At 59.7% G+C, this 56,970-nt stretch carries 54 protein-coding genes, 2 tRNA genes and 1 riboswitch (2 of these 57 running past the window's edge); of the genes, 25 read left to right on the top strand and 31 right to left on the bottom strand.

The features are described from left to right. Together AB731_RS00540 and AB731_RS00535 are read left to right on the top strand one after the other, a co-directional pair. Positions 1-140, top strand: the end of a protein-coding gene (locus AB731_RS00540) for an NADH:ubiquinone oxidoreductase subunit NDUFA12 (RefSeq protein ID WP_047092865.1). Its footprint begins 259 nt before the window's first position; the window shows 140 of its 399 coding nt (coding positions 260-399); the start codon falls outside the window, past its left edge; its stop codon occupies positions 138-140. Further along, positions 137-724, top strand: a complete 588-nt coding sequence (locus tag AB731_RS00535; RefSeq protein ID WP_231638790.1) for a DUF2155 domain-containing protein — start codon at positions 137-139, stop codon at positions 722-724. The genes AB731_RS00540 and AB731_RS00535 overlap by 4 nt, the downstream gene beginning before the upstream one ends. Here the strand turns inward: AB731_RS00535 and aat are convergent. After that, positions 640-1,371 (bottom strand): leucyl/phenylalanyl-tRNA--protein transferase, encoded by a 732-nt coding sequence (gene aat / locus AB731_RS00530; RefSeq protein ID WP_047092866.1) that lies wholly within the window; start codon positions 1,369-1,371, stop codon positions 640-642. The two genes, AB731_RS00535 and aat, sit on opposite strands and share 85 nt — an antisense overlap. A gap of 77 nt (positions 1,372-1,448) precedes the next feature. Here aat and AB731_RS00525 point away from each other — a divergent pair. Next, positions 1,449-1,524 (top strand) — tRNA-Trp (locus tag AB731_RS00525). A gap of 139 nt (positions 1,525-1,663) precedes the next feature. Here AB731_RS00525 and AB731_RS13880 read toward each other — a convergent pair. Beyond that, complete coding sequence (locus AB731_RS13880; RefSeq protein WP_156167319.1) at positions 1,664-1,810, bottom strand: hypothetical protein; 147 nt, start codon at positions 1,808-1,810, stop codon at positions 1,664-1,666. Between the two features lie 110 nt (positions 1,811-1,920). Between AB731_RS13880 and AB731_RS00520 the strand changes: the two genes are divergently transcribed. Both AB731_RS00520 and AB731_RS14050 read left to right on the top strand, forming a co-directional pair. Next, the gene (locus AB731_RS00520; RefSeq protein ID WP_047092867.1) at positions 1,921-3,087 is read left to right on the top strand and encodes a glycosyltransferase family 87 protein; all 1,167 of its coding nucleotides are present in this window, start codon (positions 1,921-1,923) and stop codon (positions 3,085-3,087) included. A gap of 87 nt (positions 3,088-3,174) precedes the next feature. Continuing rightward, positions 3,175-3,321 carry a hypothetical protein gene (locus AB731_RS14050; RefSeq protein WP_164474691.1) on the top strand — a complete coding sequence of 49 codons (147 nt, stop codon included), beginning with the start codon at positions 3,175-3,177 and terminating at the stop codon, positions 3,319-3,321. Between the two features lie 123 nt (positions 3,322-3,444). On the opposite strand, the gene AB731_RS00515 is transcribed toward AB731_RS14050, so the two are convergent. Continuing rightward, the gene (locus AB731_RS00515) at positions 3,445-4,980 is read right to left on the bottom strand and encodes an alanine/glycine:cation symporter family protein (RefSeq protein WP_047092868.1); all 1,536 of its coding nucleotides are present in this window, start codon (positions 4,978-4,980) and stop codon (positions 3,445-3,447) included. Between the two features lie 275 nt (positions 4,981-5,255). On the opposite strand from AB731_RS00515, the gene secE reads away from it, so the two are divergent. The 3 genes from secE (at position 5,256) to AB731_RS00500 (ending at position 7,184) form a co-directional block, all read left to right on the top strand. Further along, positions 5,256-5,480, top strand: coding sequence for a preprotein translocase subunit SecE (gene secE, locus AB731_RS00510; RefSeq protein WP_047092869.1), 225 nt, complete (start codon positions 5,256-5,258; stop codon positions 5,478-5,480). A 73-nt stretch (positions 5,481-5,553) separates the two neighbouring features. Then, positions 5,554-6,093 carry a transcription termination/antitermination protein NusG gene (gene nusG / locus AB731_RS00505; protein WP_047092870.1) on the top strand — a complete coding sequence of 180 codons (540 nt, stop codon included), beginning with the start codon at positions 5,554-5,556 and terminating at the stop codon, positions 6,091-6,093. A 158-nt stretch (positions 6,094-6,251) separates the two neighbouring features. Further along, a complete protein-coding gene (locus AB731_RS00500) occupies positions 6,252-7,184 on the top strand; it encodes a polysaccharide lyase (RefSeq protein WP_156172342.1) in 933 nt (310 codons plus the stop codon). A 148-nt stretch (positions 7,185-7,332) separates the two neighbouring features. Here AB731_RS00500 and AB731_RS00495 read toward each other — a convergent pair whose 3' ends face one another. Continuing rightward, positions 7,333-8,130, bottom strand: a complete 798-nt coding sequence (locus AB731_RS00495; protein WP_231638789.1) for a CPBP family intramembrane glutamic endopeptidase — start codon at positions 8,128-8,130, stop codon at positions 7,333-7,335. 422 nt (positions 8,131-8,552) lie between these two features. Between AB731_RS00495 and rplK the strand changes: the two genes are divergently transcribed. Together rplK and rplA are read left to right on the top strand one after the other, a co-directional pair. After that, the gene (rplK, locus tag AB731_RS00490; protein WP_047092872.1) at positions 8,553-8,984 is read left to right on the top strand and encodes a 50S ribosomal protein L11; all 432 of its coding nucleotides are present in this window, start codon (positions 8,553-8,555) and stop codon (positions 8,982-8,984) included. 4 nt (positions 8,985-8,988) lie between these two features. Continuing rightward, positions 8,989-9,681 carry a 50S ribosomal protein L1 gene (rplA, locus tag AB731_RS00485; RefSeq protein ID WP_047092873.1) on the top strand — a complete coding sequence of 231 codons (693 nt, stop codon included), beginning with the start codon at positions 8,989-8,991 and terminating at the stop codon, positions 9,679-9,681. Positions 9,682-9,820: 139 nt separating this feature from the next. Here the strand turns inward: rplA and AB731_RS00480 are convergent, their stop codons facing one another. From AB731_RS00480 to folD, 3 genes are read right to left on the bottom strand one after another with little or no spacing between them, the layout of a single operon-like run. Then, complete coding sequence (locus AB731_RS00480; protein ID WP_047092874.1) at positions 9,821-10,585, bottom strand: competence/damage-inducible protein A; 765 nt, start codon at positions 10,583-10,585, stop codon at positions 9,821-9,823. Positions 10,586-10,595: 10 nt separating this feature from the next. After that, positions 10,596-12,125 (bottom strand): flavin-containing monooxygenase, encoded by a 1,530-nt coding sequence (locus AB731_RS00475; protein WP_047092875.1) that lies wholly within the window; start codon positions 12,123-12,125, stop codon positions 10,596-10,598. A gap of 13 nt (positions 12,126-12,138) precedes the next feature. Then, on the bottom strand, positions 12,139-13,077 hold the full coding sequence (gene folD, locus AB731_RS00470) for a bifunctional methylenetetrahydrofolate dehydrogenase/methenyltetrahydrofolate cyclohydrolase FolD (RefSeq protein WP_082126295.1): 939 nt from the start codon (positions 13,075-13,077) through the stop codon (positions 12,139-12,141). 130 nt (positions 13,078-13,207) lie between these two features. On the opposite strand from folD, the gene AB731_RS00465 reads away from it, so the two are divergent. Both AB731_RS00465 and AB731_RS00460 read left to right on the top strand, forming a co-directional pair. Further along, positions 13,208-14,083: a hypothetical protein gene (locus tag AB731_RS00465; RefSeq protein WP_047092876.1), complete on the top strand. Its 876-nt coding sequence runs from the start codon at positions 13,208-13,210 to the stop codon at positions 14,081-14,083. A gap of 265 nt (positions 14,084-14,348) precedes the next feature. Further along, positions 14,349-16,340 (top strand): TonB-dependent receptor plug domain-containing protein, encoded by a 1,992-nt coding sequence (locus tag AB731_RS00460; RefSeq protein ID WP_047092877.1) that lies wholly within the window; start codon positions 14,349-14,351, stop codon positions 16,338-16,340. 15 nt (positions 16,341-16,355) lie between these two features. On the opposite strand, the gene AB731_RS00455 is transcribed toward AB731_RS00460, so the two are convergent. From AB731_RS00455 to AB731_RS00400, 12 genes are all read right to left on the bottom strand, one after another. Then, the gene (locus AB731_RS00455; protein WP_047092878.1) at positions 16,356-16,679 is read right to left on the bottom strand and encodes a TraR/DksA family transcriptional regulator; all 324 of its coding nucleotides are present in this window, start codon (positions 16,677-16,679) and stop codon (positions 16,356-16,358) included. 222 nt (positions 16,680-16,901) lie between these two features. Continuing rightward, positions 16,902-18,398 carry a Ppx/GppA family phosphatase gene (locus AB731_RS00450; protein ID WP_052768917.1) on the bottom strand — a complete coding sequence of 499 codons (1,497 nt, stop codon included), beginning with the start codon at positions 18,396-18,398 and terminating at the stop codon, positions 16,902-16,904. Next, positions 18,395-20,593 (bottom strand): RNA degradosome polyphosphate kinase, encoded by a 2,199-nt coding sequence (locus AB731_RS00445; RefSeq protein ID WP_047092879.1) that lies wholly within the window; start codon positions 20,591-20,593, stop codon positions 18,395-18,397. The genes AB731_RS00450 and AB731_RS00445 overlap by 4 nt, the downstream gene beginning before the upstream one ends. 65 nt (positions 20,594-20,658) lie before the next feature. After that, a complete protein-coding gene (gene virB11, locus AB731_RS00440) occupies positions 20,659-21,687 on the bottom strand; it encodes a P-type DNA transfer ATPase VirB11 (protein WP_082126294.1) in 1,029 nt (342 codons plus the stop codon). Between the two features lie 6 nt (positions 21,688-21,693). Then, complete coding sequence (locus AB731_RS00435; RefSeq protein WP_231638788.1) at positions 21,694-22,848, bottom strand: TrbI/VirB10 family protein; 1,155 nt, start codon at positions 22,846-22,848, stop codon at positions 21,694-21,696. Between the two features lie 15 nt (positions 22,849-22,863). Then, entirely contained in the window at positions 22,864-23,664 is an 801-nt protein-coding gene (locus AB731_RS00430; RefSeq protein ID WP_047092881.1) for a TrbG/VirB9 family P-type conjugative transfer protein, read from the bottom strand. Further along, positions 23,661-24,872 (bottom strand): type IV secretion system protein, encoded by a 1,212-nt coding sequence (locus AB731_RS00425; RefSeq protein WP_231638787.1) that lies wholly within the window; start codon positions 24,870-24,872, stop codon positions 23,661-23,663. Before AB731_RS00425 ends, AB731_RS00430 begins: the two co-directional genes overlap by 4 nt. Further along, positions 24,869-27,310, bottom strand: a complete 2,442-nt coding sequence (locus tag AB731_RS00420) for a VirB4 family type IV secretion/conjugal transfer ATPase (RefSeq protein ID WP_047092883.1) — start codon at positions 27,308-27,310, stop codon at positions 24,869-24,871. The genes AB731_RS00425 and AB731_RS00420 overlap by 4 nt, the downstream gene beginning before the upstream one ends. Positions 27,311-27,331: 21 nt before the next feature. Next, positions 27,332-27,613 carry a type IV secretion system protein VirB3 gene (locus tag AB731_RS00415; RefSeq protein ID WP_047092884.1) on the bottom strand — a complete coding sequence of 94 codons (282 nt, stop codon included), beginning with the start codon at positions 27,611-27,613 and terminating at the stop codon, positions 27,332-27,334. Positions 27,614-27,625: 12 nt separating this feature from the next. After that, positions 27,626-27,922 carry a TrbC/VirB2 family protein gene (locus tag AB731_RS00410; RefSeq protein WP_173425738.1) on the bottom strand — a complete coding sequence of 99 codons (297 nt, stop codon included), beginning with the start codon at positions 27,920-27,922 and terminating at the stop codon, positions 27,626-27,628. A gap of 2 nt (positions 27,923-27,924) precedes the next feature. Continuing rightward, positions 27,925-28,563, bottom strand: coding sequence for a lytic transglycosylase domain-containing protein (locus AB731_RS00405; protein WP_231638786.1), 639 nt, complete (start codon positions 28,561-28,563; stop codon positions 27,925-27,927). Positions 28,564-28,642: 79 nt separating this feature from the next. Further along, entirely contained in the window at positions 28,643-30,151 is a 1,509-nt protein-coding gene (locus AB731_RS00400; protein ID WP_047310180.1) for a tryptophan halogenase family protein, read from the bottom strand. Between the two features lie 264 nt (positions 30,152-30,415). Between AB731_RS00400 and AB731_RS00395 the strand changes: the two genes are divergently transcribed. From AB731_RS00395 to AB731_RS00370, 6 genes are all read left to right on the top strand, one after another. Continuing rightward, entirely contained in the window at positions 30,416-33,925 is a 3,510-nt protein-coding gene (locus tag AB731_RS00395) for a TonB-dependent receptor domain-containing protein (RefSeq protein WP_047092887.1), read from the top strand. Between the two features lie 235 nt (positions 33,926-34,160). Next, the gene (locus tag AB731_RS00390) at positions 34,161-35,108 is read left to right on the top strand and encodes a glycoside hydrolase family 16 protein (RefSeq protein WP_047093209.1); all 948 of its coding nucleotides are present in this window, start codon (positions 34,161-34,163) and stop codon (positions 35,106-35,108) included. Between the two features lies 1 nt (position 35,109). Continuing rightward, complete coding sequence (locus AB731_RS00385; RefSeq protein WP_231638784.1) at positions 35,110-36,177, top strand: LacI family DNA-binding transcriptional regulator; 1,068 nt, start codon at positions 35,110-35,112, stop codon at positions 36,175-36,177. After that, the gene (locus AB731_RS00380; protein WP_047092888.1) at positions 36,170-37,378 is read left to right on the top strand and encodes an MFS transporter; all 1,209 of its coding nucleotides are present in this window, start codon (positions 36,170-36,172) and stop codon (positions 37,376-37,378) included. The genes AB731_RS00385 and AB731_RS00380 overlap by 8 nt, the downstream gene beginning before the upstream one ends. 112 nt (positions 37,379-37,490) lie before the next feature. Then, positions 37,491-39,836, top strand: a complete 2,346-nt coding sequence (locus tag AB731_RS00375; RefSeq protein WP_231638783.1) for a glycoside hydrolase family 3 protein — start codon at positions 37,491-37,493, stop codon at positions 39,834-39,836. A 75-nt stretch (positions 39,837-39,911) separates the two neighbouring features. Then, the gene (locus AB731_RS00370) at positions 39,912-41,333 is read left to right on the top strand and encodes a sugar MFS transporter (RefSeq protein ID WP_047092890.1); all 1,422 of its coding nucleotides are present in this window, start codon (positions 39,912-39,914) and stop codon (positions 41,331-41,333) included. Positions 41,334-41,413: 80 nt separating this feature from the next. Here AB731_RS00370 and AB731_RS00365 read toward each other — a convergent pair whose 3' ends face one another. The 6 genes from AB731_RS00365 to AB731_RS00340 all read right to left on the bottom strand — a co-directional run bounded on the left by AB731_RS00365 (position 41,414) and on the right by AB731_RS00340 (position 48,099). After that, the gene (locus AB731_RS00365; RefSeq protein ID WP_047092891.1) at positions 41,414-43,030 is read right to left on the bottom strand and encodes a pre-peptidase C-terminal domain-containing protein; all 1,617 of its coding nucleotides are present in this window, start codon (positions 43,028-43,030) and stop codon (positions 41,414-41,416) included. An 83-nt stretch (positions 43,031-43,113) separates the two neighbouring features. Continuing rightward, positions 43,114-44,679, bottom strand: a complete 1,566-nt coding sequence (gene gcvPB / locus AB731_RS00360; RefSeq protein WP_047092892.1) for an aminomethyl-transferring glycine dehydrogenase subunit GcvPB — start codon at positions 44,677-44,679, stop codon at positions 43,114-43,116. Then, positions 44,676-46,037 (bottom strand): aminomethyl-transferring glycine dehydrogenase subunit GcvPA, encoded by a 1,362-nt coding sequence (gene gcvPA, locus AB731_RS00355; RefSeq protein ID WP_047092893.1) that lies wholly within the window; start codon positions 46,035-46,037, stop codon positions 44,676-44,678. Before gcvPA ends, gcvPB begins: the two co-directional genes overlap by 4 nt. Positions 46,038-46,086: 49 nt before the next feature. Further along, the gene (gene gcvH, locus AB731_RS00350; protein WP_047092894.1) at positions 46,087-46,458 is read right to left on the bottom strand and encodes a glycine cleavage system protein GcvH; all 372 of its coding nucleotides are present in this window, start codon (positions 46,456-46,458) and stop codon (positions 46,087-46,089) included. Positions 46,459-46,461: 3 nt separating this feature from the next. Continuing rightward, entirely contained in the window at positions 46,462-47,604 is a 1,143-nt protein-coding gene (gene gcvT / locus AB731_RS00345; protein WP_047092895.1) for a glycine cleavage system aminomethyltransferase GcvT, read from the bottom strand. A 164-nt stretch (positions 47,605-47,768) separates the two neighbouring features. Next, positions 47,769-47,875, bottom strand: a riboswitch (glycine riboswitch). Between the two features lie 132 nt (positions 47,876-48,007). Further along, positions 48,008-48,099: transfer RNA gene (locus AB731_RS00340), tRNA-Ser, on the bottom strand. A 234-nt stretch (positions 48,100-48,333) separates the two neighbouring features. Between AB731_RS00340 and AB731_RS00335 the strand changes: the two genes are divergently transcribed. The 5 genes from AB731_RS00335 (at position 48,334) to AB731_RS00320 (ending at position 51,677) form a co-directional block, all read left to right on the top strand. Continuing rightward, a complete protein-coding gene (locus tag AB731_RS00335; protein ID WP_047092897.1) occupies positions 48,334-49,173 on the top strand; it encodes a DUF1134 domain-containing protein in 840 nt (279 codons plus the stop codon). 93 nt (positions 49,174-49,266) lie between these two features. Continuing rightward, complete coding sequence (locus tag AB731_RS00330; RefSeq protein ID WP_047093211.1) at positions 49,267-50,442, top strand: amino acid aminotransferase; 1,176 nt, start codon at positions 49,267-49,269, stop codon at positions 50,440-50,442. 80 nt (positions 50,443-50,522) lie between these two features. Beyond that, positions 50,523-50,774 carry a hypothetical protein gene (locus AB731_RS13875; protein ID WP_047092898.1) on the top strand — a complete coding sequence of 84 codons (252 nt, stop codon included), beginning with the start codon at positions 50,523-50,525 and terminating at the stop codon, positions 50,772-50,774. Between the two features lie 81 nt (positions 50,775-50,855). Next, positions 50,856-51,113 carry a hypothetical protein gene (locus AB731_RS00325; protein ID WP_052768918.1) on the top strand — a complete coding sequence of 86 codons (258 nt, stop codon included), beginning with the start codon at positions 50,856-50,858 and terminating at the stop codon, positions 51,111-51,113. A 9-nt stretch (positions 51,114-51,122) separates the two neighbouring features. Then, complete coding sequence (locus AB731_RS00320) at positions 51,123-51,677, top strand: GNAT family N-acetyltransferase (RefSeq protein WP_173425739.1); 555 nt, start codon at positions 51,123-51,125, stop codon at positions 51,675-51,677. Here the strand turns inward: AB731_RS00320 and AB731_RS00315 are convergent. The 6 genes from AB731_RS00315 to AB731_RS00290 are packed head-to-tail and all read right to left on the bottom strand — an operon-like array spanning position 51,674 to position 55,592. Beyond that, a complete protein-coding gene (locus AB731_RS00315; RefSeq protein WP_047092899.1) occupies positions 51,674-52,297 on the bottom strand; it encodes a riboflavin synthase in 624 nt (207 codons plus the stop codon). The two genes, AB731_RS00320 and AB731_RS00315, sit on opposite strands and share 4 nt — an antisense overlap. Before the next feature lie 23 nt (positions 52,298-52,320). Then, positions 52,321-53,295, bottom strand: coding sequence for a bifunctional diaminohydroxyphosphoribosylaminopyrimidine deaminase/5-amino-6-(5-phosphoribosylamino)uracil reductase RibD (gene ribD, locus AB731_RS00310; protein WP_047092900.1), 975 nt, complete (start codon positions 53,293-53,295; stop codon positions 52,321-52,323). Between the two features lie 9 nt (positions 53,296-53,304). After that, positions 53,305-53,760, bottom strand: a complete 456-nt coding sequence (locus tag AB731_RS00305) for a hypothetical protein (RefSeq protein WP_052768919.1) — start codon at positions 53,758-53,760, stop codon at positions 53,305-53,307. 55 nt (positions 53,761-53,815) lie between these two features. Next, positions 53,816-54,550, bottom strand: coding sequence for a M48 family metallopeptidase (locus AB731_RS00300; RefSeq protein WP_047092901.1), 735 nt, complete (start codon positions 54,548-54,550; stop codon positions 53,816-53,818). Further along, positions 54,547-54,990 (bottom strand): YcgN family cysteine cluster protein, encoded by a 444-nt coding sequence (locus AB731_RS00295; RefSeq protein WP_047092902.1) that lies wholly within the window; start codon positions 54,988-54,990, stop codon positions 54,547-54,549. The genes AB731_RS00300 and AB731_RS00295 overlap by 4 nt, the downstream gene beginning before the upstream one ends. Next, the gene (locus tag AB731_RS00290; protein WP_047092903.1) at positions 54,978-55,592 is read right to left on the bottom strand and encodes an SCO family protein; all 615 of its coding nucleotides are present in this window, start codon (positions 55,590-55,592) and stop codon (positions 54,978-54,980) included. Before AB731_RS00290 ends, AB731_RS00295 begins: the two co-directional genes overlap by 13 nt. A gap of 99 nt (positions 55,593-55,691) precedes the next feature. On the opposite strand from AB731_RS00290, the gene AB731_RS00285 reads away from it, so the two are divergent. Both AB731_RS00285 and AB731_RS00280 read left to right on the top strand, forming a co-directional pair. Continuing rightward, the gene (locus AB731_RS00285; protein ID WP_047092904.1) at positions 55,692-56,315 is read left to right on the top strand and encodes an ankyrin repeat domain-containing protein; all 624 of its coding nucleotides are present in this window, start codon (positions 55,692-55,694) and stop codon (positions 56,313-56,315) included. Further along, positions 56,315-56,970, top strand: the 5' portion of a protein-coding gene (locus tag AB731_RS00280; RefSeq protein WP_047092905.1) for a COQ9 family protein. It continues 19 nt past the right edge of the window; only the first 656 of its 675 coding nucleotides appear in the window; it begins with the start codon at positions 56,315-56,317; the stop codon falls past the right edge of the window. The genes AB731_RS00285 and AB731_RS00280 overlap by 1 nt, the downstream gene beginning before the upstream one ends.

The following is a 56,970-nucleotide window of genomic DNA, read 5'->3' as shown; positions in this document are numbered from 1 at the left end:
CTGCGAAAATCTGGGAAGTGGATTACACACCCAACGCCACCGGCACCGATTCGCGCTATCTGCCTTCCGGAGCGCTGGAGCGCGGCGGCAAACGTGCGCCAGCGCGCGGCGATTACGAAGCCTGGACGCCCGACGCGTGATCCGCCTGCGCGCTGCGTGGGCCAATGTATCGGCCAGTGTATCGGCCGGTGCATCGGCCAGTGTAGGGCCGGCGGCCATGCTGCTGATGCTATCGGCTTGCGGGGATGAGCAGGTGCGCGCTCCCGAAGCCGAAGAAACCGAAATCCCCGAAGAATTGCAGACCGCAGATGCTCCGCCGACCATGGCAACAGAGGTCGAAGGCGTCGGCACGCCGATGGATGAACGCGTCGCCACGATCGGCCTGGTGAACAAGCGCAATAACGAAACCCGTGATATCGAAATGTACCCGGGCGAAGCACGGCGCATCGATGATGTGATTATCCGCCTGTCAGCCTGTGAACGCACGGCGCCGTGGGAAGAATTGCAGCAAACCGGCGCATTTGTGCAGGTCATCGTGAACGAACGGCGCGCCGCAGACGATGAAGCGCAGTGGTACAGCGTTTTTTCCGGTTGGCTGTTCAAGGAATCGCCCAGCCTCAACGTGGTCGAACATCCGGTTTACGATGTCTGGCTGAAAGACTGCGCGATGAGCTTTCCCGGCGAGGAAAATGCTTCTGCGCCAGCGGAGCCTTCCGACTCCTGATACAGCGCGGCCAGCGCCTGCGGCAGGGACATGCGCGGCTGCGCCTCTGCAGCGTGACCGAGCAACTCCTGATAGCGCTCGCGGGTAATTTCCACCGCGCCAAGGGACGCCAGATGTTCTGTCATGAACTGGCAATCGAGCAGCACATATCCCGCCCGCCGCATCAGCGCGACCAGCCATGCAAGCGCGACTTTGCTGGCATTGTCGGCCCGCGCAAACATGCTTTCCCCGCAAAACACCCGGTCGAAAGCGACGCCATATAAGCCGCCCACCAATTCGCCATCCTGCCAGCATTCCACCGAATGCGCATGGCCGTGGCGGTGGAGGTTGCGATAGCTCGCATCCACTGTGCCGCTGATCCAGGTGTCGGGATGGTCGGTGCGCGGCTGGGCACAGGCATCGATCACGGCAGAGAAATCGCCGTCCACCCGCACTGTGAATCGATCGGACTTCAGCACCTTTGCCAAAGAGCGCGAACAGCGGAAGCCATCCAGCGGCAAGATTGCGCGGTTGCGCGGTTCCACCCAGAAGACTTCCTCGTCATCACGCGAATCGGCCATCGGAAACACGCCGCTGCGATAGGCAAGCAGCAGCACTTCGGGCGGGATGATCTTTGGCGATGCGGGTTTGGTCGGCGGCGCGTGCATAGGGCCAGCATAGCATGCACATTGCATGTCGTCGCTTGCCATCGCGGTAAACGCGTTATAGAGGCGCGGCTGCCTGTAGGGGTGTAGCTCAGTTGGTAGAGCGTCGGTCTCCAAAACCGAAGGCCCACGGTTCGAGTCCGTGCACCCCTGCCATTTCATTGTTTTGATATCATGACGCCCATCCGGGCGTGCCATTCCGGCTAGACGACCAGCAAGCTGGTTCCGCTCCGGGATGTCAGTCGCCCCGATATCGTGCGCTGGTTGCGCCTGAGGGTATCAGGCGATTGCTGCTCTAACTGGCAGTAGGCGTGCTGCGGCCATTGAAGCCGTCCACCGCTGCGCCGGCGCCGTTTTCGATATCACTTGTGCCTTCGTCCACGTCTTTCACGTTTGGCGTGGTCCAGCTTTTTTGCCCCTTGCGGGAATGAGATTGGGTCACATCATGTCTCCTCTATGCCCAAACTAGCGGTTTCAACGTAGTTGAGCAAATTTCGCGGGTAGAAGGGAAAACCAATTCCCCATTAACTGTAATCCGCTAACACGCCTGTAATGCGCGAGCCTTTCTTCAATCACATCCGCAACGCCGATTGGTTGAATTCCAGCCGTGTGCGCGGTTATGCGTTCATCCTCGGCATCGCCAGCCTGGCTCTAATGGTGAATTCTTTCCTGAAGGCGATGGGTGTGGACGGTACGGATTTCCTCGCCTTTTGGGGCGCGGGCCATGTGGCGATCGCTGGTGAACCGGCGGCGGCTTACGACCTTGCCGTGCAAGAGAGCGTGCAGACCGGCACCGGCAGCAAAGGCTGGTTCGCTTTCGTCAATCCGCCGCCCTTCCTGTTTGCTGCTGCTCCGTTTGGAGCGCTGCCATTTCCCGCCGCGTGGATAGCATGGGTCGTGCTGACCTTTGCCGCGTGGAGCTGGGCAAGCATTAGCGCTTCGGCGCGCCTGTGGCCGCTGGTGCTGGTTTTTCCCGGGGCCCTGCTGGCCGCTGGCCATGCGCAGACCGGGTTGCTGACAGGCGCCTTGCTGGTAGGCGGGGCGGTGTTGCTGGACAAGCGGCCTGCCTCTGCCGGATTGCTGCTGGGCGCGCTGATCATCAAACCGCACCTGGCACTGCTCGTACCCTTCTGGCTGGCAGGTGCGGGCAAGTGGCGCGCGTTTGTGGCAGCGGGAGCAAGTGCTGTTGGCCTGATGCTCTTGTCATGGGCAGTATTCGGCCTCGATACGATGATCGCCTATACGTCCAGCTGGGATGCCAGCCGCCTCATCATGGCAAGCGATGACGCCGAATTCTATTTGCGCATGGCCACGCCATACAGCCAGTTGCGCCTGTTCATGCCGACATCGTTTGCGCTCGCCGTGAATCTGGCATGCGCGCTCGCCATGATGGCGCTGGCGTTCACGGCATGGCGGCGGATGGGGCGCGATTGCCTGGCCAGCGGCTCCCTGGTGCTGGCGGCGACGGCGCTCGCGTCACCATATCTGTTCAATTATGATCTGCCGTTCCTGATCCTGCCGCTCTTGTGGCTGGTGCGCGAAGGCCTGCGCGGCGGGTTCCGCCCCTATGAAAAACTGCTGCTGGTTGCGCTGTTCTTCGCGCCCTACGCCACCAGGGCTGCTGCCTTGCCGCTCGGCGTGAACCTTATGCCGCTGGCGTCAATCGCGCTGGTCTGGCTGGTGTGGTCGCGCGGCGGTGCTGCCAAACAACCCCTGTGAATACGGTTCCGCAGGCGCATTGCGGGGAACCCCCGGCTCCGGAATGAATTGTATTGCGCAGGACGGGGCAACAACAGGGTTTTGAAAATGAGGAAGATATTCCGCAACGGCCGGTCTGACGGCTGGAACAATCCCAAGCCTTATTCAGACACAAGCCTGCGTATGATGACGCATGGAAAGATCCATCCCATGGAAGAACCAAGTTTTCTGGACCGGCTTCTGGGGCGCGCTTAAAACCGGACTGAACCGTCCTGAAAGGGCCTAAGCCGGCCTGACCGGCATTGCCCGCGAAAAGGGGGCGGGGCCGGGGTTCACCTGCTGGCTTACCCGATACCGCGCCCCGATTTCCCGCGTGTCTTAATACTCTTCCGGTTCTTCGGGAGTATCCGCCGTATGCGTCGGGCCTGCATCCTTTTCCCCGCGCGCCAGCTTGAACACCACGCCTGACAGCAATAGCAGCGCGAGCAGGTTCGGCAGCGCCATTGCTGCGTTGGAGATATCGCCCATGCGCCAGACCAGCGTCAGATCCAGCGTGGAGCCGAGGTAAATAACCACACACCAAAGCACGCGCCAGATCATGTGCAGCACCTTCTCGCCCGCGCGGGTAGAGCCCGGGATACGGTCGTAGATGAAGGTGATTGCCCGCTCTCCGTAATAACTCCACGTCAGCAGCGTGGTGAACACGAACAGGATCAGCGCGATACTGGCGATCAGAGTGCCCAATGGAACGCTGAAGACCTCGAACGGGAAAGCGGCGGCAAAGGCGCCGCTGGTCATCGCAAACCCTTGCAAGTCCGAATTCCACGCATGGCGAACAACTTCGTCGCCTGCGGTGAATTCACCTTTCACCGTCAACATCACCAGCGCCGTCATGGTGCAGATCACGATCGTATCGATAAACGTGCCGAGCATTGCCATGCGGCCTTGCGCCTGCGGATCACTGGTTTGCGCAACGGCGTGGGCGATCGGGGTGGAACCCTGACCCGCTTCGTTGGAGAACAACCCACGCGCCACACCGGCACGGATCGCCAGCATAATTGCCGCCCCGGCAAAACCGCCGGTCGCTGCCTGCGGATTGAATGCACCATCGAAAATCAGCGCAAAGGTTTCCGGCAGATCGCCAAAGTTCAGGATCAGGGCGATCACCGCCATGATGATGTAAGCGCCGGCCATGAACGGAATGATCTTTTCCGCCACGCCGCCGATCGATTTGATACCGCCGATGATGACGATGAAAACGAGGATCGCAGTCACAAGGCCGCCGATCCATTCTTCGATACCGAACAATTCATTCATGCCATCGGCAATGGCATTGGCCTGAATGGAATTGCCCGTCACCAGTGCGCTGAACAGCGTGCCGATGCAGAAAACAATGGCGAGCCAGGTCCATTTCTTGCCCAGACCCATCATGATGTAAGTCATCGGACCGCCGCGATAGACCCCGTCCGAGGTTTTTTCGCGATAACGGATGGCCAGCGAACCTTCGGCAAAGGCAAGAGCCATGCCGATCAGCGCCGTGATCCACATCCAGAATATTGCGCCCGGACCGCCCAGCGTGATGGCGGTTGCCACACCGGCGAGATTGCCCGTGCCGACCTGTCCGGAAAGTGCCGTTGAAAGCGCGGCGAAAGGTGAAATCTCGCCCGCACCCTCGCCCTTGCGGCTGGCAAACAGTCCCTTGAAGGCGCTGCCCAATTTGACAATGGGGTAAAACCGCAGGCCGATCATGATCCACATGCCGATGCCCAGCAGGATCAGGGTCATCGGCGGAATAGGCTGGCCATTAATGGAAAGCCACGACAGCGCCTCTCCATTCCACGTACCGCCCCAGATGAAATCCGAAACATTGGTAACTCTGTCGACCAGACTGACCGGTGCGTCTTGTGCTGCCACGTAGTGACCCCTTATGTGGTTTTCTTCCCCGAAGACGAGCGTGCTAAAGGGCCGGAGCGCCGCTGCAAAGCCCCCATTTCACATTCAAGTGACATTTGCAGGCCTTTCTTGGGGACCAAATGGCAACGCGCTGCTTGCCAATCGGCGACCACGGCCCTAAATACCCCTCGTCTTCCGACATCGGATAATCGCCAAGCCCCTCCCGGACCTAGCCCGGGGCGGCCCGGAGACTTACCTGGAAGACGAGTGAAATTATTCAGGCGAGCACACAGGCAATGGCCGAAGAAACGACAAACGCGCCAGTAAAGAAGAAGACCAGCCCGGGCGAATTCGTCCGTCAGGTCCGATCGGAAACCTCCAAGGTTGTCTGGCCGACATGGCCCGAAACCGTACGCACGGCGATATTCGTCGGCATCATGGTGGTGTTTCTGTCGCTGTTTTTCCTGGGCGTCGATTCGGTCTTCGGCTGGGTCGTGCGGAGCTTGCTGGAACTGCTTTAACGCGGTGATTTAACCCGCCCGCCGTAAATTCAGGCCGGGCCGCACGGATTTTTTGAGGGAAGAAGAGACAACAATGGCTGCCCGCTGGTACATCATCCACGCATATTCCGGTTTCGAGAACAAGGTTCGCGATGCGATCCTTTCCGAAGCCGAACGTCTCGGTCTGTCCGAAGGTGTTGAAGAGGTCGAAGTGCCGACCGAAACCATCACGGAAATCAAGCGCGGCAAGAAGGTTCAGGTCGAACGCAAGTTCATGCCCGGCTATGTGCTGGCGAAGCTGAACATGACCGATGATGTCTATCACCTCGTCAAAAACACGCCCAAGGTCACCGGCTTTCTGGGTTCGGGCGCAAAGCCGCAGGCGATCAGCGAAAAAGAAGCTGCTCGCTATTTCGGCGGCGTGGAAGAAGCCAAGTCTGCCCCGAAGAAAGACATCAGCGTCGATTACGAAATCGGCGATCAGGTCAAGGTTCTGGAAGGCCCGTTTGCCAGCTTCAACGGCGAAGTCGAGGAACTCGATTTCGACAAGGCGAAGGTCAAGGTCAGCGTATCCATCTTCGGCCGCGCGACTCCGGTGGAACTGGACTTCGATCAGGTCGAGCTGGTCAAGTAAGGCAGCATTTGCTGGCAGCAGTTTGATTGTTGCCGGTTTTGCAGACAGTCGAACGCCCTGATCGGTCATGGTTGCTATTTGACCATTTCTGATTGATGGTGAGCAGGTCTTAGTTCTCACAGGGACCGGCCATGCGATATCTCACCTGCCTGCCAATTATGTTAATGCCTGCCGCGCTTATGGCGTGTTCGGGCATTGCCCCTGCGCAAATGGTGCAGGCCGTGCAGGACGATCTCCAACCGGTATGGTCTGCCGATTTCGATACCGACAGGACTGACCGGCTGGCCGCGATTATGGCCACCATTGAAGATTTGCCTGAACACCGCGCACGGCAGACCGTCTCGCTTGATAGCGATTGCGGGCGGAACGGCGCGGTCAATAGCTGCGCGCTGGTGACGCTGCGGCCGCCGGAATATGACGAGAGCGGCGAATTGCAGATCAAATACAATGTGAACGGCGAAATTGATCTGGATGGTTATCGCGGCACGGAGGCCACGCTGACTTACCGTTTCCACATGGAAGACGGGGCAGACCTGCGCATTCAGGGCAAGCTTCCCGGCCTTTCTTCTCTGCGCGGCGCCTTTGGCGGCGATGCGCAGAGAGAGGCGGTCCCCGACAGCTGGAGCACGCGGCTGATGTGGCTGGGCCACGGCCAAAATGCCGGCCACCCCCGTCCCAGCCTCTACATCTATGACCAGTTCCGCGCGCGCACCCGCACCGGAGAACATAATCTGGGTCCAGAGGAAATCTTGAGCGGACGCTGGCACGAGGTCGCGATGTATGTCCGGCTTAATGATCCGGGCCTTGCCAACGGGCGCACAGAGCTTTGGATGAATGGTGAGCTGGCGGCGTGCCGTACGGGCCTTACTTTCCGCAATACGGCTTCTGAAGCTGCGCTGATACAGCGGCTGGCTTTCCATAATTATTATGGTGGATCACCGCGCAACGCATTTGAATGGCCGGAAGAAGACGTGGAAATGCGCTTCGATGATTTCGCCGTTTATGATGGCCGCGCCACACCGGCAGGGGTGTCCGCTGCGGATTGCGATGGCGAATATTCGCCTGGCTATCTGGTGCCAAAAAGCGATTAGCCGGGCAGTTCAGGGCTGCGCCGTTGCGGCGTCGCCTGCGGCTGGCTGAACGTAACGCTGGTGGAGCAGCGGCGGCGATTTGTCGCATGCAGACGGGTTCGAACCGATCATCATTCGCGTTCAAGAGGCTGAATGCAGCGTAACACCGCTATGCCGTAGCGAACCAACCCAGACTGCTGGCGTAGGCAAGGCTCATCATGATCACATCCACGCTGGCATGGGCAATAATCACCGCCCACAGATTGCCGCGCTGCATGATCCGTATCCAGCCCAGCAGCAGGCCAATCGCGCCGGTCAATATCATCCCGCCGATGCCCTGATAGGAGTGCGGAAGGCCGAACAGAAGTGCCTGCACGGCAAGCACCAGCCACACGCGGCCGCGCAATCCGCCCAGCCGTTCCAGCCGGTCCATCAGAAAGCCGCGCCACAGCAATTCTTCCCCGACACCGGCGGCAAGAATTGCCACGCCGATGATCCAGATGGCGAACATCAGCGGGCTTTCCGTTACCAGATCAAGGATGAAACTGGCATCCGCTGCTGGCAGGCCGATAGCCTCGAGCAGAGCGGCGCCGAGGGTGAAAATCGCGATCGCGCCGACTGTACCGAGCGCGGCCCAGCCCAGCGTCATGCCCCAGTTTCCCGGTGCAGACAGGTCCCACGCCTCCGCCACCCGGCCTTCACGGCGCAGCCACACCCAGCACAATACCAATGCGCCAGCCATGCTGACCATCACGGTCAGGGCGACCAGCCACGAACTTGGCGCGGCCTGCGGTGTGCCCTGTGCGGCCTGTTCGAAGATGAAGGGGACCAACGGCAAGGCGCTGCCTACGAAATAGACGACCACCACTGTCACCAGTTGCGCCATGAACAGCGGCCAGCCGATGGCAGCCTTTGTTCCGCGCGCAACAGGCGGCGCATCCATAAATGCTGCAGCGGGAGTATTCATGAATCGATTGTCCTTCTTCGCTTCCCGTATGCAGCTTTCGCCGCACCGACTATCCGATGCAAGGCCACGGCCCGGATATTGTGCGGCTTTCCTACAGGCAGATTCCCGGCCGATGTGACGGCAATGGATGATTTCTATCTTCCGGGTTTTACCGGCAAACTGTCACCTTCGCAAAAAGGGAAGAAAGTCTGTTTATATCAATTGGTTCTGGCGGCTTTGGCGGGGTGACGCAGTGTAACCTTTGTCACCCCTTTCCCGCCCGCCGGGATTGCTTGATTTTCAGGTGCATTGCGGCTATTCGCTCGCCTCCCAACAAACAGTTCGGGAATCCACGCGGGAGGAGAGCACATGCTCTTCGCTCGACCGCTTAACATGAGCCTTGGTGTAACAGCCTTGGCAACAGTGCGAACAAGGAGGCCATCATGGCCAAGAAAATTGACGGCTATATCAGCCTTCAGGTGCCTGCGGGCGCAGCCAATCCGTCACCGCCTATCGGCCCGGCTCTGGGTCAGCGCGGCGTGAACATCATGGAATTCTGCAAGGCATTCAACGCTGCCACGCAGGACATGGAAAAGAATGCTCCGATCCCGACGAAGATCACGGTTTTCGCGGACAAGTCATTCACATTCGTCACCAAGTCACCGCCCGCCAGCTTCCTGATCAAGAAGGCGATGAAGATCAAATCCGGATCGAAAGAACCGGGCAAGAGCATCATCGGCTCCATCAAGACCAGCCAGCTTGCCGAAATCGCCGAGACCAAGATGAAGGATCTCAATGCAAACGACATCGACCAGGCGGTCAAGATCATCGCCGGTTCCGCCCGTTCGATGGGCATCGAAGTGGTGGAGGGCTGATCTGATGGCTAAACTGACCAAAAAGCAGAAGGTTGTGGCTCAGCTCGACAACGAGAAGCTGTACACTTTTGACGAAGCTTTGAATGTTCTGCGCGAGCACAAGGCGAAGTTCGACGAAACCGTTGAAGTCGCCATGAACCTGGGCGTTGATCCCCGCCATGCAGACCAGATGGTCCGCGGCATGGTCTCGCTGCCTTCGGGCACCGGCAAGGACGTGAAGGTTGCAGTGTTTGCCCGCGGCGAGAACGCCGAAAAGGCACTGGCTGCAGGCGCCGACAAGGTTGGCGCCGAAGACCTGATGGAAGACATGCAGAACGGCAATCTCGATTATGACCGCGTGATTGCCACGCCGGACATGATGGGCGTTGTCGGCCGCCTTGGTAAGGTGCTTGGTCCCAAGGGCCTGATGCCGAACCCGAAGCTGGGCACTGTCACTCCCAACGTGGAACAGGCCGTAAAGGACGCCAAGGGCGGCCAGGTTGAATTCCGCGTCGAGAAGATGGGGATCATCCACTCCGGCATCGGCAAATTGTCGTTCAAGGATGCGGACATCAAGGCCAACTTCGCAGCGCTCACGAACGCAATCGTGCGCGCCAAGCCAACCGGTTCCAAGGGCAAGTATGTCCGGAAAATCGCGCTCACCAGCACGATGGGCCCGGGCCTGAAGATCGACCTTTCCGAGGTCGAAGGCGCTTGATCAGCGAAGCGGTAGCGCGTTAATAAAATGCGCTGTCCTACAGATACCGAACACGCGAAGGGGCCGGGGAAGCAATTCTCCGGCCCTTTCTCATTATTGCGTCAGATAAGAATTTCGCCATTCCGACCTAAGGGGCTTTTTAGATCCCGCCCGGCGTGAAATCGTGGCCTTCCTCGCCCAGTGCTTCACACAAAGTGTCGACAGCGCGTTGCAGCACTTCGGCACTGGTGGAACGGATTACGAAATTGGCCCCGATGCGGCCTTCGCGAAAGAAGGGATAACTGCCGATCTGGCAGTCTTCATGCGCGGCTTCCACTTCGCGCAAGATGTCTGCCACTTCGCTTTCGGCGGTCCAGCAGCCGACGGTTTCACTGATCAGAGGAGCGCCGCCTTCCAGCGTTCCGGTCAGCCCGTCCAGCATCTGCGCGGTGATATGCGGGACGCCGGCCATCAGGAAGATATTGCCATGGTGGATGCCCGGCGCGCCGGACATGCGATTGGGGATAAGGCCCGCGCCTTCGGGAACGCGCGCCATGCGCAGCCGTGCCTCTGTCAGCCCGCCGGGCTTATTGGCGTAATAATCCGCCAACATTGCCCGCGCCTCAGGATGGACCACCACCTCAACGCCCAGCGCGGCGGCGACCGCGTCCACAGTAATGTCGTCATGCGTCGGGCCGATGCCGCCGGTCGTAAACAGATAATCATGAGCGACGCGCAGCGCATTCACCGCATCGCCAATCGCGCCCATATCATCCGAGACCACGCGCACCTCGGACAGACGAATGCCTTGCACCTGCAGCCAGCGGGCGACCTGGGCGATATTTCTGTCCTGCGTACGGCCGGACAGAATTTCGTCACCGATTACCACCAGTGCGGCGGTCCAGACTCTTTCCGTCCTGCTCATCGAAGCTGGCTCATTCTGCGGCGATTGCCTGATGATCCGTTTCCTCTGCATCGCCGCTTTCGGACTGTGCAGTGTTGACGGCATAGAACCGCAGGACGCCATCACGCACAGGGCGCTGGCGGAAATCCTTTATGTCGGCGAGGTAATCATGCTTCAGCGACCACGGACGATCCGGCCCAACCTTGGGCATCAGATCCTTCGCGCGCTGGAGATAGCCGGAGGAATAATCCCACGGCGCCACCGTTTCCGGCTCATCCTCTTTTGCAAGCTGCGCCACGGCGACATTCGCGCCGGCCTTGCTCATGTCGTTCAGCACTTCGCAGGCGTAGCGGGCGTTGGCATCGGCGCGCAGGGTCCAGCTGGCATTGAGATAACCGAACACGAAGCTGAGGTTGGGCATGTTGGAGAACATGGTGCCGCGGTAGAAAAAGTGATCGGTCAGATTGACCGGCTTGCCGTCCTGCGAAACCTTTACCTTGCCCGCCAGCACCAGCTTCAGACCGGTTGCGGTCACTACGATATCGGCAGGCAGGTGCTTCCCTGATTTCAGCTTCACGCCTTCTGCATCGAAGCCTTCGATATGGTCGGTAACGATATGCGCCTTGCCCTTGCGCATTGCCTTGAACAGATCGCCATCGGGCACCAGGCACAGGCGCTGCTCCCACGGATTATATGGCGGTTCGAAGTCCTTGGGATTGTACAGCTCACCCAAAGATGCGCTTGCCATGCCGCGCAGCTTGCCCGCCAGCTTTTCCGGATTGCGGCGCGACAAGTCAAAGATATAGGCGCGGAACAGGATGTTCTTGCGGCGGGTCAGCCAATAGGCGAATTTCTCCGGGAACCAGCGGCGGAAGCGGTGGTCCCAAATGTCCTGCCGCGGCCCCTTGCCCATCCATGTCGGCGTACGCTGGAGCATGGTGACGCTGGCTGCATCATCAGCCATTGCGGGCACCATCGTAATGGCAGTCGCGCCCGAACCGATAATGACGACGTTCTTGCCGGTATAATCCAGATCATCGGGCCAGAACTGCGGGTGGATCACCTGCCCGCCAAATGCGTCGATACCGGGGATCTGCGCATCGTGCGGATTGTCATAATCGTAATAACCGCTGCCAAAATACAGCCAGCGTGCGGTGATGACGCTTTCGCTGCCATCCTTGCCGCGTGATGTTATCGTCCAGCGTGCAGTGGCGCTGTTCCAGTCTGCGGTGAGAACTTCCTGACCGAACCGCATATGTTCGCGGATGCCACGTTCATCGACCACGCGATTAAGATATTCCAGGATCGCCGGGCCATCGGCGATCGCGTCAGCATGCTTCCAGGGTTCAAATATGAAACCCAGCGTGTGCATATCGCTGTCCGATCGTACGCCGGGATAGCGAAACAGATCCCAGGTCCCGCCCAGCTGGTCGCGGCGGTCCAGAATGGTGTAGCTGCGATCCGGGCACAGCATTTCCATGTGCCCCGCCATCGAGATGCCGGACAGGCCCGCTCCGATGATAAGAACGTCTGTATCGGTCTGTTGTGTTTGCTGGGTCATGGGGCCTTCGTACCTAGTTTGGTGTCGATCCTGAAGCGGTAAACATAGACCGTGCCGGCGCATCGGCATAGTCGTTACTGACACCTGTGTTTGTATCAAGGGCGGCGCGCGCGGCCTGCACGGTATTGGCCAGCAGGCAGGCAATGGTCATCGGTCCCACGCCGCCGGGCACCGGTGTAACTGCCTTGGCGTGCTGCACTTCGTCAAAGGCGATATCACCGACCAGCCTGGTCTTGCCGTCTTCGCCTTTCATGCGGGTGATGCCGACATCGATCAGCACTGCGCCGTCTTTCACCCAATGCCCGCGCACCAGCCCCGGCGCGCCAGCCGCGGCGACGATGACGTCGGCCTGGCGGCAGATTTCGGCAAGGCCTTCGGTGTGGATATGCGTGACCGTCACGGTTGCCTCTGCATCCAGCAGAAGATTGGCAACCGGCTTTCCGACGATGTTGGACTTGCCGATCACCACGACGTTTACACCGGTCAGATCGTCAATAACCGTGCCGATCAGTTTCATGATGCCCAGCGGTGTGCAGGGCACGATGCCGCCCGTACCGGTGGACAGCCGCCCGACATTCACGGGGTGAAATCCGTCCACGTCCTTTTCCGGTGAGATCGACCGCAGCACTTGCCGTGCGTCGATATGTTCGGGCAGTGGCACCTGGCACAGAATGCCGTGGACTTCGGGATCGGCATTGAGCCGCGCGATCAGTGTCAGGAGTGCATTTTGCGATGTGGTGGCGGGCAGGCGGTGTTCGCTCGACCGGATGCCAACTGCCTCGCACGCCGCCATCTTTCGGCGGACATAAACTTCACTGGCGGGGTCATCGCCTACAAGGATCACCGTCAGGCCGGGCGCGGGGTGGCCTTCGGCGATCATGGCATCAACCTGAGCCTTGGTGGTTTCGTCCATCTTGCGCGCTATGGCGCGGCCGTCGATGATGTCAGCCATTGTGCGAATGTCCCAGCCACGCGTTTTCAAGAATCCTGACACCAGCTATAGGCATCCACCCGCCGCATTCCCACCCCCGTACGCGCCCTTTTGCTTGCCTATCACATGCAAGCTGCGGCAAGTTGCGCGAATGATGAAACATTTGCTGTCATTTTTCGCCGCCCTGATCGTCTTCACCCAGCCTGCCGCAGCGCAGGATTTGGAAGGCACCTGGGCGATGCAGATCGACGAGGCAGCCATATTTGTATTCTCTTTGGAGCAGGATGAGGATGGCAGTTGGCGCGGCAGCTGGCTGCGTCCGGGTAGGTTTCAGGGCAATGGCGTGGTCTTTTCGCAATTCCGGGGATCGGAAAGGGTTGTTACAACCGATGGCGAAATGGACGGTGATGTTCTGGTCATGCGCTTTGCCCCGACGCGCGCGGAAGGATCGACTGACGTTCTGCATTTCCGGTCTACTGGCGAATATCAGGCGGAGATGACCTACACGGGTACTGACCTTGATCCCTATCCTCTGGTGCGGGTGGCGGCGGGCACCGCGCTTGGGCCGTTCTCCGATGACCGGATTTACGACCGCGACAACGCCGCGACGCAGGCGGACTATGATCCGGCTGATGAACTCGCCGCAAGCCTTTCGGGCAGCGATCCTGCCGAGGCCGAACCGGATGTTTCCGAAGCCACTGATGCTGCAGCGGAAGAACCGGTCGCTGAAGAGCGAGAAGGCATTTCCGATGATTTCCTCGATGGGCTTGAAGACGGCGCGCTTGCGACAACCGGCCTCGAAGTAGCCAAGCTGGAAACTGCACCGCGACTTGCACGGGCCTGCGCAGATATAGACCGGACCAATCTACCCGCACCGGAAGACCTCGGCCAATTGTGGGGAGATGAATTCGAATCCATCGGCTCCGGTCTGGAGATACGTGAGTATCAAATGGACAATGGCGATATCGCCCGTGTCACCCTGCTGGGCGATAGTATCTACCTGAACTCGTGCGGGCCTGCGTCATAGGTACCGGCGTTCAGCTGTTCGAAGCTTAACGGGCAGGGGCCTGCGCGACCTGAACCGCCATCACCATGGGATATCACCAACAACCAAAGTCGCGGCGGAAGCGGTAGTTGCGGAACCACCAGCGGCGGTAGAGACAATGGAACCAGATAGTGTCCATCGCCGCCCGAGCATCTGCCACGGCCACCCGTGCAGACCCGGATCGCAGAGCCAACCTAGCCCAAAGAGCGCTCTTGCAAATAGGCGCGCCCCGCGTCAGGTGGTCGGCATGAAAACCCCCCTGTTTGCGAGCATTGCTCTGTCGTTTGCGGCCACGCCTGTCTTTGCGCAGGTGGCCGATGAGCCGGATGAACAGCCTTCCGATTTCACTATCATCGTGCTTGGCGAAGGCTTGCCCGATACGCCTGCTGCACCCGCCTATTCAACGGTTGAGATTGATCGCATTTCGATCACCTCCAGCGGATCGGGGCGTCTGGATGATGTGCTGCGCAATGTTGCAGGCTTCCAGCAGTTCCGTCGGTCGGACAGCCGATCTTCAAACCCAACGGCGCAGGGCGTCACGCTGCGGGCGCTTGGCGGCAATGCCACCACGCGCGCACTTGTCACATTGGACGGTGTTCCACTCACCGATCCTTTTTTCGGCCATGTTCCCTTCAATGCCGTTTCGCCGGACCGGTTAGGCAGCATCAGTGTGACGCGCGGCGGCGGTAGCGGGCCATTTGGCGCGGGCGCGCTGGCCGGCACGATTGCGCTCAATAGCGCCGATGCCCGGACGCTTGGCCTGCTCAATGCGTCAGCGCTGGTGAATGATCGCGGTGAGACAGAGCTTTCGGCCAGTATCGCGCCGGAGATTGGCGATGGATATGCAATCGTCAGCGGGCGCTGGGACCGGGGGCAGGGATTTTTCACAACCCCGCTGGACCAGCGCGTGTCCGCCACCGCGCGGGCGCAATTTGAAAGCTGGTCTGTCAGCGGACGGCTGGTGCAGCCTGTCGGGGATGGTCTTGAATTGCAGCTTCGCGGCCTTGCCTATGATGATGCGCGCACCTTGCGGCTGGATGGGCAGGACAGCACTACCGAAGGGCAGGATATCAGCGCCCGATTGGTGAGCAGGGGGCCGTGGCAGGTCGACGTGCTTGGCTATGCCCTATGGCGCAACTTCACCAATGTCGTGATTTCATCGAGCAGCTTCAATCCGGTCCTGGATCAGCGCGATACCCCGTCCACCGGACTTGGCGGCAAGATCGAGCTGAGGCCGCCAGTGGGTGATGCGCACACCTTGCGGATCGGCGTCGATTTTCGCCAGTCCGAGGGTAATCTGGAAGAGGTAAACACCTTTTCAGGCCTACGTCTGGCGGGCGGCGTCAATTCAATGTTCGGCCTGTTTGCAGAAGATGATCTTGAGCTGGGCGATATTGTTCTGACAGGCGGCGTGCGATTGGACAGGTCGTCGATCCGCGATGGCTATTTCGAAACGGTGGCTGCCGGGCGCACGCTCTACCCTGATCGCAGTGACTGGTATTTCTCATGGCGGGCAGGCGCGCTGTTGGAAGCGAGCGATACCATTCGTTTGCGAGCAACAGCCTATACCGGTTTGCGCCAGCCGACCCTGAATGAACTGTACCGCCCGTTCCAGATTTTTCCCGTCACGTTCCTCGCCAATGCAGAACTGGAGCTGGAGCGGCTGGAGGGTTATGAAGTCGGCGTCGATTGGCTTCCTGCACCCGGGGCCAAATTGTCGCTCACCGCTTTCGATAATGAAGTCGAAAACGCAGTTGCGAATGTGACCATCGGCACCAATCTCAGCCAACGCCGTAACCTAGATGCGATCGAGGCGCGCGGGATAGAGGCTTCGGCGCAATATGCTGCGGGCAGCCTGAGCTTCAAGGGATCGCTGGCGATTACCGATGCTGAGGTGCGCGGGACAGGATTTGCAGCCCCGCTGGACGGGCTTCAGCCTGCGCAAACACCCGATTGGGCTGCAAGCTTTACCGCAAGCTGGCAACCAGTTTCAGGGGCACTCTTTTCCGCCACACTGCGCCATACGGGCAAGCAGTTCGAGGATGACCGGCAATCCGATATCCTCCCTGCCGCGACCACGGTGGACCTGTTCGCGCAATATCCGCTGATCGAGAAATTGTCCGCCGTGGGCCGGGTGGAAAACCTGCTGGATGAGCGGATCGTTACGCTCAACCGCGGCGGAACGCTTGATCTGGGTGTGCCGCAGACGTTCTGGATCGGTCTGCGTTACGGGTTTTGAAAGCGAAAACCTGCCTCAGCCCTTTTGGGCGCAGGTGATACACAATGCGGCCTCGGGCCGGGCATTCAGCCTGCCTTCCGAAATTTCCTCCCCGCACTGGACACACTGGCCATATTCGCCCGAAGCAATGCGTCCGAGTGCCTGCCTTGTCGATGCGATTTCCCGGCTCACAAGGCGGGCCTGGGCTTCCAGACTATCATCATCTTCCATCTGTACCGCACGCTCGCTCGAATCGGGATCATGCGGTTCGTCCAGGTCACGTTCAATGCGACTTAGGCGGGTCTGGAGCTCCGTTAGAGTTGCCTCAAGTGTCGCTTTATAGGGTGCAGTGTTATCCATGGCGTTGCCTTTCCCGGGGCGGCGTAATTGCCCACGCCAAGACTATTAGCAGCTATTGCGCGCCAAGATTTGATCCAGGTCAAAACCGCCGGATGTCTCTGCACCAGGCATGGTTTTCGGCATAGCGCCGCAAGATTCCGCTTTGGCCGGCATTCGCGCTGGCCGCTGCAGCATTGAGATGGTTTTCATCTGAGCGACCGGAAAAACCTGCCCGGCGACCGGCTAAAGCCCCCCGACTACCATTTCATATTCAAGACCGAGCCAATCGGCGAGGGCGGCCAGTTCACGTTCGACGGTGTCGGCCATCATATAGGAACGGCTTTCATCGAAGCGCAGCACCAGGGTATCCGCCTCACGCCGCAGGGCGCTGCTGCGGAGTGAAATGCGCGTACCAGCGCCGATCTTGCGGCACAGCCGGTTGGCAAGTCCCCAGGCAGAGGCGCGGCGAAGCTGCTTTTCAGTCGCCATGCGCAAATATTCGTCGACCAGTTTGGGCTGACCGCTGCTGGCCCGCAGGCATTGCGCCATCATTGCACGGCCTGTGTGATCCAGGCCCACCCAGCGTTTTTCCAGCGCCCAGTCGGTCGCGTGCGATAAGCGCATGTTCGGCTCAATCCGGGCCGCTGCCTGCGTCAGCATTGTGGCCGCAAGCCGAATGCGCTCGCTACCGCGATTGCGCTCGTCAATAGCTTCCGCCGTCCACGCCGCAATAAGGGTGGCGTTCATTATATCCGCGCCGCGCGGCGTGGTGAAATGGGTGATGGCGGAAAGCAGCGGGTCCTGATCGCGTGCAATATCGGTCAGGCGTTCGAACAACAGCCCTTCACGGATTCCCCATGCGGAAATAACCAGCGCATCCGGCTTCAGCTCGTCCAGCATCACATGCAGCATCGCGGCGGCATCGGGCAGGCCAGACGCGCGGCTGGATGAAATGCCAGAGATGGAAGTCAGTTCCTGCGGGTCTGAATCGGCCAGCTGCCGGACCGTCTTTTCCGCCTCGTCCCGGGTGAGGCAGAATGCCTGTGGATCGGTCAGCGGATAATCATCCTGATGCATGGCAAAACTTGCCAGCGCACGCCAGGTCCCGCCGACCAGATAAAGCGGTCCGCCTTGCTCTTTCGCCCAGCCGGCTTTTGCCAGTTCTGCCTTCACTGCTTCACGAAAGCCGGCGGCGCCTGCATCGCGCAAAGCAGGTAGGCGCAGCGTGCCCAGTGGCAAGCTGATGCCATCATGGCACTGGCCGTCCTCGATTGCGATCAGTTCAAGACTGCCGCCGCCCAGATCGGCCACAACACCCTTTGCGCCCGGGAAAGCTCCGATTACGCCGAATGCGGACGAGGTCGCTTCCTCAATCCCCGACAATACGCGCGGCTGAAGCTTCAATTCACGCACCTTCGCGATGAATTTCCTGCCATTGCTGGCGTCGCGCGCGGCGGCTGTGGCGACTACCGCTACGTCCTTCACGCCCAGATCGTCGACGATGGCAGCAAAGCGTTTCAGCCCGTCCAGTGCCATCTCCTCGGCCTCTGGCGGGATTTCGCCCGTGGCAGCCAGATCACGGCCCAGCCGGGCAGTGACTTTTTCATTCAGCCAGACATTGGGCGCACGCGGCGGGCCGGAATACACCACCAGACGCACTGTGTTGGACCCGATATCGATAACGGCCCGGTCCGGCCCTTCGATCTTCGCGTTGCTGCGCTTGCCGGTTAAACCGTTCACAGAGTTTGCTTGCGCAGGGTTAGTTTGGGCACGCCGCTATCCTTGAGCGCTTCACCGCGCCCGCTGAGAGATGGGTTGGTCATGAAATATTCGTGGCAGTTGAAGCCGCCGCGCTCAAGTGAATCCTGATCGGCAATGCGTTCATAATCCCCGGTTTCGCCATCCAGCAGCCAGCTTTGCTGCACGTCGATAAGGTTGGCGAGAAGCACCTGATCCAGCACCTGAGCATGCACGGTCGGGTTGGTGATCGGGACCAGTGACTCCACGCGGCGGTGCAAATTGCGCTCCATCATATCGGCGCTGGAAATATATACTTTGGCCATGTCGCTCGGCATCGTCTCGCCGTTTGCGAAGGCGTAGATGCGGCTGTGTTCCAGAAAGCGGCCGATAATCGATTTGACGATGATATTGTCTGAAAGGCCGGGCACGCCAGGGCGCAGGCAGCAAATTCCGCGCACCACCAGCATGATCTCCACTCCGGCCTGGCTGGCCTCGTAAAGCTTGTCGATGATGGTCTGTTCAGTGATTGAATTCATCTTTGCCCAGATCGCCGCGGGCTTGCCTGCCCGCGCCATGGTGATCTCGTGGTCGATATCCGCGATGATCCGGTCATATAGCGTCAGCGGGCTGATCGCGAGATATTCCATCGATTGCGGTTCGACATATCCGGTGACGAAATTGAACAGCTTCGCCGCATCGCGTCCCAGCGCGGGGTTCGCCGTGAAATAGGAAAGGTCGGTGTAAATTCTGGCGGTGACCGGGTGATAATTGCCGGTGCCAAAATGGCAGTAGGTGCGAAAAACGCCCTCTTCTTCGCGCACCACCATGCTGACTTTGGCATGGGTTTTCATGTCGATGAAACCGTAGATCACCTGTACTCCGGCGCGCTCCAGCTCGCCTGCCCATTTCAGGTTCTGTTCCTCGTCGAAACGGGCCTTCAGTTCGACCACGGCCGTGACCGATTTGCCCGCCTCTGCGGCCTCGATCAGTGCGTTGATCAGGGTGGGCTGATTGCCAGCGCGGTACAGCGTCTGCTTTATCGACACGACCTTGGGATCGGCCGCCGCCTGCCGCAGGAAATCGACCACCACTTCAAAACTTTCGTAAGGGTGGTGGACGATGATATCCTTGCCCCTAATCGCGGCAAAGGCATCGCCATCGTGTTCCAGAACGCGTTCGGGATAACGCGGGCTGTAAGATGTGAACTTAAGGTCCGGGCGATCTTCGCCAACGACTTCATCCAGTCCGGAAATGCCCAGCATGCCTTCGGTCGTGGTTACCAGCGCCTGTTCCAGCGCCAGCTTGTCACGCAGCAATTCTTCAGCCTCGGGATCGAAGCTTTCGTCGATCTCCAGCATGATGACCTGCCCGCGCCGCCGCCGCTGAATCGCGCTGCGGAACAGGCGGACGAGGTCTTCCGCTTCTTCCTCTATCTCGATATCGCTATCGCGCAGCACCCGGAAAACGCCGTCACCCTGCACGGTGAATCCAGGAAAGATCAGCTTGCCATAGCGGCAGACGACGCGTTCAATTGCGACATAGATCGCTTCATCATCGGCCGCCTCTGAAGGAATGCGGACAAAGCGCGGCAGGGCAGCCGGGATCAGCACCATCTCGACCAACTGGCTGCCATCGCTGTTCCGGCGGACATTGAAAAGTGCGCCAATTCCGCCATTTGCAACAAACGGGAACGGGTGACCCGGGTCCAACGCTTGCGGAGTGATCACAGGCATAATGTGATTGATGAAATATTCCCGCAGCCATTTTTCGGCTTCATCCCCGATGCGGTCTTCGCCGGCGATATGTATGCCTTCGGTTTCCAACAGTGGATGCAGGCGGGCAAGCGCTTCCTGCTGTTTCGATTCCAGTTCACGCACCCGCGCGGTAACAGCGGCGACTTGCTGACGCGGTGTTTGCCCGTCGATACTCGTTTGTGTCACGCCGCTGCGCACTTGGCCGGCAAGACCAGCAACGCGGATCATCATGAATTCATCGAGATTGCTGCCAGAAATGGACAGGAAGCGCAGCCGCTCCAGCAACGGGTAGGCGGTGTTGTTCGCTTCTTCCAGCACACGGTCGTTGAACGCCAGCCACGATAATTCGCGGTTGAAATACCGTTGTTCGGCGGAGAGTGCATTTGCCCCCGAACCGTCGTTAGCGGCGTTCAGTGCGGCGGTTTCAGGATTGCTGGCCATGTTTGCCTATTTGGTCGTTTGCACGGGGCCGCGCAAGCGAAGGCCTGCGCAGAATTCGATCAGTTTCAAGTGTCTGCCAGATCGCGCGTATAGGCGATATTGGTGATGCCGCGCTTGCCGTCGGACCGGCCAAGCTGGACGATCACATCGATCACGCTGGCGGCATAGGCAATAGTATCGCTACGGGTCAGCCCGATGCCGGTCTGCATCACCATCAGCGAAAGTTGTTCCAGCGCGCCGCGCAGGGAATTTGCATGGATGGTGGAGAAGCTGCCCGGGTGGCCGGTGTTGATGGCGCGCAGAAAAGATACGCTCTCCGCCCCGCGCAATTCGCCCAGCACAATCCGGTCTGGCCGCAAGCGCAGGGCCGATTGCAGCAATTCGTTGGAAGTCACTTTGGCCTCACCCAGCTCGCCCTTCACCGCCACCAGACCGACGCCGTTTGTGCCTGGCAATTTGAGCTCGGGCGTGTCTTCCACGAGCACCACGCGTTCATGGCGCGGAATTTCTCCGAGCATGGCGTTAAGGAAAGTTGTTTTGCCGGTGCTGGTACCGCCGGAAATCAATATGGTTTTGCGTGCTTTGATCGCGCCGCGCAAGAATTCGATCGGTTGCTGCACCGGATCGGGCAACACAGTCTCTTCAGCCTGCGTCAGCGGGCCTGTATCATAGGCGTCGAGCGGCAGATCGAGGCGCCGGTGACGGCGAATGGCCATGGCCCAGTGTTTGCGCGTGGCGGGCGGACCGCAAAACTGGATACGCGCGCCATCAGGCAGCGTGGCACCCAGCAACGGATGTTCGCGGTTGATGCCCTGATGGCTGATGCGGGCGACCTGTTCGGCCAAACGCTGCACCAGCTTGTCGTCGATAGTGTCCAGTTCCACACGCTGCATGCCTCCCGACATGGCGGCATCTTCGACCCACATCTCGCCCGGCTTGTTGACCAGGATTTCGGTGACGGTGTCCCGCTCCAGCCATTCGCGAAACGGCGCGAGATAGGCTTCGAGATAGACCGATCCGCCTGCCACTTGGGGCAAGGTATCGGAAGTTTTTTCCGTGCTTTCGCCGGACAGATTGTGGATCTCGGCGCTCATTGCGGATCAGCGGACTTGCGGGGCTTGGGCAAAATCGAGGTCGCGCGCAGTGTAGACGCGGATTGGCTCTCCCATGCGAACACGCACGGTCGGGCTGCGCTGGCCATCCTGCTGCAAGGCGGTGTTGGCTGCGCTCTGCCCGCCGCCGAGAATGACGGAGGCCCCGCCGCTTGCCACATTGGTCAGCCCGCCGATGACGGACAGCAGCATGGCTGAACCGAACCGACTGAAGAAGTGGTTGTCAACATCGCCGGCAATGCCAGCGGTGCCGTCAAAGCTGGTGGCAGGACTTTGCAATTGCACCGTCACACCGTCCGGCCGGATCACGCGCTGCCAGATGACATAGGCGCGGCGCTGGCCTGCCTGAAGGCCGGACTGATATTGCCCCACAAGGCGGCTTGAACGGGGAATTAGAATGCGGCCTCCGTCAAAACTGCGCACGTCCTGGCTCACCACGGCGCGCACGAAACCGGGGACGTCGGTGTTGATCGCGGTTTCAAGGATGGCAGGGATCATCGTGCCTTGCGTTACCGTTGTTGCAGGATCGATATCCTGCCGAGCGACAGCAGTGCCGCCGCCAACTCCGCCGATACGCGCGGCGAATTCGCCCGCTGCACCGCCGCCGGGCACTACCGCATTTTGCGGCGTGCCGGCAGCTGCGGCCACGGCAGCAGCGGCATTGGCAGCAGCAGACGAGGGGGCAACGCCGCCATCGAACACGAGTGTCGGTGAGGAATAGGGGTTGATACCTGGTCCTGTGTCGATGTTCGCGCCTGGCGCCCGGGCAAGTACCGGGGAAGGCGCGGGATCGTTCATTGGAATTCCGGCCGCATTGGCGCCAGGCACGCTATCGGCTGGGACCGTGCCCTCGGGAATGACGCTGACTGGCGGCAACGCTGCCTCATTGACCGCTACTTGCGCGCCGCTTTCGTCCCCTACATCGCCGGCGCTCAGGCCCCATAAGGTTGCAGCGCCTATCAGTGCGACAAAGGCGATGCCTGCAGCAAGGCCGAGGGCGTCCGACTTGCCTCTCCGGTTTGCCACCGCCGGATAAGACGTCCGGCTTGCGAGGTCGATGACCTCTGTTGTTTCATCATCGCGCGGATCGGTATCGTTGGCGATGCCGCTGCTTTTTTCCGGAAGGCGCATGGCTAGTTTCATGGGCTTGGTCTCCGTTCAGTTGCGTTCAGGGTCGCGGCGGGCGGTTCCGTCGGCAAGATATGCGCCGGGATCACCCTGATTGGTGAGCAGTGCCACATCATCGCCCGACCGCAGGACAATCTCGGCTGGCACCATGTCGAGCACGATCACATCGCTGCGCACAGCAAAATTGACCGGACCTTCATTGCCCTCGTGATCCTTCAACAGAATGGCGGGCATCGCTTGTCCTGCCGGCCACGACAGGAAGGTCGCCTCTCCATTGTCGTATATTTCTGCCGGAAGCAGGCCTTGCGCGCCCGTTCCTGCCCACGCGAAATTCAGGGTTGCCGGGTCGAGCACAGCATAATCGTCGCTGGCCGCTGCCAATTCCAGCGCATTCGCCGTGACGGCGGGCATTGCTGATGCCAACTGCGTTTCGTCCGGCGCAGGCTGCAATTCCGCAGGATAGGTGAAGGTCAGGATATATAGCGGTGTGCGCGCATTGGGGTTGGCGACCAGATCGAACAGATAGGTATGGCGATTGGTCACCACGGTCATATTCGTGGTCGCACGCGGGGCGAGAGGCTTTACGAACAGCAGGTTTGCACGGCGGTTGGGTGTTACCTGCCACGCCTGCGAATCGCCAATTGCGACATTTTCGATCGACTCGTCATCTCCAAAGCGGATGGTAGTCTGAACGTTGGTCTTGCCTTCGATCCGCACCACTTCGGCGGGATCATAGAGGCGCTCCACCATGCGCGGGTCGCGCTGCGCCAGCGCAGGTGTCGCCACCAGTGTGGCCGCCAGAAGCACTGCCATAAGGCTGGTGCGGATCATTGCATTTTCTCCGTGGAGCGGATCGGCGCCGATTTGAAACGGCTGCCAATTCCGCGGGCGCGTGATGGCGTCATGCCGGGCATTCCGGCAGGTGATGATGCGGCGACCCCGATACTGCGGGTCTCCCGGGTGTTTGCGCCGATGGCGCCGTCATTGGCCGCCATCGGCATCACGGCAGCGACGCGAATATCGCGTGATGGGGCGGGGGCCGCCTGCGCGGCACGGTCGCTTGCCGTGGTGGTTGTGAGAGGGGAAGGCGGCGCGGCGTGCATTGCGGCTGCCGCAGCAACAGCTGCGGGCGCATAGGCTGCGTCGTAGCCTGTGTCGCTGCGCGCCAGGCCGAATACTGTCCATCCCGATACCATGGTCGAAATCACCTTTAGGATCATGAACATGAGCGCAAGGTGGACAGCGCCGATCATGAAGAAAGCCATCGCCGGGCGCACGTCAATCTGGCCGGGGCTGGCGGCAAGGCTGGAGAGGACAGGGATCGCCAATTCCAGCATCAGCGATCCGCCAAGCACCGCGAACAGCGGCGCCATGGCCATCATCACGACGCCTTTCAGCCATCCGATGAACAATCCGCGCGTACCATTGAACAGCGCCATCACAATGAAAATCGGACCGATGCCCATCAGGATGGCGAGCGCGATCTTGGTGGTCGCCAGCACGCCCACCGTGCCGAGAAGCAGCATGGTCCCGCCCGACCACAATAGACCCGGCGGAGAGAAAATAGAGGTGTTGGCATCCATCGCATCGCCGCCCGATGCCTGCATCAGCGACAGCATCACCGTGTCCAGCTTGTCCGCGAAAATTGTGGTGGCAGAGCCATTGGTGCCCATCAGGCCAGTCGCGATGGAATCCGGTCCGAGCACGGCGAGCTTCCAGAAGACGCTTTGGAAGATGAACCAGCTGGTCGCGAAGGTGACGACTGCAACCAGTGTCACCATGCGCGGCGTGAGCGACGCAAGACCGATCCGTGTGCGCCCGGTTATCAGCGCAAACCCGAGCAGAGCGACGAACAGCGTCAGGATGATTGTCAGCGTAGGGCCAAGAAATCCGCCTTCGGTAAACAGCCGGTTGAACGCCGCTTCTGCCATCGCGTTCGCCGCGCAATCGACGCCGCGCAGGGATGCACCGATGCCCGCGCCGACAGATTCCATCTGGCGCTGGCATTCGATCCCTACGCTGGCGACAGTGCTGGTCACTCGGCCGCCTCCTGTCCCCGGGTGTCTGCTTCCAATACTTCACCTGCAGGGCCGGGCCATGCGTGATTGGTCAGTGCAGGGAACCATTGCGAGGGATCGTTACCGACGGCTTCGCGCAGCAGATCAAGCCGCCGCACCGTGCTTTCGCGGCCCGAAAGCATCGTCAACACTTCGGGCGCGCCGGACAGATCGAGCCTCACCACAACGCTGGCATCGGGCTGTCGTACAAGGAAGCAGCGGCTGTGCGCAGGCAAGGTGCGGATCAGCGCGAATTCATGCTCTGTCAGGCCGAAACCGTCGCAATAATCCTCTGGCCGGGCGCGGGCATTGGGCATGAAGATCATTGTGGCGGTCTGTTCGACCAGCGCGGTGGAAATCTTGCTGTCCAGCGCATCGCGCGCGCTTTGGGTGGCGAAACCGACCAGTGCATTGCGCTTGCGCAAGGTCTTCAGCCAATCACGAATACGCGCGGCGAAGACCTCGTCATCCAGCGCCTTCCACCCTTCGTCGATCAGGATCATGGTGGGCTGGCCGTCCAGCCGTTCCTCAATACGGTGGAACAGGTACATCATGACCGGTGTGCGCAGCTTGGGGTTTTCCAGCAGGGCGGTCATGTCAAAACCCATTACGCGGGTCGAAAGATCAAGATTGTCGGTGGCATTGTCGAACAGCCAGCCGTGCTCGCCATCATCTATCCATGCAGAAAGCCGGTCCGCCAGATCGCCGGGCTGCGGGCGGCGGCTGCCGGACACCAGTTCCTTGAAATGGCGCAGGCGGCGGAGCGAGCTGTCATTGGCATATGCTGCATCGACTGCGGCGGCGATGGTCGAAAGCTCTTCCGGGCCCTGGGCCTCTAGCATCACGCCCAGCCAATCCCGCAGGAAACCGCGGTTGACGGAGGTGTCGGGCAGGGACAGCGGATTGAAGCCGGTCGGTTCGCCCGACCGGATGCGATCGTAATTGCCGCCGATACCGCGAATAAACAGCTCCGCACCGCGGTCCTTATCGAACAGAATGGTGCGGGGCGCGAACTTCTGTGCCTGAGCTGCGAGGAAATTCATCACTACGGTCTTACCCGAACCGGACGGGCCGATGACCGAGAAATTGCCCAGATCTCCATGATGGAAATTGAAGAAGAACGGGGTGGAACTGGTGGTCTGAAGCAGCGTAACCGCTTCGCCCCAGTGGTTGCCATCGGCCTGCCCAAGCGCGAAGCCGTGAAGACTGCCGAAGCTTGCCATATTGGCGGTGGAAATCATGGCCCGGCGCACCAGATATTGCTCATTACCAGGAAACTGGCCCCAGAATGCAGGTTCCAGATTGGTATCTTCGCGCACGGTAATCGCACCGGTATCGGCAAGGCTGGCGGCGACGGATGCGGTGGCATCGTCAAGCCGTTCCAATGTGCTTTCTCGAACCAGAACGGAAAGGTGATGGTCGCCGAAGCCTACCGATCCTGCGCCAAGTTCGTTGCGCGCGGCCAGCATATCTGCGCGTTCGGCCTGCGCTTCTTCGTCCGCGCTTTTCAGGCGGCGGATCGCAAGGTCGATCTTTTCTTTCGAGGTCTGGCGCTCCTGCGGCGCGAAACTCTCGCTCACGATCATTTCATAGGGCAGGCGCAGCATGGCATCGAGCAGGCCCGCGCTGGTCGCTTCGGGATAGTCTTTCAGGCTGAGCATGGAGGCAAAGTCGGCCCCGCTTGATCCGCGAAGTTCCATCGCATCAATGCCGAAACTGGCGCGGCGATAGGGGATCATTCGCCCGATATCGGTTTCCGATTCCGGACGGCGCACTGGCCGCATCTCGCCGTTATAAAGTGCGGAAAGCAGCTCCAGCAGCTCGTTATTCGCGGCTCCCGATGGCCCGGTGTAATCACCGAGGGGCTGCGCACCGTAATCGCCAAGGCTGGCCGCAAGTGCTTGCATGGCTGCGCGCAGCGAACGCAGATCTTTGGGATCAATATCCTCGGCTTCGTTGGACCGTCGGCTTAAGAACTTGCTTGCCCGTTCAACAAAACCCGCCTTCCCGCGGGCGGGACGGCGAACCAGCGTCACGAACTGGTCGTTGACGAAAAGTGATCCGGACGACAGCTTATCACGCCAGCGCCGGTCGATATGAGCAGATAGCGGGTCTTCGAACCGCGCCTCCAGTTCCACTGCGACCCGGCGGCGGATGACATGATGGTACATGACAAATCGTGCATCGAGGTTGGACCGCAGCATGATCTCGCGGGTGGCGGCGTGGGCGTTCAGCGCATCGGTGTCTTCAGTTTCAAACAGCAGGCCGGGCACTTGCAGCGCGCTCATCAGTGATCCATCGCGCAGCAGTATGACGCCAGCATCGACCAGCCGCGCATAGGGCAGGCGGTCGCCCGCATGCGCTTCCCTGGCGCTCCATGCAGCGGCGCCCAACCATTTTTCGGGCCACTTGGTTGTCATCGCATTTGCTCCTGCCGCAAATTAGGCGGCGTATGAATTGCAGCCCCAGCGTTTGTAGTTCTTCACGCGCGGGCACTTGCTGACCCTGGTGATCCAGAGGTCGAAAAAACGCGGTTCACGCAGGCACGCGAAATAGCCGACCGCGTGCATCCCGGCAGCGCCGAGCATGGACCAGAAGCTGCCGGTAATCAGGAACAGCTCCGTCGTGACCAGCGCGTTGATCACGAAAAAATTATACGTCACGCCCGCAAACATCTGCGGACGGGTAAGCGCGCGGTGCACGGGGTAGCGGGTCATTTGCATTACAGGCCCAGCCTATCCGACAGCCGCAGCGCCCTGGATGCCCGCCACGATGGAGGCTGCGCCAAAGATGATAAAAACGCCGATGATCACGGTTGCGCCAAAGCGCCAGTTGACGCGGCCTGTCAGCATCATGAAGCCCACGGCAGCCACGGCCATCACGGCGACGGTGGTGGCCACGGTGCCGAGCAGCGTGTCACGCATCCAGCCAAAGGCGCTGTTGATCGGGCCGGAACCGGCTGGGTCCTGCGCAAAGGCGGCGGAGGGCAACACAAGTGTCAGAAACGCGGCAAGACGGGCAAAGATGTGCATTGTTATTCAGGACTCCGGGAATGGTCGGACAAGCGGCCCATAATTGCGGCCACATACATTTGTGTTTCACGAATACGCGGAATGCCCCCTGAACGGATAACCCGTCCTGGACCTGCATTATAGGCAGCAAGGGCGCGTTCCAGATCGCCGTCGAACCGGTCCAGCTGTTCACGCAAGTACCGCGCGCCGCCTTCAAGATTGGCGAAAGGATCATCCGGATCGACGCCAAGATCACGCGCAGTGCCGGGCATCAATTGGGCAAGGCCGCGTGCACCAGCCGGAGACACGGCGTCAGCCCGCCACCGGCTTTCCTGCCACACGACAGCTTCGAGCAAGGCGGGGCTGAGATCGAAACGGCGGGCAAGGTCGTGAATGGTGACGGCATAGGCGGCGGGAATGCCGGAAGCATGCAGCCGGGTATCGGCCACGGCATGATCGGGCAGGAAAGACATCACGTCTGTCGGAACTTCGCCAACCGGTCCGGCATAGGCAACCACATCGGCGTCAGCGACGGGCACGCCACCGGAAATCCAGCGAACTTCGCCATCCGCGCTTATCTCAAGCACGTCTGCATGCGCTGGAACCGCAAGAATTGCGGCCAGCGACAATGCTGCAACTGACATACCGATACGCAGAATCATGCGGGCCCTTCCAGATCAGGCCCTTTGCCTACACGAAATGACAGAGGCATGACAAATGCGCAGACACTGCGCCTGAAAGTCAGGCCGGTGCTGCAGGACAGTATTTCGCCAGATAATCGCCATGGCCGGGCATGTGCTGAACCATTGTGCGAATTGTGCGTTCGATCTCGTCAAACTCGGACTTCGTGGCGGCCTTGTCCAGCGAGCTCGCCATGGCATTGTGGGCTTGCATCTCCACGCCCTGTCCCAACATCACCGCAGCCCAGCTTGTTTCGGTAAAGAGTTCGTCTTCTTCGCGGAATATCTGGCCCGTCGTCCGGAACAGCTCGACCTTTTCGCTCAGTGTATCGGGCACGCTCATCGTGCGGCAATAATTCCAGAACTCGGTGTCATCACGGCTGGTGGCATTATAGTGCAGGATCAGGAAATCCCGGATCCGCGCATATTCCCTGCCCGTCAGCCGATTGAAGGTATTGCGCGCTGCATCCGTGATATCGTCCAGCGTCAGCAAGGCGATCAACTTGTTGATTCCGGTGTGGACCAAGTGGATCGAAGTGGATTCCAGCGGCTCCATGAATCCCGCCGAAAGTCCCAGCGCAACCACATTGCGGTTCCAGAACTTTTTGCGCCGACCGGTAACGAAACGCAGGTGGTTTGGATCGGCTGTGGGCTTTCCTGCCATGTTCTTGACGAGAATGTCGGTCGCCTCGTCGGCAGACATGAAGGAATCGCAGTAGACGTGGCCGTTACCGTTGCGGTGCTGCAACGGCACCTGCCATTGCCATCCGGCCGCATGCGCGGTCGCCCTGGTGAAAGGTGGCGGCGGAGTTCCGTCGTCACGTTGGCAGGGCATGGCAACGGCGCGGTTGCAGGGTAGCCAGTGCGACCAGTCTTCGTAACCGGTTTCCAGCGCCTGTTCGATCAACAATCCGCGAAAGCCCGAACAATCGACAAACAGGTCCCCCTCGATGACGGTCCCGTCTTCGAGCTTGACCGACTTCACATCGCCGCTCTCCCCGTCAAGCTGGACATCGCAAATCTTGCCCTCCCGCCGCACGACGCCGCGCGATTCAGCATATTTGCGCAGGTATTTGGCATATTGGGACGCATCGAGATGATAGGCATAGTTGACCGGAGGCAAATCTTCGCGCTCCATGTCCTTGGAACGCATAAAGCGTCCGAAATACGCGGCCATGGTTTCAACATTGAAAACCTGCAGCGGGCGTTTGTCTCCGGCTACCTTCATGTGATGCCAGACCTGGTGGAAGGACAGCCCGCCGATGGTGTATCCGTAATTGCCGAAAGGGTGAATATAGCTGTCGCCGAGCGCCCCGCAATTGACGAACTGGATGCCCAGCTTGAACGAGCCTTGGACTTCGCTCAGCATTTCGCGGTCGTCGATTTCCAGCGCCTGGTTGAATTCGCGAAATGGCGGAATGGTTGCTTCGCCCACGCCAACGGTTCCGATGGCTTCTGATTCAATCAGCGTGACCGCCAGTTTGCGGCCCTTTTTCATGCGCGAAAGCGGCGCTGCTGCCATCCAGCCAGCTGTTCCGCCACCAACAATCACAATATGTTCGATTGCCATAATCTAACGCATCCTTGTTCATCCGCCCATGCGACTACCGGCAACATGGCGTATTCGCAAATCCGCCAAAGCCTGCCCAATGGACCATGTTTGCAAAAATGTTACACTAAGCCACCTCCCTTGTGAACGTTCATTTTTTGCCCTTGTGAACGATCACAATTTTGATATGGAACGATCAAACCCCGATTAAAGGGGGGTATGTATTTCCGGTGCAATTGGGATAGAAAGTCCCGCATCGAAGGGGAGAGAACAGTGCGCAAATCCATGACTATGTCCGCGAATCGTATCCGTACGCTTGCTACCGTTTCCAGCATCGCGCTGGTTGCTGCGGTGCCAGGCATCGCTCTGGCGCAAGATGCGCCCGCTGAAGGCGATAGCGAAGAGCAGGTCGATGAGGCCGCCGAAAACACGATCATCGTTAGCGGTTTCCGTGCCTCGCTCGAGAGCGCGCAGAACTTCAAGGAAAATGCCGACACGTTCGTGGATGTCATCACCGCTGAAGATATCGGCGCCTTGCCCGATCGTTCGGTGGCCGAAGCGCTGCAGCGTGTACCTGGTGTCAACATCGGTCGTTTTGAAAAGGTTTCTGATCCCGACCGTTTCTCGGTTGAGGGTACGGGCGTTATCATTCGCGGCCTTCCCTATGTCCGCTCCGAACTGAACGGACGCGAGATATTCTCGGCCACCGGTGGCCGCGTACTGAGCTTCAACGATGTTTCGCCCGAGCTGCTCGGCCGCGTCGAAGTGTTCAAGAACGTGACAGCAGACATGGTTGAAGGCGCGATTGCTGGTCAGGTTAATCTCGTGACGCGCAAGCCGCTTGATAATCTCGGCTTCAACATTTCTGGTTCGATTGAAATGAACTATGGCGACCTCCGCGAAGAGTGGTCGCCAACTTTCAATATCCTGGCGTCGAATACATTCGACACCGCCATCGGTACCTTTGGTATTCAGGGCGCTTATTCGAACAGCGAACTGAACAGCCGCACCGATGCATCGCAGGTGTCCGATCCCTGCTATCGCAATGCTGACCTGACCGGCGGTTGTATTCGTGCGCAAGGCGTGAGCTCGGCTGGTTTTGACGGCGCCATTCTTGGTCCCGATGAATTCCCGCCTGCCGGCTCGGTGCTTGTGCCAAGCGCAGCGGGTGTGCGTACCACAGACCTTGACCGGGAGCGTGAAGCTTATTCGGTCGTGGCCCAGTACGAAAGCGTTGACGGTCGTTTCCTTCTGACTGCCGAATATCTGCGTTCGGACACAACCTTCGCGACAGAAGAGTTTGCGCTTATCGGGCGCCCCAACGAGCGTGGCAATTTCACGACCCCTGCGGCTGGCAGCACATGGGGTTTTGAAAACGGTGTATTCACCAATGGTGTGCTGACGCAGACCTCTGTCGGTGGACCTCTGGGCGTTGCCGAGAGTCCTTATGGCGGTGTTCCGGTCGATGCGTTGCGCTTCCTTCGTGAAGCGGACTCGGTCACCGAAGATTACTCGATTGATGTCGACTTTGCGGTAACCGACCGCCTGCGGTTCAACTTCGAAGGTCAGCGGATTACTTCGGAACTTAGCCGCGATTCTGTTTTTGGTGCGACCAGCACCTGGGCGGACATTGCGCTCGACCTGCGTGAAGGTACGCCGCAAGTCGAATTCGTGCTTCCCAGTGAGACAAGCCCGTTCCTCTCGCCAGCCAATGCGCCGAGCGATTATTTCGGCAACCCGTTCTATTCTTACTATTGGTTTGCTCTGGACAGCCGCGAGCAGAACGAAGCTGAACTTTACACCCTTCGCGCTGACGTGGAATATGACATTGGCGACGGTTTCTTCAAAAGCGCGCGCGTTGGTGCACGCTGGGCCGATCGTGACCGTACAACACGCAACACGGATTTCAGCACCTGGGGCAACCTTTCAGCACCATGGGCCGGCCGCGATGGCTGTTTGCCTTGGGGTGAAGGGCCAAACTGTAATCCCGGTGGTGCAGGTACGATCGTTTACGATTGGAACGGCAACGGTCAGTTGGACGGCGGAGACGGCTACAACGGCTTCACGCCGGGCCGGTTCTTCAACAACGCACGCGGGCGATTCCCCAACAGCGACATCTTTATCGGTGAAATCGGTGTAACCAATGCCTTCGATGGTGCCTCGGGTGGCGCTTACATTGATGATTTCCCCGCTTATGCCCGTTTGCGTGATCCGTTCGGTGACGGGTTCCAGCGTGGTTCCGCACCGACTCCGATTCCAGGTGGTGAAGCATTCTTCTTTGGTGGCGACGATTTCCTCGCGGAATATCTCGACGGGACCACGGATGAGCAGGTCGCTGAAATTCAGGAGTTCGGCCAGTCGCCAGAGCGATTTAACTATGGTGTAAATGGCCGTTCATTCACCAATGCACTCACTGGTGAAACAACGGCTTGTAATCCGTATTGCCCGTCGGAAATCTCCATTGTTGCCGAAACAACAAGGGCTGCTTACGCCCGTGTCGACTTCGGTCATGATTTCAACAACGGCTGGATAGTGGAAGGCAATTTTGGCCTTCGCTACGTCGAAACGAAGATCAGCACCCAGGGCCAGATTGGCTTCCCGGCGCCGGGCCGTTTCGATACGCCGGTCCTCGACAATGCCGGTAACCCTGTTGCTGGCGGCAACGGCGATGGCGTCGTGCAGGTTTCGGAAGTTGTCGGTGCATGTAGCCCGGTCACTTTGCCCGATGGCACTGTCATTCCGATTGGTGGCGGCGGCCCCCAGGGATATTGCGATCTGTCTGATGCCAGACTCGCAGAATATGCCGCGGCCTTTACAGGTGAAATCCTCAACGATGACCGCGATATCGTGTTTGACAACTGGTTGCCCAGTTTCAATGTGAAGCTCGATACCGGTGATGGCCTGCTGTTCCGTGCAGCGGTGTCGAGGGGAATTTCCCGTCCCGATCTCCAGCTCTTCCGCGGTGGTGGCGGACTTGGTGACAACACCGATAATTTGTCGAACCAGGGCACGCTTGCATCCGGTCCGTTGTTCTCGATCCGTACGGGTAACCGCAACTTGCTTCCGGTTGAATCGTGGAACTACGATCTGTCGGCCGAATGGTATTTCGATACCGTCGGTTCATTGACCGCATCGCTTTTCCTCAAGGACATTACGGGCATTGTGAACACCGGTATCGGTCTGGTGAATTACACCAGCCCGAGCGGAGTGTCGGTTGATACCCAGATTGAAGGGCCTGCAAACGATCAAAGCGGTCAGCTCAAGGGCATCGAATTGGCCTACCAGCAGACCTATGACTTCCTGCCAGGTCTGCTTGACGGGCTCGGGTCGCAGTTGACTTACACCTATGTCGATGGCGGCGATTTCTCGAACCCCAACCTGGCAAATCCGGGTGAAGCGTCGGTCACGACCAATTTTGATGAATTGGGCGGCAGTCCGTTCGCCTTCCTTCAGCCGCTTGCCGGAATTTCCGAGCATACCGTCAACGCTACGTTGTTCTACGAGCGTGGTCCCTTGGCCATGCGTGCCGCCTACAATTGGCGGTCGGAATTCCTGATTACGCCGCGTGATGACATCTTCCCGTTCTCGCCAATCTGGCAGGAATCCTCGGGGCAGCTGGATGCTTCGATCTTCTACTCGATCACCGACCAGATCAAAGTTGGTGTGCAGGCTGTAAACCTGCTCGACGAAGTTACCGAAACGAGCCAGGTCGTCGACTACGACGGGACGCGGATCACCAGGTCTGCTTTCCGCAATGACCGGCGTTACACCTTCATCGCGCGATTTGGTTTCTGATCAAATAGCCGGAGCTCCTTTGATATAGGGGCTGGAATATAGGGCTCCGGCGCAATCTCAGCGCCGGAGCCCTTTTTTTATCGACGCCCGCAGCAGATGGCGAAGAGCGACCGGGGGGAGGCAAGATATGGATTTTTCATGGATGGCCGGCACTTGTGGCGCGATCTCCATCATGGGTTTGGCGCTGACCGGTTGCGCCGGCGATGGCAATTCTGTGGCAATCCCAATCATTGGTCTGCCCGGTCCCACTCAATCGCCAACGCCATCGTCCACCGCGGCTCCCACCGCGGCTCCCACCGCAGCTGACACAGGGGGAAGCTGGGAGCTGGTGTGGGCAGATGAATTCGATGCCCCTTCAATCGATCCAACCCGCTGGAATTTGGTTGCTGACTGCTGGGGTGGAGGCAACCGGGAACAACAATGTTATACGGTGCGGGCGGAAAATGTGTCTGTTGCAAACGGTGTGCTTATGCTCACCGCGCGCGAGGAGAGTTTTACCGGCGACGCCTGGACCGCCCACATGAAGCCGTCTCAAGCCAATCCGGATGAACAGCGCACGCAGCCTTTTACTTCTGGAAAGATCACCACAAAGAGACTCGCCAGCTGGCAGTATGGCCGGTCCGAAATGCGCGCGCGTCTGCCACACGGGCAGGGCACCTGGCCTGCATTCTGGATGCTGCCGGAAAATGATGATTTTGGCGGATGGCCATTATCGGGTGAGATCGACATTTTTGAAGCTGTCAATCACGGGGTCGAGTGTGCAAATTGCGAGCCTGGAGGGGAGCAGTCCGTACTTGGCACGCTGCACTACGGAAACAGGTTTCCGGGCAATGTCCATCGCAGCCGCGAAATCGCCTATCCCGGCGTGCTTGATGGCGAATTCCATACCTATGGGGTGATTTGGGAGGAGGGGCGCTTCACGTGGTTGGTCGATCATGAACCCTTTGGTACGATTGCGGCGCCAGAATGGTTTACCGCTGCCAGCAATGAAACCAATGCGCCGTTTAATCGCCCTTTTCATCTGATCCTGAATTTTGCAGTTGGCGGAAATTGGCCGGAAAGCGCGGGCTTGGGGGGCATCTCCACCAACGGCTTCCCCAAGATCATGGAAGTCGATTGGGTCCGCGTCTGGCAATGCGATGCCGATGCCGCTAGCGGTCTTGGCTGCACCGGAGGGACATAACGTGGCGCGCAGAAGACAATCGGTAACCATCAAGCACGTGGCGGCGGATGCCGGTGTCTCGTTGCAGACGGTTAGCCGTGTCATCAATAACGAGGCCAACGTCCGGCCCGAGATGAAAGAGCGGGTGCAGGCTTCGATCGACAAGCTTGGTTATGTACCGTCCATCGCTGCGCAGCGTATGAGCGGGTCGCGGTCCTACCTCATTCTGGCACTGAACGACCGCGAACGGACAATAGAAGACTGGCGTGCCCGGGAAGGGCGCGACTGGGTCGATCAGATGCTGCTGGGCGGCATGTTGAAATGCGCTGAATATGGTTATCGTCTGATTTTCGAACTGGTCGATACGCACAGCGATCATGTGGAGCGTGAACTCAACGCAGCAATCGCTGCCATGCAGCCTGATGGCGTGATCCTGACGCCGCCGCATTCGGATAACAAGCTGATCACCGATCTGCTCGAGGCGTCCGGCATTCGTTTCGCACGCATCGGATCGCGCGCCAATGGCGGCAATATCTCGCTGACCATGGGCGATGATGATCTGGCCGCGATGGCAACGCACCATTTGATAGCGAAGGGTCATACCAGGATCGCCTTTATCGCCGGATCGCAGGAATATGCGCTGACCCAATGGCGCAAGGATGGCTGGAAGGCCGCCATGCAGGAAGCAGGTCTGCCGACCAAGGACCTGTGCGAACGCGGGGATTTTTCCTTCACATCAGGGGAGGCGGCAACGCGTACCCTGCTGGCCCGCGCCGACCGGCCTACGGCGATAATTGCCGGCAATGACCAGATGGCCATCGCGGCCAATGCTGTGGCGCATGAACTGGGCATGCGTGTACCAGGTGATCTTTCGATCATCAGTTTCGACAACACGCCTGTGGTCCGGTTTGTCCAGCCCCCACTGACCGCCATCGACCAGCCGGTTGCGGAAACCGTCAGCCGGGCCGTAGAACTGTTGATCATGGCCAATCGCGGTGAAGAACTGCCCCCCATGCCAGTGGTGGTCAAAGGCGGGCTTGTGGAGCGTGCATCCGTGGCTGCACCGCGCACCGCCGCTACCAATGATTGAAGGCAAAAGCGCTGCACCTGACGGGGTAGCACAGTGGCAGTCGCGGCGCTTTCTTTTGCTTTACGCGCTTGCTGTCGCGGGCGGGGCCACAGCCTATGTTCCATTCCTGACGATCCTGTTGCCGGTACGCGTAGAAGCGATGGCAGGCGATGCGAGCATAACATGGCTCGCCTATGCCGCCTTTGCCGGAGCGATTGCCGCCAGCCTTGCCAATATCGGATTTGGTTGGCTTTCCGATATCACGCGTAACCGGCGTGTATGGATTTTTGTAGGATTGGTCCTCAGTTCAGCTTTGCTTGTCGGACTGGCGAAGGCGGACAGCCTGCCGATGCTGATTGGCCTGTTGGTGCTTTGGCAGTTGAGCCTGAATATGATGTTGAGCCCCCTTGCTGCCTGGGCCGGTGATGTCGTGCCTGATCATCAGAAGGGCATGCTGGGCGGGTTGCTTGCCTTCGCTCCGGCGGCCGGAGCCATGTCCGGCACTTTGGTAACGATCCCGGGATTGGCAGAGCCGGACACCCGTATGGCGCTTGTTGCCGGGCTGGTGGTGATGTGTGTCCTGCCGGTTATCCTGTTCGGTCGCCCGCAGAAATTTCCCGAGCTTATGGAGCCGAGGAGCAAACCGGCAACGCGTCTGGACGGTCCGCGCCAAATCGTTGCGCGTATGTGGCTGGCACGTCTGCTGGTGCAAATCGCGGAAGCGGCGTTGTTTGCGTATCTGTATCTGTGGCTGCGCTCCATTTCGCCGGAGATCGGCGATAATCAGGCAGCACAGATGTTTGGAGGTGTGCTGATTGTGGCCGTTCCCGTCACATTGTTTGTCGGGCGCTGGGCCGACCGCAATGACCGCCCTATCGTACCGTTATGCGCTGCTGCGGGGGCAAGCGCCGCTGCGCTGCTGGTAATGGCAATGGCACCGGGTTTATCGACAGCATTGATCGGATATGCGGTTTTCGGGCTTTCCGCCGGCGTATTTCTGGCGCTGCATTCAGCCCAAACCCTGCGCGTGCTGCCGCGCCCGCAAAGCCGTGGACGCGACCTTGGTCTCTTCAACCTCACCAACACCATGCCATCGCTGATCATGCCTGGCCTGACGCTCGCCATGGTGCCGGTGTTCGGCTTTGACGGCCTGTTCGTGGTGCTGGCCGTCCTTGCAGCAATTGCCTGCATTCTGCTGGTGACAGGCAAGCGTCCCAAATAGGCGCTTGCCTTCAATCGGGTGCCGTGTAAAACCTTGTTGAGAACGTTCCCAAAAAAAAGAGGAAGTTATGCGGGTAGGGGTTTCTGTACGAGCAATCGTAGCGGCGTCAGCAATGGGTTTAGGACTGGCCGGATGTGCCACCATACCAGCCGAAACTGAAGGTGATGCAAGCGTATCTGCGCCCATGACGGGCGAAGATGCTGTTGTCGCAGATCTGGTTTCGCGCATGTCGCTCGAACGCAAGATCGCGCAGCTGATCCAGCCGCAGATCAATTCCTTCACGCCCGATGATATGGAACGCTACCGCTTCGGCAGCTACCTCAACGGCGGTAATGGCGGCCCCTATGGCGATGAATACGCCGCTGCTTCGGAATGGCTACGTTACGCCGATGAAATGTACGATGCATCGGTTCTGCCCCTTTCCAATGGGGAGCCGGTGATCCCGACGATGTGGGGCACAGATGCTGTGCACGGCCACACCAATGTAGTTGGCGCAACGATTTTCCCGCACAATATCGCGCTGGGCGCAACGGGCCGTCCCGATCTGGTCCGCCAGATTGGTGCTGCGACCGCCGCGGAAATCGAAGTGACCGGTATCGACTGGAATTTCTCTCCCACGGTGGCTGTCGCACAAGATGATCGTTGGGGCCGCACGTACGAAAGTTATTCCGAAGACGCGGATATCGTGGCCGAAATGGGCGCGGCATTGGTCGAAGGGCTTCAGGGACGTCCGGGCGATGCGGACTTCCTCGGTACGGGCCGGGTTATCGCAACTGCGAAGCATTTCTTCGGCGATGGCGGCACGGATAACGGTGTCGATCAGGGCGAAGTCACCGGCGATATCGACGAATTGCTCGCGCTCCATGGGCGGCCTTATCCGGCTGCCATCGCTGCCGGTGTCGAGACGGTCATGGCCAGCTTCAATTCGATTAACGGCCGCAAGATGCACGGCAACCGCGATCTGCTGACCGATGTGCTGCGCGGCGAAATGGGCTTTGACGGGCTGGTTGTGGGCGACTGGAACGGCCACGGGCAAGTCGCAGGGTGCGAAGTCACCGATTGCCCGCAATCGCTGCTGGCAGGTCTAGACATCTATATGGTGCCGGACGACTGGCTCGGCCTGATGGAAACGCTGATCGCCCAGGTTGGTGACGGCACAATCCCGATGGCGGTTGTGGACGATGCCGTGACCCGCGTGCTGCGCGTCAAGTACCGCGCCGGTTTGCTGGACGAAAATGCACCGCGCCCGTCTGCGCGCGGCGTTGCCGGACGTTTCGACATGCTCGGTTCGCCAGAGCACCGCGCCATTGCGCGTGATGCAGTGGCGAGTTCGCAGGTGATCTTGAAGAATGACGGTGTCTTGCCGCTTGCTGCCGGTGCCAACGTACTTGTGGCGGGCAGCGCGGCAGACAATATCGGTCAGGCCGCTGGCGGCTGGACACTGACCTGGCAGGGCGGCGTAGAGCTGGACCGTGATCTTTTCCCCAATGCCGAATCCATCTGGGAAGGCCTGAATTCTGCAGTGTCCGCCAATGGCGGCAGCGCGATCCTTTCCGAAGATGGCAGCTTCACTGCGCGCCCGGACGTGGCCGTTGTGGTGTTTGGCGAAGAGCCTTACGCTGAATTTGCCGGTGACCAGCGCGATCTGGCATTCCGAGATGACGAAGGGTTGGAACTTTTGCGCAGCTTTGCTGCACAGGATATTCCTACCGTGGCCGTATTCCTTTCAGGCCGTCCAATGTGGATGAACCGCGAAATGAACGTTGCGGATGCATTTGTCGCTTCATGGCTTCCGGGCAGCGAAGGTGGCGGTATTGCCGATGTGCTGACCGGCGCACGCGATGCCACAGGCCGCCTGTCATTTTCCTGGCCGGCAACTTGCGAAGGTGAGCCGCTGAATGGCCCCGAAGGCGCTTTGTTCGCGGTCGGTTATGGCCGCTCGTTGTCCGACACGTCAGCCACGCCTGTTTTGAACGAGGACTGCGGACCGCTGGAGGCCGGGCCTGCAAACGACTGGTTCTCCGCCGGCCGACTTGCCGACAGCGTCACTGCCAGCTCCATGGATGCGCCGTTGCCCAATCTGATCGGGCGCGTGGCAACACTGGCCGCAAGAGGAGTTGATCGCAATGCGCAGGAAGATTCGCGGGAACTGGCCTTCACAACTGGCGGCACGCTGAAGCTGGAGGGTGAAAGTGATGCCAATGCCTACCGCATTGAATATCTACTGGAAGGCCGCCCCACAGCGGCGGTTACTCTGACCAGCGGAGACAGCACTTTCGACATCACGCAGGGCCTGTCCATTGGTGCAGGCAAGGGCTGGCGCGAAATGGTTCTCACAACTTCGTGCCTGCCTGATCTGGGCAACACTTTGGAATTGGATACAGTGAACCCGCTGACGATCCGCATCGCCTCGATTTCGCGCGTTGATGTGGCTGAAGGCACTGAATGCTCGTTCTGATCCGAACGGTCTGAAAGCGATTTTGTTTTGGCGGAGCTGCTGACACAAGCAGCCTGCCCTCAGGGAGTATAGAATATGGCCCTTGCGCCTGACATTTCGAGCAGCACAGATCCCATGCCGATTACGGATGACTCGCCCCCGGTCGATGCGCCGGGCTTGCAGTATTTCGTGATGGGCCTGTTTTTCATCTTTGGCGGGATCACTTCGCTCAACGATGTGATCATTCCCAAGCTGAAAGAGCTGTTCACACTGAGCTATACCGAGGCAATGCTGGTGCAGTTCTGCTTCTTCGCGGCATATCTGATTATCGGGATTCCCGGCGCAAGACTGGTCAAGAAGATCGGCTATATGCGCGGGGCAGTCGTTGGCCTTGTCACCATGATGGCAGGCTGCCTGCTGTTCATCCCGGCAAGCCAGACGGCGACCTACGCAATGTTCCTTGGCGCATTGTTCATTCTGGCAAGCGGCGTGGTGATTGTGCAGGTGGTGGCCAATCCGCTCATCAGCCTGCTCGGCCCCCCCTCCACAACTCACAGCCGTCTGACATTTGCGCAGGCCTTCAATTCGCTGGGCACAACGATTTTCCCGATTGTTGGCGCAATCGTGATCTTGGGCGGCCTGGCTGCAGTCAGTGCAGACCAGCTTTCCGGGGCTGAACTGCAAGCCTATCGCGCTGCCGAGAGTGAGGCGATCTGGCAAGGCTATCTTGGCGTTGCTGGCCTGATCGGACTGGTCGCGATTGCCGTGTGGATGTTCAGGAACCGTTTGCCGCACGATGCAAAGATCATGGGTGACAACGATCTGGTCTCGACCGGACGTTACCTCGTTGGACTGGCCACTATTGCCGCTGGCGTATTCGTTGCGCTGCAGGTGAGCGGATGGTTGGGCGTCCTGATCATTATTCTTGCCCCGGCAATCTGGCTTTACGACAATGATCTGCTGAAGCGCGGGCGCTTCTCATTCGGCGCGCTTTGCATCTTCCTGTATGTCGGCGGCGAAGTTGCGATTGGCTCCGTCATCATCAATTACCTCTCGCTGGAGCGTGTTCTGGGTCAGCCGGAAAGCGCCATTGGCTGGATGATCGGCCTGTATTGGGGCGGCGCGATGGTTGGCCGGTTCATCGGATCTGCCGTGCTCCGTATTTTCAGCCCGGGCAAAATCCTGGCTTTCAATGCGCTTGGCGCGATCACACTAATTATCGTGTCGACGCAGACTGGCGGCATGGTTGCGGCATATACCCTGCTTGCAGTGGGCCTGATGAATTCCATCATGTTCCCGACTATCTTCTCGCTCGCATGCGAAAAGCTTGGTCCGCGCGCTGCCGATGGGTCTGGCATCATCAACGTCGCGATCTTCGGCGGGGCTGTTGTGCCGCTGCTGTTTGGTGTCGTGGCCGATGCCACGGGAGGAAGCCTTGCTACGGCGATGATTATCCCCGTGATCTGCTATGCCGTCATTGCCGGCTTCGGGATCTTCGCGCGGCGACCTGCCGTATAATTTGCGCACGGAATGTGCACACAAAAAGGGCGGGACGTCATCACGACATCCCGCCCTTTTTCTTTGCTTGCAACCAAGGCTCAGTTAGCGCGAGCGACCCGCTCACCATATGCATTGCCAAGGTTCATCAGCACTTGCTGGTGCGGCATCCCGTCACCGCCGCGATCGACGATAATGTGCTGCCAGCCTGGCGTCTGCATATCGCGGAAATCCTCGGCATCGGTGACCAGCGGTTCTTCCAGGACCATGCGGTAAAATTCGCGGCGCATATATTCACCCAGTTCGCCCGCCTGCACTGCCCGATCGCCATTCATATCCGCCCCGCCTTCCAGCGCCTGCCGGAAAATATGACTGATATAGCCGCCTGATTTCTCGCCCGAGGCAACTAGGCTGAGCGTGTCTTCGTCGGAGCTGAAGATGCCCATGCGGTCCACGCGCTGGTCGATCACATTGTCGAACCCGCCAGCGAAACACGCATCGATCACGAGCAGTGTGCGGGCGTCGATACTCTCGAACATTTCGGCCAGCTCGTAATCGAAGAGGGCTGCGTCATACAGCTCTATGGTCTCCGCACTCCCATCGCGCTCGGTCGTCATGTTCTCGACCTTTTCGCCGTGGCCGGAGAAGAATACGAGCAGCAGATCATCGTCGCCCATGGCATTGGTTATGTCGTTCAGAGCACGGCGGAAGTTTGCCCGCGTTGCCTGAGCGTTGAGGAGCGTAACGCTTTCAGGGGCAAGCACGCCCGCACTGCGCAGCGCGGCTGTAACGCGGGACGCGTCTTCGTCTGTGCGGTTGAGCGGGCTGATGCGGTCATAATCGGCTACGCCAACGGACAAGGCGTAAACCCGCGAATTGCTGCTGGAAGGGCGCACCGTGCGCACATCGGCATCAGCTTGGCGCAAGGTCAACGAATAGCGTCCGATCTCTCCGGGAGAGAAGCTGCTGGCAGCAATGTGATAGGTGCCATCTTGTGGCAGAGTGATCGACAGTCGGCTGTCGGTTCCGTCGATAGAGCGGAAATCATCATTCGCTTCCTCACGGCCATCGGGCAGATAGATCGCCAGCGTGGTGTCGATTTCGTCAGAACCGAGATCGAAGGTAACGCGTTGACCTGCACGCCCTGGAAAGGCGTAATAGTCCACGAAGCCGCCATCGAACGCGCGGTCATCGCTTTGCGTGAGCAAGCCATTCACGGTTGCGCCCATGGCAATCGGGCGTGCGTTGCCGCGTGCGGGGTTGGCCGGGTCCATTGTCGCCAATCGGTATCCGCCGCTGCCTTCATTGCCGTACGCTGAGACTGACAGGCGATACGTTCCATCGGCGGGAAGAACCGTGTCGATCATGCTGTCGAGCGTTTCCCTGCCCGGTGCATCATCATTTTCCATCTCGAAACCGCCAGGGCCGGTTATCCGTAATATCGTGTCGAAACGAGATGAGCTGAGAGAAATGCGCACGCGCTGTCCAGCGCGGCCTTCCAGAACGTAACTATCGGCACCGCCGTTCAGCATCCCGTCGGTCGCTTCGCCAATCATCAGGGTTGCGCCGCCGGATCGCGGCTTGCGCTGCTGCTTCGCTGGGTACAAGCCACTGCTGGCCGAGGATGCTCCTGCTCCAAGCATCTCCTGCGCGCCCGCCGGTGCAAGCACCAGCATCGCACCAAGTGCAGCGGCAGTCAGTAGCCCCGCCTTCTTCATATTTCCCCCCATTCAAAACCCAAGCTCGGTTCATCTATTGCACGGATGATCTGAACGAATTCCGAATGGTACCCGAAGCGCGGTTACCCTTCGGGTTCGCTCCATGCCAAACGCGGTTTGCGCGCTGCGTGCGCCTCGTCCAATCGGGCGCGGGGGGCGTGGTGCGGGGCGGTCAGCAGAGCTTCGTCGCCATCCTTTGCGCGCTGCGCCAGTGACCGCATCGCCATGATAAACTGATCGATCCCGGCCTTGCTCTCTGTCTCGGTCGGTTCGATCAGCATCGCGCCGTGGACCACCAGCGGGAAATACATCGTCATCGGATGGAACCCCTCGTCGATCAGGCCCTTGGCGAGATCAAGCGTAGAGAAGCCCTCGGCAAAGCCGGCATCGCCGAACAACGCTTCATGCATGCACGGCCCGCTGGCGCCGAACGGCGCGTGGAGCACATCCTCAAGCTGCCGCAGAATGTAGTTTGCATTGAGCACGGCATCGCCTGCTGCCTGACGCAATCCGTCTGCTCCGTGGCTGAGGATGTAGGTGAGGGCGCGGGTGAACATGCCCATCTGCCCGTTGAACGCGGTCATCCGGCCAAAGGTGCTGGCGTGATGCTCTTCCATGTTCTCTTCTTCGATCAGGCGCAGGCTGCCATCCTTGGCCTTTTCCACGAAGGGAAGCGGCGCGAACGGGGCGAGCGCTTCGGACAGCACAACGGGGCCTGAACCGGGCCCACCGCCACCATGCGGGGTGGAAAAGGTCTTGTGCAGGTTGATATGCATCGCATCGATGCCAAGATCGCCGGGACGCACGCGGCCCATGATCGCGTTGAAGTTGGCACCATCGCAATAGACCAGACCGCCAGCTTCGTGAACGGCATCGGAGATCGCTTTCATGTCACGCTCGAACAATCCGCAGGTGTTGGGATTGGTAATCATCACGGCGGCAACATCAGGGCCGAGGCGTGCCTTCAGCGCATCCAGGTCAACGCGGCCATCCTTGTTCGCGGGAATATCCTCGGTCGAATAACCGGCAAAGGCCGCAGTGGCCGGATTGGTGCCGTGGGCACTTTCAGGGACCAGGACGACTTTTCGCGCATCGCCGCGCGCTTCCAGGGCGGCGCGGATGCACAGGATACCGCAAAGCTCACCATGTGCGCCGGCCTTCGGGCTCATCGCGACAGACTGCATTCCGGTGAGGGTGATAAGCCAGTGCGCCAGCTCATCAATTACGCCCAGCGCGCCCTGTACCGTATCGATCGGTTGCATGGGGTGCACATCCAGGAAACCGGGCATCCGCGCGACTTTCTCGTTCAGGCGCGGATTGTGTTTCATGGTGCAACTGCCCAGCGGGAAGAAGCCCAGATCGATCCCGTAATTCTGGCGACTCAGGCGCGTGTAGTGGCGCACGGTTTGCGGTTCGGACAGACCGGGAAGGCCAATTTCGCCCTTGCGGGTAAACTTGCCCATGCGGCCGGGCAGATCGGTTGGCGTATATGGAAGATCGACGCCGTAAGTGTCCGCGTCGCCGATTTCGAAGATCAGCGCCTCTTCCAGCATCAGGGCCTTGTTACCGGTAACTGTCGGGTGCTTTTCGCCATCGATGGAGGCCACCGGGGTTCCGGGCTTCCACCCGCTCTGGTTGATCTGGTTCATGGCAGCACCTCCTCAAGAGTGGTGGCAAGGGTTTCGATATCCTCCAGGCTGGCGGTCTCCGTCACAGTGACCAGCAGGCCGCCTTTCAGCCCGTCGATATCCGGGAACAGCTTGCCAAGCCCGACTCCGCCCAGCACGCCCTTGTCGGCCAGATCACGGACGATCTGGCGCGCATCTACATCCAGCATCAGTGTGAATTCGTTGAAAAAGTTCTCGTTCAGAACCGTAACGCCGGGCACTTTTGCCAGACGGTCCGCTGCAATGCAGGCGAGGCGGTGGTTTTCTGCGGCAAGGCCGGTGATGCCCTTTGCGCCCAGCAAGGTCATGTGGATGGAGAAGGCAAGAGCGCACAGGCCGCTGTTGGTGCAGATGTTGCTCGTCGCCTTTTCGCGGCGAATATGCTGTTCGCGGGTGGAAAGTGTCAGCACGAAGCCGCGCTTGCCGTCGGCGTCCACCGTCTCTCCGCACAGGCGGCCAGGCATCTGCCGCACCAGTTTTGGATCGGTGATGGCGAACAGGCCCAGATACGGCCCGCCAAATTGCAGGCCGACGCCCAGCGCCTGACCTTCACCAACCACGATATCTGCACCCAGATTACCTGGGGCCTCCAGCGCGCCGAGCGCCACTGGTTCGGTATTCACAACGATCAGCTTCGCGCCCTTGGCGTGGGCGGCGTCGGCGATCTTTTGCAGATCGGGAATGCGGCCCAGAATATCGGGATATTGCACCACCACGCTGGCGGTATTGTCATCGATGCGCGTGATCAGCCCGTCATCATCCGGCAGAGCGGTAAGACTGGGGGCGGAACCGGCAATTTCGTCTTCGGTAAACTTCGCCATGGTCCGCACGACTTCGGCGTAATGCGGGTGCAAAGCGCCTGACAGCACAACGCGCTTCTTGCGCGTTACGCGGCTCGCCATGGCAACCGCTTCCCAGCATGCGGTAGAGCCATCATACATGGACGCATTCGCCACCGCGCAACCATACAGCCGCGCGACCTGCGACTGGAATTCGAACAGCATCTGCAACGTGCCCTGCGCGATTTCCGGCTGGTATGGCGTGTAGGCAGTGAGGAATTCGCCGCGCTGGATCAGATGATCGACCGATGCCGGTACATGATGGCGGTAAGCCCCGGCACCAATGAAGAACGGCGCATCCGCTGCTGCAAGGTTCTTCTTGGAAAGCCGCCGCATGTGCTTTTCGACCGCCATTTCGGTGGCGTGGAGCGGCAGGCCTTCGACTGGCCCGTTCAGGTAGAGATCGGACGGCACATCGGCAAACAGCGCATCAATGGATGGCGCCCCTACAGCTTCGAGCATGGCCGTGCGGTCGGTATCGGTCAGGGGGAGGTAACGCATTTTAACTCCTTGGCCCCTCTCGTAATGGGAGAAGGGAAGTCAGGTCAGATCACAAACTGTCGCAGAACGCCTTGTAAGCCTTGGCGTCCATCAGGCCTTCCAGATCGTCCTTGTCGGACATGGTCAGCTTGAAGAACCAGCCTTCGGCCTCTGGCGCGGTGTTCACCAGTTCAGGTTCACCTTCCAGCGCGGCATTGCCTTCGATCACGGTGCCAGCAATTGGCGCGTAAACGTCGCTTGCGGCTTTCACGCTTTCCACCACGGCAGCTTCTGCGCCCTTGGTGAATTCAGTGCCGGTCTGCGGGACTTCCACAAACACCACATCGCCCAACTGTTCCTGCGCATAATCGGTAATGCCGATAATGGCGGTGTCGCCGTCCACTTCGATCCATTCATGCTCTTCGGTAAAATAACGTGCCAATGGTCAGGCTCCTTTGCGATGGTAACGATGCGGGACGAAGGGGAGGGCGGTCACGGTGGCGGGCAAGCGTTTGCCGCGCACTTCGATGTCCAGTTTCGTGCCCTCTGCGGTAAATTCGGTTTCGACAAAGCCCATGGCGATGGGGTGCCCAAGTGTGGGCGAAAAACCGCCGCTGGTGACTATGCCAACCAGCGCATCGCCAGAGAAGATCTGCGCGCCTTCGCGCCCTGGCTGTCGGCCTTCCAGCGTAAGGCCGACACGGTGCTGCGCACAGCCGCCGTCTTCCAGCCGGACCAGACATGCCGCATGGCCGAAATAACCCCCTGCCTCGCGCCGCGCCTTGCTGAGCGCAAAGCCAAGACCGGCGCTGACCGGATCGGTGTTTTCGGATAGATCATGGCCGTACAGCGGCAGGCCAGCCTCCAAACGTAGCGAATCGCGCGCACCAAGCCCGGCTGGGTGCACCCGTTCATCCGCCACAAGCGCATCGGCCAGCGCGCGAACGTAGTTGGAATGGACGGAAATCTCGAACCCGTCCTCACCGGTGTAACCGGCGCGGCTCACCCAAATATGTTGCTCGCCAAATTTGAACAGGCCAGCGGTCATGAAGGACAGTTCGCTAACCCCCGGCACAATGCCCTCAAGCACATCCACCGCTTTGGGGCCTTGCAATGCAAGCAGGGCAAAATCATCGAAATGGGTTAGCGTAATATCATCATCGAGATGTTCGCGAAGGTGGGCGATATCATCCCACTTGCATGCGCCGTTCACCACCAGCGCCAGATGCGCGCCGGTGTTGGTGACGATCAGATCATCGATAATGCCGCCAGCCTCGGTCAACAGCAATGAATAGCGCATCTTGCCTTCAGCAAGATTGGCGATGCCTGATGGCAGCAGTTTTTCAAGCTGGTTTGCTGCGCCCTCTCCGGAAACGGACAGCTGGCCCATGTGGCTTACATCGAACAGGCTGGCAGATTGCCGCGTCCAATTGTGTTCGGCCACGATGCCGCCATGCTCGCCGGTATACTGGATCGGCATTTCATAGCCCGCAAACGGGACCATGCGCGCGCCATGTTCGCGGTGCCATGCATCCAGCGGCAATGCCTCCGGCGGCTGCTCTTCGAAATCGGTCTCGGTATCGCTCATTCACAGTTCCGGCATGGCTCGGCAAAGCTCGGAAATCGAGCCCTTACACCATGCCCCCTCTGTCTTGGAGACCTGAGAGATTCCGGCGCGCCTTTTCAAAGTGCAAACGCCTTACTCCTTCGGTGGTGCCCCCTTGCGGGAAACACGCTTTCCAGAGCGCCTGTACCAGCTGCGCGGTCCCTGTGACCTGAGAGTTTCCGGGGCGGTTGCTCCTTCGGTGCCCCCGGCACGTCCAATTGGACCGGCCAGAGAGCTCTCCCGCGCAGATGCCGGACGCCAAAACGTCCACCAAGCGAATCAAGCAGTGCTGCATTGCAACAGCGCGGTCAATGCCGCCCAATGGCGTAGGGCGCAAAAACTATGGGAAAATTTGCCGGCAGCTTCATCTTCTGGATGAAGCCACTGGAGGAGACGGAGGGATTCGAACCCTCGATACCCTATAAAAGGTATGGTTCCTTAGCAGGGAACTGGTTTCAGCCACTCACCCACGTCTCCGGACCTGTGCGGCAGGAAGCGCGCTATAGCGAGGGCTTGAGCGCGCTTCAAGGGGGCGCAGCACTTTAGGAAATTAGGTTGTGCCGATGGCGCAGTCTGCCGCGCAATCGATTCGGTTCACCGCAAAACGGATTCGCTTGGGCGCGTATTCATTGCTGCTTCAGCCGTAAGGGATTCTTTTGTTGGCGCAGAAGTTTATCCGATCGGCGTCCGTGCCGTGAAAAGGACAAGTCCATGAGCATACAGTTCGCCCGCAATTTCCGCCTAGTCGCCGCTTCGCTGGCAGCGCCGCTGCTGATCTGGGGTTACGCGCCTGCAATCGCGCAAGAAATGCAGACGGTTGATCCCGATAGCGTGATTGACGCTGATCTGATGGACAATCCCGGCTCTACAGATGCAGCCGCGTACGAGGATGCCTACGACGTGAGCGAGGCAACCCCGCGCTACGAAAGCCCCGATGTCTATCAGACCGACCCTAATCAAAGCGACACCGCACGCCCGGCTTTTGATTTGCCGCCGGAGCAGCCGGACTATGCCAGCGCCAATACATCCCCCACCGTGGATACCGTGCCACGGGAGGCGGAGCGGCCAACCACCTATGCCCAAGACGATCTGATCGGTGCGGCAGAAGGATTATTCGGTCAAGGTGCAGAAGGTCTGGCGCGGCTGATCCAGAATATTCTGTCCGACCAGGGCGAACCCAATGGCTACATTGTCGGGCGTGAAGGCGGCGGTGCGTTTGTGCTGGGTGTTCGATATGGTTCGGGCACGCTGTACCACGCCGTCGAAGGTAATATGCCAGTCTATTGGACGGGCCCCTCCATCGGCCTGGATGCAGGTGCCAATGCCGGCAACACCTTCGTTCTGATTTACAATCTTTATGACACAGATGATCTGTACGAACGTTATCCGGCGGGTGAAGGACAGGCCTATTTCGTAGGCGGATTCCATGCCAGCTATGTTCGCAAGGGCGATGTGGTGATGATTCCGATCCGCGTGGGTGCCGGACTGCGGCTTGGTGTGAACGCGGGGTATTTGCGCTTCTCCCGCAACCAGCGCTGGCTGCCTTTCTGACACTGTTCTGACAAGCTGGCCATTTTTTGAGAAAGCGGAAAAGCGCCCTCTGCCACCTTGCGCGCAGCAGGGCGTGAAGGCATTGCCGCTGGCATGCTGAACCGACTCGAACAACAAGCCCCCGATGCGCTGCTGGCGCTTATCAAACTTTTCAAGGCCGATGACCGGCCTGACAAGATTGATCTTGGCGTGGGCGTTTACAAAACCGCCGATGGCGCGACGCCAGTGTTTGCGGCCATAAAACAGGCTGAAGCCCGGCTCGTGGCGGAACAGCCAAGCAAGGCCTATTTGGGGCCGGAAGGCGACATGGGCTTTGTGGGCGCGCTGATCCCGCATGTGTTCGGCAATGCTGCACCGGAAGGCGGTCGTCTGGACGGGATGCAGACACCCGGCGGCACGGGCGCTGTTCGGCTGGCGCTGGCGCTGGCGAAAAAGGCGGGCGTGACCCGCGTGATCATGGGGACGCCAAGCTGGCCCAACCATGCGCAGATCGTATCCGACCTGGAACTTGAACTCGTTGGATTCAGCCACGCAAACCCTGATGGAAGCGCGAATATGGACGCGCTGCGCGCCGCGTTAGCGTCTGCGGGCACGGGTGATGCGATCTTGCTGCATGGTTGCTGCCACAACCCCACCGGTGTTGATTACACTGATGCAGAGTGGGACGAGATCGCCGGCATTCTGGCTGCGAGTCCCGCCTTGGCTGTCATCGACGTGGCCTATCAGGGACTTGGTGACGGGATGGAAGCGGATGCATACGGCCTGCGCGCCGTAATGACCTGCGTCGAAGAAGTGCTGGTCGCTTACAGCTGTGACAAGAATTTTGGCCTTTATCGTGACCGTGTCGGGGCATTCTATGTTGCCACCGGTGATGGCGACGCAACTGCCCGGGCCATTTCCAACGCAGCGGCGCTGGCGCGCGCCAATTGGTCCATGCCGCCCGATCACGGCGGCGCGGCAGTGCGTGTGGTCCTTGAAGATGATGGCCTGACCGCAAGCTGGCTGGAAGAACTCGAAAGCATGCGTATCCGCATCGGCCAGGTTCGCGCGCAGCTGGGCGCTGCCGGCACCGCCGGAGGCGTCGATCTGGAGCCGCTTGGCAGGCAGAAGGGCATGTTTGCCATGCTGCCCGTCAGCAAGGAGCAGGTGCAGCAATTGCGGAGCGATCACGCGGTCTACATGGCCGGATCGGGCCGCATCAATGTTGCCGGGCTGACGACCGACAACATCGACAAATTCGTTGCCGCGCTGGCAGAAGTGACCGGATAGGGGACAAGCAGCGTTTTCGAGATTGCCGCAGAAATGTAAAACTGCCTAAAGTGCCGTTAAATAACGGGGGATGTAGGGCAATGACGCAATCTCGGGATGAAGACTATGGCGCGCTTGTCGGTTGGACATCGACCCGCACTGGCAACCGGATATCGCTCCACCTGCAAAGTGTCTCTAAACCACCGCCGTATTCGAAGGGCGACATACGGACGCAGATTTATTTGATGGATCGCAATCAAGCTACACAGCTGGGCAATTTCCTGTTCGAGATGGGCGAAACCACTCCACCTGAAAAGCGTGATCGCAGCTGGCTGAAACGTATGTTCGGCTGATCCGCCCGCACGAAAAGCGTGATGGTTTGGAGTGGCAGTGTAAAATGCGCTATGATCGCCGCTAGGCCAACCAACGGGAGAATGGCAGTGGATGATCGGTCTCGTGACGATTTCGGCGCCCTTGTGGGCTGGACGTCGACACGATCAGGAGATCGTCTGACACTGCGGCTGCAAAGCGTCCGCACGCCGCCACCCCACTCCGAAGCTGATGTGGATTCGCGGTTATATATGCTGGACCGTAATCAGGCTGCCCAGCTGGCCAATTATCTGTTTGAAATGAGCGGCCATACCAAGCCGGGCAAGCGCGGACGTGGCTGGCTTGCCCGTCTGTTCGGTTAACTGCGCGGGATGACGATCGATCGGCAGCCTGTGCTGACTGGGCAGACCATCCAGCTCAGGCCGCTTGAGAAAGGGGATTGGGATGCACTTTTCGCAGTGGCATCCGACCCGCAAATCTGGGCTATGCATCCAATGCATGGCAGGTGGCAGGAGCCGGTCTTTCGCGCATTCTTCGACGATGCGCTGGCGCATGGCGGCGCCTTAGTTGCGCTCGATAAGGCGACGGGCGAGGTGATCGGATCATCGCGCTTTCAGGCTTATCGACCCGCGGACGGCGGCTCGGTTGAAATCGGCTGGACCTTTCTCGCGCGCCGGTACTGGGGCACCGGTGCCAATCGTGAAATAAAGCGGCTGATGGTGGGCCACGCGCTGCACAGTCTGGCGCGGGTGGACTTTCGTGTTGGTGAAGACAATGCGCGCAGCCGCCGCGCCCTAGAAAAGATCGGCGCGCGCATTTCCCCCGGCAGGATAGAGGAAGCTGAAGTGCCGGGTGCCGGCAAGATCCTGCACCTCTATTACGAGCTGATGCGCGAGGATTTTGACCGCGTGCTGGGCGCAGACTAGCTGCTGCTACGAAGCATCTGCATCCGGTGAAGGTATCGGGCCAACGTATCGATCTCCAGATTGACCTCCCCGCCTTGGCGCATTTCGCCAAGAGTAGTGACTTCTTCTGTATGCGGGATGATATTGAGGTTGAAATGAACGCTGCCGTCGGGCCGGTCTTCAATGGCATTCACGGTAAGTGATACGCCATCAATCGTGATGGAGCCTTTTTCCGCGATATAGGGCGCCAGACTCGGCGGGGCAGCGATGACAACGCTCATCGATCCGCCGACCGGCTGCCAATCGACGACCTTGCCAACTGCATCGACATGGCCGGTGACAATGTGCCCGCCAATCTCGTCGCCCACGCGCAGTGACGGTTCCAGATTAAGCTGCGCACCTTCGCGCCACATCTGGCTGGCGGTGCGCGATATTGTCTCCTGCGAGACATCGACAGTGAAATGCGCGTCTCCCGCCGTGCCGCCTTTGTCCACCGCGGTCAGGCACACGCCCGAACAGGCAATGCTGGCACCAATGGCAATATTCGCCGGGTCGAACGGGCAGGCAATACGCAGGCGAAGATCGCCGCGTTGCTCCACGTGCTCGATCGTGCCGATGGCGGTGACGATACCTGTAAACATGGCGTGCTCCCTCAGTCTCCGCGCTAGCGTGCCCGGTTGAAAATCTCGAGTGTGTCCTGCCCGAATTGACGCCGGCTTTCCAGCGTCCAGCGGCCATGCGCACTGGCCAACCGGTCAAGGCCGATATCGGCGATACCGGGCCGGCCTGCACCAATCACAATAGGCGCGCGGTAGATTAGCAGGCGGTCGACGAGGTCTTCCGCCAGAAAAGCCGCCGCAGCGCCTGCGCCGCCCTCCACAAATAGATAGCGGACATCGCCCATCGCGCCGACATCGGCAGGAGAGGCAAGCACGCGCCAGCCATCCGGCGCACTGTGACGGGTCAGCACCCAGCGTTCCGGCGAACGATCTTCAAGCCCCGGCAAGCGGACATCAAGGCTTGGGCTGTCGGCGCGCATTGTTGCTCCGCCCACACAAATGGCATCGGCCCGCGCCCGCTCCCTGTGGGTATGGCTGCGCGCCGCAGAACCGGTGATCCACTGGCTTTCACCCGAGGCGGCAGCGATGCATCCGTCAAGCGAAAGGGCAAGCTTCAGGGTGATATGCGGGCGACCGAGCAATAGCGCCGCCGCGTGGCCGGACAAGCCCGCCTGCACAGGGGTTAGATCCGCTTCAGTCACGCTGATCCCCGCTTGCATCAGCCGCGCAATGCCATCGCCTGCGGTGCGCCGGTCAGGATCAACCATGCCGATAATGACGCTGGCCAGGCCAGCCTCAGCCACCAGATCGGCACAGGCAGGCCCACGGTCTGACCGATGTGCGCAGGGTTCAAGCGTAACATACAGAGCCGCGCCGCGCGCCGCTTCGCCCGCCATTGCCAGCGCCATGGCTTCGGCATGAGGCCGTCCGCCAGCCTGCGTCCAGCCGCGGCCCACTACCAGGCCGTCCCGCACTATCAGTGCGCCGACGCCGGGATTCGGGCAGCTGCCGGGCCTTGCACGTTCAGCAAGCGCCGCTGCCGCAGCCAGCCAGCGTGTGTCGTCAGCGGACAGTGTCACGCGGCACCTTCAGCCTGCGGCACGTGCGCAATATTCCTGAAGTGAAAGCGCCAGCTCTTCCTCTGTCGGGCCTTCGGGCTCGGGGGTGCGGTCTGCCTCAGCCCGGGCTTCCATTTCATCGACATCAACGAAGGTCGCCCGTCCCAGATCGCGGTAAATCTGACGGCGCAATTCAGCGCGTTCCTGCAAGCGCACCTGTATCTGGTTCTGCAATCGCTGATTGGCGCAATTGGAGGCGATAATCTGTTCTTCGGTGCGGCTTTCGTCGAGGGTGGAGATATAGATCAGTTCAGGTCGCCGCGGCTCGATGCGTGCGCCATCGGGCACGAACAGCATGAACAAGGCAAAGGTTGCCGCGCAGGCGACGCCAAGGATCTGCCAGCGATGAGGCGTTGGCTGGCGCCACTGCTCGGTAAAATCATTGACCGCACGGCGCGGAGATATCAGGCGCAATAATCGCTTCATGCATCGCAAGATAGGCGGAGCGCTGGCAATTCGCCAGTGCCCTTGCTTGGGCGCGTCACCCGAAAACAGCGTAAAGTGTGCGGCCTTTGTCTTTCAGCCAGACGTCAGCGGCGGAAATCTCGTCCTCGAAAACGCGTTCCAGCAGATAATAGAAGGCGGGCGAATGGTCGAAATGAACCAGATGCGTGACTTCGTGCGCCACAACTGAACGGCGCACATGATCAGGCGCCATCACCAGCCGCCAGTTTATCCTGATACAGCGCCCGCTGTCGCGCTCCCCCGTGCAGGAACCCCAGCGTCGCTGTGCGCGGGAAAGGCGCAATTCGGGCACTGCCAATCCAGCGCGCTCGCAATAGAAGGTGAGATCCTGCCGCATGATGTGCAGCGCCTGCGATTCAAACCAGCGCTGTACACGCGTCGCCAACCGATCACGCGGGCCGCCGACCAGCAGAACATCATCCTCGCGGCGCACCTTGCGCGGGCCGCCATCCTGCCAACGGATAGTCAGATCACGTCCGCTGAAGGGCAATACGGTACCATCGCCCAGCTCGATCTGCTGCGGAACTTTGGCAAGTTGTTGTTCGATCCAGCCCAGCCGTGCATTGGCAAACTCCAGTGCGTCGCGCGTTCTGCCCCAAGTCGGCATCGTAATGCGAAGCTCGCCGCCATCCGGAGCCATGCGCATGGTCAGTCGTTTTGACCGGGCGTGGCGGCGAATGATGATCGGCAATGGCTGACCGGCAACCTCCACGCTGGGATCACGGTGATCGTCGCGCAGCCAGTCGATCATTTGTCATCCCAGTCTACAAGATGATGTTCGAGCGGGCCCGCCACGGTTTCGCTGACGCAGCGCCCTGCCACGCAGGCACCCGCTTCAACCATCGCATCGCGGCTGCCGGTCAGCAGGTAATGCCAATCGGGCAGTGGGTCGCCATCAGCGCGGCGGCGATAGGCGCAGCTGGCGGGCAGCCAGGGCACTTGCTTCACAAGCTTTGGCGTCAGCCGCAGACAATCGGGTACGAAAGCCTTGCGGTGGCGATAATCCCGGCACTGCGCAGTGCCGGTGTCCAGCAGTTTGCACGCCACATTGGTTTCCGCAATCTCGCCAGTGTCTTCATCTTCCAGCTTGTGCAGACAACACCTGCCACAGCCGTCGCACAACGCTTCCCATTCAGGGCGGCTGAGATCGTCCAGCGGCAGTTCCCAGAATTTCTCTCTCAACGTACCCATCGTTCCAGTTCCGCTGCAACGGCATCTGCCGATTGATCGACCGGCAAAAGTGTCATCGGTTTACCCTCGCGGTCAACCAGATAGCCGAAGTTTGTATGGCTCATGAGATAGTCACCGCGCTCATTCGGTTCGAGCCTGGAATAGCTGGCAAAATAATTCGCGGCTGCTGCTTCGATGGCTTCGGGTGAGCCGGTGAGGCCGATCAGATCGTCAGAGAAATTGGCGGTAAATTCGTCGATCACTTCCGGTGTGTCGCGTTCCGGATCGACCGTGATGAAGATGGGCTGCACATCGTCTGCCAGATCGGGATTGGCAGCTGCAAAAGCATTCAATCCTTGCACCATGCGCTGAATATCGAACGGACAGACATCCGGGCAATAGGCATAGCCGAAATAGACAACCTGATATCTGCCGAGGAAATCTGTATCGCTCACCTGCTTGCCGGTGCTGTCAACCAGATCAAAACCGCCAACGACGTCGGAGCCATAAAGCGACGGGACCTCTTCAGGAGCATCCGGAGAAACGGGCCCGCAAGCTACCAGCATCGTGCAAAGCAGGGCAGGGGCGGCAAGGCGGGCGAACAACTTGGAATATGCAGGCATGACGCGCGGTTCATGCTCTGCTAACGCGTGGGTAGCAAGGTGCAACAAGCATCCAGCAGGGGCTTTTTGCGCTTTAAACCGAAGTAACAGGAGAACAGGGTGGCCACCGTCGCTCTTCGCAACATCATTGCACGCCTTTTGGCAGCAGGAACAATGGCACTATCCGTGCCTGCGGCCGCGCAATTCTACTCGGAAGGGTACGAATTTCTTGAAGCGGTAAAGGAACGTGAAGGCTCCGATGCGACCGAAATGCTTCGCCAGCCGGGCAGCACGGTTATCAATTCGCGGGATATCAGCACCGGCGAAACCGGCTTGCATATCGTTGTTGCGCGCCGGGATCTGACTTGGACCCGCTGGCTGCTGCAAGAAGGGGCAAACCCCAACATCGCCGATAATTCCGGGCGGACGCCGCTGATCGTCGCGGCAGAGGGCGGCTTTCTCGACGGAGTCGAAGTGCTGTTGGGGAAGGGCGCGCAGGTCGATGTGGCCAATGCTACCGGCGAAACCCCGCTGATCGCTGCTGTGCATGCGCGCAATATTGCGCTGATGGAAGTCCTGCTGGAAGGCGGCGCAGATCCTGACAGGACGGACAATACCGGGCGCAGCGCCCGCGATTATGCGGGATTGCGCGGTGTTCCTCCCCGTATTCTGAACACAATTGTCGCCAGCGAAACATCCGAAGACGGCGGTGCGGACGGACGCACCTACGGACCGGTGTTCTGATGACCGAACCACTTGATTTGACACTTGATGAGCTGCGGCTGGAACTCGCCCCCCAAATTGCCCTCGCGGCGATGTTTGACGGGTGGAGCGATGTCGCGCTGGCCTCTGCCGCAGAGGTTGCTGGTGTCGATCCGGCGGTTGCGCGATTGGCGTTCCCGTCCAAAGGACTGCAAGGCCGGGCGATGGATATGATTGATGCCTGGGTCGCGTCAGTTGATGAGCGCATGGAGGCAGAATTCGCCGATGGTCGGCTGGACAACATGCCTATACGCGAAAAGATTCGCACCCTTGTGTGGTTTCGTCTCGAGTCGATCGAAGGCCTGGAAGAATCGCTCTCGCGCGCGATGACAGTGCAGGCGATGCCGCAGAATGTCGCCGACACGCTGAAACAGGGCTGGTCGAGCGCGGACAAGATGTGGCGCCTCGCCGGGGACACGGCGACAGATTACAACCATTATACAAAACGGGCGATTCTCGGCTCAATATACGCCGCCACTCTGGCTGTCTGGAAAAGCGATGATAGCGAAGACAAGGCAGCGACCAGAGCCTTCCTTGATCGCCGTATCGAAGGCGTAATGAAGTTTGAAAAGCTGAAGGGCCAATTCCTTGGCAAGGACCGCGAACATTTCGATGTCGCGCGTTTCCTCGGCCGATT

The sequence above is a fragment of the Aurantiacibacter marinus genome (genome assembly GCF_001021555.1).
GTDB classification, from domain to species: domain Bacteria; phylum Pseudomonadota; class Alphaproteobacteria; order Sphingomonadales; family Sphingomonadaceae; genus Alteraurantiacibacter; species Alteraurantiacibacter marinus.
This window is presented reverse-complemented; position numbering and strand designations above follow the sequence as displayed.

Coding starts and splice junctions, on each gene's coding strand:
- AB731_RS00520 (WP_047092867.1), top strand. CDS start 1,921: ATGCGCGAGCCTTTCTTCAATCACATCCGCAACGCCGATTGGTTGAAT.
- AB731_RS00480 (WP_047092874.1), bottom strand. CDS start 10,585: ATGAGCAGGACGGAAAGAGTCTGGACCGCCGCACTGGTGGTAATCGGT.
- AB731_RS00365 (WP_047092891.1), bottom strand. CDS start 43,030: ATGAAGAAGGCGGGGCTACTGACTGCCGCTGCACTTGGTGCGATGCTG.
- aat (WP_047092866.1), bottom strand. CDS start 1,371: ATGCACGCGCCGCCGACCAAACCCGCATCGCCAAAGATCATCCCGCCC.
- AB731_RS00410 (WP_173425738.1), bottom strand. CDS start 27,922: ATGCACATCTTTGCCCGTCTTGCCGCGTTTCTGACACTTGTGTTGCCC.
- folD (WP_082126295.1), bottom strand. CDS start 13,077: ATGGCTGACATCATCGACGGCCGCGCCATAGCGCGCAAGATGGACGAA.
- AB731_RS00495 (WP_231638789.1), bottom strand. CDS start 8,130: ATGAATACTCCCGCTGCAGCATTTATGGATGCGCCGCCTGTTGCGCGC.
- nusG (WP_047092870.1), top strand. CDS start 5,554: ATGGCTGCCCGCTGGTACATCATCCACGCATATTCCGGTTTCGAGAAC.
- AB731_RS00290 (WP_047092903.1), bottom strand. CDS start 55,592: ATGCCTGCATATTCCAAGTTGTTCGCCCGCCTTGCCGCCCCTGCCCTG.
- AB731_RS00320 (WP_173425739.1), top strand. CDS start 51,123: ATGACGATCGATCGGCAGCCTGTGCTGACTGGGCAGACCATCCAGCTC.
- AB731_RS00370 (WP_047092890.1), top strand. CDS start 39,912: ATGGCCCTTGCGCCTGACATTTCGAGCAGCACAGATCCCATGCCGATT.
- AB731_RS00500 (WP_156172342.1), top strand. CDS start 6,252: ATGTTAATGCCTGCCGCGCTTATGGCGTGTTCGGGCATTGCCCCTGCG.
- AB731_RS00335 (WP_047092897.1), top strand. CDS start 48,334: ATGAGCATACAGTTCGCCCGCAATTTCCGCCTAGTCGCCGCTTCGCTG.
- AB731_RS00475 (WP_047092875.1), bottom strand. CDS start 12,125: ATGACCCAGCAAACACAACAGACCGATACAGACGTTCTTATCATCGGA.
- AB731_RS00460 (WP_047092877.1), top strand. CDS start 14,349: ATGAAAACCCCCCTGTTTGCGAGCATTGCTCTGTCGTTTGCGGCCACG.
- AB731_RS00400 (WP_047310180.1), bottom strand. CDS start 30,151: ATGGCAATCGAACATATTGTGATTGTTGGTGGCGGAACAGCTGGCTGG.
- rplK (WP_047092872.1), top strand. CDS start 8,553: ATGGCCAAGAAAATTGACGGCTATATCAGCCTTCAGGTGCCTGCGGGC.
- AB731_RS00295 (WP_047092902.1), bottom strand. CDS start 54,990: ATGGGTACGTTGAGAGAGAAATTCTGGGAACTGCCGCTGGACGATCTC.
- virB11 (WP_082126294.1), bottom strand. CDS start 21,687: ATGAGCGCCGAGATCCACAATCTGTCCGGCGAAAGCACGGAAAAAACT.
- AB731_RS14050 (WP_164474691.1), top strand. CDS start 3,175: ATGAGGAAGATATTCCGCAACGGCCGGTCTGACGGCTGGAACAATCCC.
- AB731_RS13875 (WP_047092898.1), top strand. CDS start 50,523: ATGACGCAATCTCGGGATGAAGACTATGGCGCGCTTGTCGGTTGGACA.
- AB731_RS00455 (WP_047092878.1), bottom strand. CDS start 16,679: ATGGATAACACTGCACCCTATAAAGCGACACTTGAGGCAACTCTAACG.
- AB731_RS00430 (WP_047092881.1), bottom strand. CDS start 23,664: ATGATCCGCACCAGCCTTATGGCAGTGCTTCTGGCGGCCACACTGGTG.
- AB731_RS00305 (WP_052768919.1), bottom strand. CDS start 53,760: ATGAAGCGATTATTGCGCCTGATATCTCCGCGCCGTGCGGTCAATGAT.
- secE (WP_047092869.1), top strand. CDS start 5,256: ATGGCCGAAGAAACGACAAACGCGCCAGTAAAGAAGAAGACCAGCCCG.
- AB731_RS00315 (WP_047092899.1), bottom strand. CDS start 52,297: ATGTTTACAGGTATCGTCACCGCCATCGGCACGATCGAGCACGTGGAG.
- gcvT (WP_047092895.1), bottom strand. CDS start 47,604: ATGAGCGATACCGAGACCGATTTCGAAGAGCAGCCGCCGGAGGCATTG.
- AB731_RS00380 (WP_047092888.1), top strand. CDS start 36,170: ATGATTGAAGGCAAAAGCGCTGCACCTGACGGGGTAGCACAGTGGCAG.
- AB731_RS00375 (WP_231638783.1), top strand. CDS start 37,491: ATGGGTTTAGGACTGGCCGGATGTGCCACCATACCAGCCGAAACTGAA.
- gcvPB (WP_047092892.1), bottom strand. CDS start 44,679: ATGAACCAGATCAACCAGAGCGGGTGGAAGCCCGGAACCCCGGTGGCC.
- rplA (WP_047092873.1), top strand. CDS start 8,989: ATGGCTAAACTGACCAAAAAGCAGAAGGTTGTGGCTCAGCTCGACAAC.
- AB731_RS00415 (WP_047092884.1), bottom strand. CDS start 27,613: ATGCAAATGACCCGCTACCCCGTGCACCGCGCGCTTACCCGTCCGCAG.
- AB731_RS00325 (WP_052768918.1), top strand. CDS start 50,856: ATGGCAGTGGATGATCGGTCTCGTGACGATTTCGGCGCCCTTGTGGGC.
- AB731_RS00405 (WP_231638786.1), bottom strand. CDS start 28,563: ATGATTCTGCGTATCGGTATGTCAGTTGCAGCATTGTCGCTGGCCGCA.
- AB731_RS00300 (WP_047092901.1), bottom strand. CDS start 54,550: ATGATCGACTGGCTGCGCGACGATCACCGTGATCCCAGCGTGGAGGTT.
- AB731_RS00330 (WP_047093211.1), top strand. CDS start 49,267: ATGCTGAACCGACTCGAACAACAAGCCCCCGATGCGCTGCTGGCGCTT.
- AB731_RS00465 (WP_047092876.1), top strand. CDS start 13,208: ATGATGAAACATTTGCTGTCATTTTTCGCCGCCCTGATCGTCTTCACC.
- AB731_RS00435 (WP_231638788.1), bottom strand. CDS start 22,848: ATGAAACTAGCCATGCGCCTTCCGGAAAAAAGCAGCGGCATCGCCAAC.
- AB731_RS00445 (WP_047092879.1), bottom strand. CDS start 20,593: ATGGCCAGCAATCCTGAAACCGCCGCACTGAACGCCGCTAACGACGGT.
- AB731_RS00395 (WP_047092887.1), top strand. CDS start 30,416: ATGACTATGTCCGCGAATCGTATCCGTACGCTTGCTACCGTTTCCAGC.
- gcvPA (WP_047092893.1), bottom strand. CDS start 46,037: ATGCGTTACCTCCCCCTGACCGATACCGACCGCACGGCCATGCTCGAA.
- AB731_RS00420 (WP_047092883.1), bottom strand. CDS start 27,310: ATGACAACCAAGTGGCCCGAAAAATGGTTGGGCGCCGCTGCATGGAGC.